The organism is Mesorhizobium sp. M0296 (assembly GCF_040321675.1).
Classification (GTDB): domain Bacteria; phylum Pseudomonadota; class Alphaproteobacteria; order Rhizobiales; family Rhizobiaceae; genus Mesorhizobium.
The window spans coordinates 1-56,069 of record NZ_JAMYRZ010000033.1 but is presented as its reverse complement, the minus strand read 5'-3'; the positions used below and the strand labels follow the sequence as shown (position 1 = coordinate 56,069).

56 protein-coding genes and 4 pseudogenes (1 of these 60 running past the window's edge) are annotated in these 56,069 nt (G+C 60.6%); 23 read left to right on the top strand and 37 right to left on the bottom strand.

Going from position 1 to position 56,069, the window contains the following annotated elements:
• Together NKI97_RS26210 and NKI97_RS26205 are read left to right on the top strand one after the other, a co-directional pair.
• Positions 1–333 carry the end of a hydroxyacid dehydrogenase gene (locus NKI97_RS26210; RefSeq protein ID WP_352747095.1) on the top strand. The gene continues 699 nt to the left of window position 1, outside the view, so 333 of the gene's 1,032 nt are visible here — the last part of the coding sequence; its start codon lies beyond the left edge, outside the window; its stop codon occupies positions 331–333.
• Between the two features lie 589 nt (positions 334–922).
• Positions 923–1,192 (top strand): annotated as a pseudogene (locus tag NKI97_RS26205) (Ros/MucR family transcriptional regulator); the annotation flags it as partial.
• Between the two features lie 626 nt (positions 1,193–1,818).
• Here NKI97_RS26205 and NKI97_RS26200 read toward each other — a convergent pair.
• Positions 1,819–2,697, bottom strand: a complete 879-nt coding sequence (locus tag NKI97_RS26200; protein ID WP_352747185.1) for an MBL fold metallo-hydrolase — start codon at positions 2,695–2,697, stop codon at positions 1,819–1,821.
• Positions 2,684–4,189, bottom strand: coding sequence for an aminotransferase class V-fold PLP-dependent enzyme (locus NKI97_RS26195; protein WP_352837445.1), 1,506 nt, complete (start codon positions 4,187–4,189; stop codon positions 2,684–2,686). Before NKI97_RS26195 ends, NKI97_RS26200 begins: the two co-directional genes overlap by 14 nt.
• Positions 4,190–4,282: 93 nt before the next feature.
• On the opposite strand from NKI97_RS26195, the gene NKI97_RS26190 reads away from it, so the two are divergent.
• Positions 4,283–4,765 carry an Lrp/AsnC family transcriptional regulator gene (locus tag NKI97_RS26190; RefSeq protein WP_352817830.1) on the top strand — a complete coding sequence of 161 codons (483 nt, stop codon included), beginning with the start codon at positions 4,283–4,285 and terminating at the stop codon, positions 4,763–4,765.
• Positions 4,766–4,950: 185 nt separating this feature from the next.
• Here NKI97_RS26190 and NKI97_RS26185 read toward each other — a convergent pair whose 3' ends face one another.
• The 8 genes from NKI97_RS26185 to NKI97_RS26150 are packed head-to-tail and all read right to left on the bottom strand — an operon-like array spanning position 4,951 to position 11,563.
• Entirely contained in the window at positions 4,951–5,643 is a 693-nt protein-coding gene (locus tag NKI97_RS26185; protein WP_352837442.1) for an amino acid ABC transporter permease, read from the bottom strand.
• An 18-nt stretch (positions 5,644–5,661) separates the two neighbouring features.
• Positions 5,662–6,378 (bottom strand): amino acid ABC transporter permease, encoded by a 717-nt coding sequence (locus tag NKI97_RS26180; RefSeq protein WP_031194726.1) that lies wholly within the window; start codon positions 6,376–6,378, stop codon positions 5,662–5,664.
• A gap of 59 nt (positions 6,379–6,437) precedes the next feature.
• Positions 6,438–7,265, bottom strand: coding sequence for a transporter substrate-binding domain-containing protein (locus NKI97_RS26175; RefSeq protein WP_352837439.1), 828 nt, complete (start codon positions 7,263–7,265; stop codon positions 6,438–6,440).
• Between the two features lie 24 nt (positions 7,266–7,289).
• Positions 7,290–8,030, bottom strand: coding sequence for an amino acid ABC transporter ATP-binding protein (locus tag NKI97_RS26170; protein WP_352837437.1), 741 nt, complete (start codon positions 8,028–8,030; stop codon positions 7,290–7,292).
• 56 nt (positions 8,031–8,086) lie between these two features.
• Entirely contained in the window at positions 8,087–8,650 is a 564-nt protein-coding gene (locus tag NKI97_RS26165) for a peroxidase-related enzyme (RefSeq protein WP_352837434.1), read from the bottom strand.
• Complete coding sequence (locus tag NKI97_RS26160) at positions 8,647–9,129, bottom strand: CMD domain-containing protein (RefSeq protein ID WP_352837431.1); 483 nt, start codon at positions 9,127–9,129, stop codon at positions 8,647–8,649. The genes NKI97_RS26165 and NKI97_RS26160 overlap by 4 nt, the downstream gene beginning before the upstream one ends.
• A complete protein-coding gene (locus NKI97_RS26155; RefSeq protein ID WP_352837428.1) occupies positions 9,126–10,595 on the bottom strand; it encodes an NAD(P)-binding domain-containing protein in 1,470 nt (489 codons plus the stop codon). Before NKI97_RS26155 ends, NKI97_RS26160 begins: the two co-directional genes overlap by 4 nt.
• Positions 10,592–11,563, bottom strand: coding sequence for a LysR family transcriptional regulator (locus tag NKI97_RS26150; protein WP_352837425.1), 972 nt, complete (start codon positions 11,561–11,563; stop codon positions 10,592–10,594). The genes NKI97_RS26155 and NKI97_RS26150 overlap by 4 nt, the downstream gene beginning before the upstream one ends.
• A gap of 213 nt (positions 11,564–11,776) precedes the next feature.
• Here NKI97_RS26150 and NKI97_RS26145 point away from each other — a divergent pair, with 213 nt between their 5' ends.
• Together NKI97_RS26145 and NKI97_RS26140 are read left to right on the top strand one after the other, a co-directional pair.
• Positions 11,777–12,847 carry an NAD/NADP octopine/nopaline dehydrogenase family protein gene (locus NKI97_RS26145; RefSeq protein WP_352837422.1) on the top strand — a complete coding sequence of 357 codons (1,071 nt, stop codon included), beginning with the start codon at positions 11,777–11,779 and terminating at the stop codon, positions 12,845–12,847.
• Between the two features lie 354 nt (positions 12,848–13,201).
• Positions 13,202–13,744: a hypothetical protein gene (locus NKI97_RS26140; RefSeq protein ID WP_352837420.1), complete on the top strand. Its 543-nt coding sequence runs from the start codon at positions 13,202–13,204 to the stop codon at positions 13,742–13,744.
• Here the strand turns inward: NKI97_RS26140 and NKI97_RS26135 are convergent.
• From NKI97_RS26135 to NKI97_RS26125, 3 genes are all read right to left on the bottom strand, one after another.
• Positions 13,691–14,971, bottom strand: coding sequence for an MFS transporter (locus tag NKI97_RS26135; protein WP_352837474.1), 1,281 nt, complete (start codon positions 14,969–14,971; stop codon positions 13,691–13,693). The two genes, NKI97_RS26140 and NKI97_RS26135, sit on opposite strands and share 54 nt — an antisense overlap.
• A 102-nt stretch (positions 14,972–15,073) precedes the next feature.
• Positions 15,074–16,483: a chromate efflux transporter gene (chrA, locus tag NKI97_RS26130; protein WP_352837417.1), complete on the bottom strand. Its 1,410-nt coding sequence runs from the start codon at positions 16,481–16,483 to the stop codon at positions 15,074–15,076.
• A 9-nt stretch (positions 16,484–16,492) separates the two neighbouring features.
• Positions 16,493–17,470, bottom strand: a complete 978-nt coding sequence (locus tag NKI97_RS26125; RefSeq protein WP_352837414.1) for a chromate resistance protein ChrB domain-containing protein — start codon at positions 17,468–17,470, stop codon at positions 16,493–16,495.
• Between the two features lie 125 nt (positions 17,471–17,595).
• Here NKI97_RS26125 and NKI97_RS26120 point away from each other — a divergent pair, with 125 nt between their 5' ends.
• The 7 genes from NKI97_RS26120 to NKI97_RS26090 all read left to right on the top strand — a co-directional run bounded on the left by NKI97_RS26120 (position 17,596) and on the right by NKI97_RS26090 (position 24,340).
• Positions 17,596–18,066 carry a chromate resistance protein ChrB domain-containing protein gene (locus NKI97_RS26120; RefSeq protein ID WP_352837411.1) on the top strand — a complete coding sequence of 157 codons (471 nt, stop codon included), beginning with the start codon at positions 17,596–17,598 and terminating at the stop codon, positions 18,064–18,066.
• Positions 18,067–18,105: 39 nt separating this feature from the next.
• Complete coding sequence (locus NKI97_RS26115) at positions 18,106–18,993, top strand: DUF1259 domain-containing protein (protein ID WP_502907120.1); 888 nt, start codon at positions 18,106–18,108, stop codon at positions 18,991–18,993.
• 234 nt (positions 18,994–19,227) lie between these two features.
• A complete protein-coding gene (locus NKI97_RS26110; protein ID WP_352837408.1) occupies positions 19,228–19,380 on the top strand; it encodes a diguanylate cyclase domain-containing protein in 153 nt (50 codons plus the stop codon).
• A 396-nt stretch (positions 19,381–19,776) separates the two neighbouring features.
• On the top strand, positions 19,777–20,223 hold the full coding sequence (locus NKI97_RS26105; protein WP_352837468.1) for a Csu type fimbrial protein: 447 nt from the start codon (positions 19,777–19,779) through the stop codon (positions 20,221–20,223).
• 25 nt (positions 20,224–20,248) lie between these two features.
• A complete protein-coding gene (locus NKI97_RS26100; RefSeq protein WP_352837405.1) occupies positions 20,249–20,968 on the top strand; it encodes a fimbrial biogenesis chaperone in 720 nt (239 codons plus the stop codon).
• The gene (locus tag NKI97_RS26095) at positions 20,940–23,360 is read left to right on the top strand and encodes a fimbria/pilus outer membrane usher protein (RefSeq protein ID WP_352837466.1); all 2,421 of its coding nucleotides are present in this window, start codon (positions 20,940–20,942) and stop codon (positions 23,358–23,360) included. The genes NKI97_RS26100 and NKI97_RS26095 overlap by 29 nt, the downstream gene beginning before the upstream one ends.
• 29 nt (positions 23,361–23,389) lie before the next feature.
• Complete coding sequence (locus NKI97_RS26090) at positions 23,390–24,340, top strand: Csu type fimbrial protein (protein ID WP_502907123.1); 951 nt, start codon at positions 23,390–23,392, stop codon at positions 24,338–24,340.
• A 91-nt stretch (positions 24,341–24,431) separates the two neighbouring features.
• Here NKI97_RS26090 and rnhA read toward each other — a convergent pair whose 3' ends face one another.
• The 10 genes from rnhA to NKI97_RS26040 all read right to left on the bottom strand — a co-directional run bounded on the left by rnhA (position 24,432) and on the right by NKI97_RS26040 (position 34,534).
• Entirely contained in the window at positions 24,432–24,914 is a 483-nt protein-coding gene (gene rnhA / locus NKI97_RS26085; protein ID WP_352837401.1) for a ribonuclease HI, read from the bottom strand.
• 563 nt (positions 24,915–25,477) lie between these two features.
• Entirely contained in the window at positions 25,478–26,461 is a 984-nt protein-coding gene (locus NKI97_RS26080) for an oligopeptide/dipeptide ABC transporter ATP-binding protein (protein WP_352837399.1), read from the bottom strand.
• Entirely contained in the window at positions 26,454–27,467 is a 1,014-nt protein-coding gene (locus NKI97_RS26075; protein WP_352837396.1) for an ABC transporter ATP-binding protein, read from the bottom strand. The genes NKI97_RS26080 and NKI97_RS26075 overlap by 8 nt, the downstream gene beginning before the upstream one ends.
• The gene (locus tag NKI97_RS26070) at positions 27,464–28,375 is read right to left on the bottom strand and encodes an ABC transporter permease (RefSeq protein ID WP_352837393.1); all 912 of its coding nucleotides are present in this window, start codon (positions 28,373–28,375) and stop codon (positions 27,464–27,466) included. Before NKI97_RS26070 ends, NKI97_RS26075 begins: the two co-directional genes overlap by 4 nt.
• A gap of 4 nt (positions 28,376–28,379) precedes the next feature.
• Positions 28,380–29,321, bottom strand: coding sequence for an ABC transporter permease (locus NKI97_RS26065; protein ID WP_352577926.1), 942 nt, complete (start codon positions 29,319–29,321; stop codon positions 28,380–28,382).
• A 28-nt stretch (positions 29,322–29,349) separates the two neighbouring features.
• A complete protein-coding gene (locus NKI97_RS26060) occupies positions 29,350–30,912 on the bottom strand; it encodes an ABC transporter substrate-binding protein (protein ID WP_352837389.1) in 1,563 nt (520 codons plus the stop codon).
• A gap of 162 nt (positions 30,913–31,074) precedes the next feature.
• Entirely contained in the window at positions 31,075–31,542 is a 468-nt protein-coding gene (locus NKI97_RS26055) for a YqaA family protein (protein ID WP_352837386.1), read from the bottom strand.
• Positions 31,524–32,846 (bottom strand): MFS transporter, encoded by a 1,323-nt coding sequence (locus NKI97_RS26050; RefSeq protein WP_352837383.1) that lies wholly within the window; start codon positions 32,844–32,846, stop codon positions 31,524–31,526. Before NKI97_RS26050 ends, NKI97_RS26055 begins: the two co-directional genes overlap by 19 nt.
• 60 nt (positions 32,847–32,906) lie before the next feature.
• Entirely contained in the window at positions 32,907–34,244 is a 1,338-nt protein-coding gene (locus NKI97_RS26045) for a cation diffusion facilitator family transporter (RefSeq protein WP_352837380.1), read from the bottom strand.
• 8 nt (positions 34,245–34,252) lie between these two features.
• Positions 34,253–34,534 (bottom strand): metal-sensing transcriptional repressor, encoded by a 282-nt coding sequence (locus NKI97_RS26040; protein WP_352737581.1) that lies wholly within the window; start codon positions 34,532–34,534, stop codon positions 34,253–34,255.
• Between the two features lie 103 nt (positions 34,535–34,637).
• Between NKI97_RS26040 and NKI97_RS26035 the strand changes: the two genes are divergently transcribed.
• Genes NKI97_RS26035 through NKI97_RS26025 form a run of 3 tightly spaced genes read left to right on the top strand, consistent with a single transcriptional unit; the run spans position 34,638 to position 36,587 of the window.
• Positions 34,638–35,021: a hypothetical protein gene (locus NKI97_RS26035; protein ID WP_352837377.1), complete on the top strand. Its 384-nt coding sequence runs from the start codon at positions 34,638–34,640 to the stop codon at positions 35,019–35,021.
• Positions 35,022–35,069: 48 nt separating this feature from the next.
• Positions 35,070–35,786, top strand: coding sequence for a HupE/UreJ family protein (locus tag NKI97_RS26030; protein ID WP_352837374.1), 717 nt, complete (start codon positions 35,070–35,072; stop codon positions 35,784–35,786).
• Positions 35,787–35,798: 12 nt separating this feature from the next.
• Positions 35,799–36,587: a hypothetical protein gene (locus NKI97_RS26025; RefSeq protein WP_352837371.1), complete on the top strand. Its 789-nt coding sequence runs from the start codon at positions 35,799–35,801 to the stop codon at positions 36,585–36,587.
• Between the two features lie 164 nt (positions 36,588–36,751).
• Here the strand turns inward: NKI97_RS26025 and NKI97_RS26020 are convergent, their stop codons facing one another.
• Positions 36,752–37,465 carry a HoxN/HupN/NixA family nickel/cobalt transporter gene (locus tag NKI97_RS26020; RefSeq protein ID WP_352837463.1) on the bottom strand — a complete coding sequence of 238 codons (714 nt, stop codon included), beginning with the start codon at positions 37,463–37,465 and terminating at the stop codon, positions 36,752–36,754.
• A gap of 21 nt (positions 37,466–37,486) precedes the next feature.
• On the bottom strand, positions 37,487–38,131 hold the full coding sequence (locus tag NKI97_RS26015; protein ID WP_502907119.1) for a DUF1007 family protein: 645 nt from the start codon (positions 38,129–38,131) through the stop codon (positions 37,487–37,489).
• Between the two features lie 400 nt (positions 38,132–38,531).
• Here NKI97_RS26015 and NKI97_RS26010 point away from each other — a divergent pair, with 400 nt between their 5' ends.
• Together NKI97_RS26010 and NKI97_RS26005 are read left to right on the top strand one after the other, a co-directional pair.
• Positions 38,532–38,672 (top strand): hypothetical protein, encoded by a 141-nt coding sequence (locus tag NKI97_RS26010; RefSeq protein ID WP_352837368.1) that lies wholly within the window; start codon positions 38,532–38,534, stop codon positions 38,670–38,672.
• Between the two features lie 202 nt (positions 38,673–38,874).
• The gene (locus NKI97_RS26005; protein ID WP_352837365.1) at positions 38,875–39,051 is read left to right on the top strand and encodes a hypothetical protein; all 177 of its coding nucleotides are present in this window, start codon (positions 38,875–38,877) and stop codon (positions 39,049–39,051) included.
• Positions 39,052–39,088: 37 nt separating this feature from the next.
• Here NKI97_RS26005 and NKI97_RS26000 read toward each other — a convergent pair whose 3' ends face one another.
• From NKI97_RS26000 to NKI97_RS25960, 9 genes are all read right to left on the bottom strand, one after another.
• The gene (locus tag NKI97_RS26000) at positions 39,089–39,631 is read right to left on the bottom strand and encodes a hypothetical protein (RefSeq protein ID WP_352837362.1); all 543 of its coding nucleotides are present in this window, start codon (positions 39,629–39,631) and stop codon (positions 39,089–39,091) included.
• Positions 39,632–39,920: 289 nt separating this feature from the next.
• Positions 39,921–40,928: an AI-2E family transporter gene (locus tag NKI97_RS25995; RefSeq protein ID WP_352837359.1), complete on the bottom strand. Its 1,008-nt coding sequence runs from the start codon at positions 40,926–40,928 to the stop codon at positions 39,921–39,923.
• A 334-nt stretch (positions 40,929–41,262) separates the two neighbouring features.
• Positions 41,263–42,327, bottom strand: coding sequence for an ABC transporter ATP-binding protein (locus NKI97_RS25990; protein WP_352837356.1), 1,065 nt, complete (start codon positions 42,325–42,327; stop codon positions 41,263–41,265).
• Complete coding sequence (locus NKI97_RS25985) at positions 42,320–43,990, bottom strand: ABC transporter permease (RefSeq protein ID WP_352837353.1); 1,671 nt, start codon at positions 43,988–43,990, stop codon at positions 42,320–42,322. Before NKI97_RS25985 ends, NKI97_RS25990 begins: the two co-directional genes overlap by 8 nt.
• 120 nt (positions 43,991–44,110) lie before the next feature.
• Entirely contained in the window at positions 44,111–45,214 is a 1,104-nt protein-coding gene (locus tag NKI97_RS25980) for an ABC transporter substrate-binding protein (protein WP_352837350.1), read from the bottom strand.
• Positions 45,215–45,422: 208 nt separating this feature from the next.
• Positions 45,423–46,526: an ABC transporter substrate-binding protein gene (locus NKI97_RS25975; protein ID WP_352837347.1), complete on the bottom strand. Its 1,104-nt coding sequence runs from the start codon at positions 46,524–46,526 to the stop codon at positions 45,423–45,425.
• Complete coding sequence (locus tag NKI97_RS25970) at positions 46,523–47,875, bottom strand: sensor histidine kinase (protein WP_352837345.1); 1,353 nt, start codon at positions 47,873–47,875, stop codon at positions 46,523–46,525. Before NKI97_RS25970 ends, NKI97_RS25975 begins: the two co-directional genes overlap by 4 nt.
• A gap of 40 nt (positions 47,876–47,915) precedes the next feature.
• Positions 47,916–48,590, bottom strand: coding sequence for a response regulator transcription factor (locus tag NKI97_RS25965; RefSeq protein WP_352621860.1), 675 nt, complete (start codon positions 48,588–48,590; stop codon positions 47,916–47,918).
• A gap of 77 nt (positions 48,591–48,667) precedes the next feature.
• Complete coding sequence (locus tag NKI97_RS25960) at positions 48,668–48,964, bottom strand: hypothetical protein (RefSeq protein ID WP_352837342.1); 297 nt, start codon at positions 48,962–48,964, stop codon at positions 48,668–48,670.
• A 44-nt stretch (positions 48,965–49,008) separates the two neighbouring features.
• Between NKI97_RS25960 and NKI97_RS25955 the strand changes: the two genes are divergently transcribed.
• The gene (locus NKI97_RS25955) at positions 49,009–50,373 is read left to right on the top strand and encodes a hemolysin family protein (RefSeq protein ID WP_352837339.1); all 1,365 of its coding nucleotides are present in this window, start codon (positions 49,009–49,011) and stop codon (positions 50,371–50,373) included.
• Between the two features lie 82 nt (positions 50,374–50,455).
• Here NKI97_RS25955 and NKI97_RS25950 read toward each other — a convergent pair.
• Positions 50,456–50,659: pseudogene (locus tag NKI97_RS25950) on the bottom strand (IS110 family RNA-guided transposase); the annotation flags it as partial.
• A 269-nt stretch (positions 50,660–50,928) separates the two neighbouring features.
• Between NKI97_RS25950 and NKI97_RS25945 the strand changes: the two are divergent.
• From NKI97_RS25945 to NKI97_RS25930, 4 genes and pseudogenes are all read left to right on the top strand, one after another.
• Positions 50,929–51,123 (top strand): annotated as a pseudogene (locus NKI97_RS25945) (transposase); the annotation flags it as partial.
• Between the two features lie 135 nt (positions 51,124–51,258).
• On the top strand, positions 51,259–53,160 hold the full coding sequence (locus NKI97_RS25940; RefSeq protein ID WP_352837336.1) for a heavy metal translocating P-type ATPase: 1,902 nt from the start codon (positions 51,259–51,261) through the stop codon (positions 53,158–53,160).
• A 331-nt stretch (positions 53,161–53,491) separates the two neighbouring features.
• Positions 53,492–53,929: a recombinase family protein gene (locus NKI97_RS25935; protein ID WP_352837333.1), complete on the top strand. Its 438-nt coding sequence runs from the start codon at positions 53,492–53,494 to the stop codon at positions 53,927–53,929.
• Positions 53,923–54,141 (top strand): hypothetical protein, encoded by a 219-nt coding sequence (locus NKI97_RS25930; protein ID WP_352837330.1) that lies wholly within the window; start codon positions 53,923–53,925, stop codon positions 54,139–54,141. Before NKI97_RS25935 ends, NKI97_RS25930 begins: the two co-directional genes overlap by 7 nt.
• Before the next feature lie 126 nt (positions 54,142–54,267).
• On the opposite strand, the gene NKI97_RS25925 is transcribed toward NKI97_RS25930, so the two are convergent.
• Complete coding sequence (locus tag NKI97_RS25925; RefSeq protein ID WP_352837327.1) at positions 54,268–54,870, bottom strand: sulfotransferase family protein; 603 nt, start codon at positions 54,868–54,870, stop codon at positions 54,268–54,270.
• A gap of 360 nt (positions 54,871–55,230) precedes the next feature.
• Here NKI97_RS25925 and NKI97_RS25920 point away from each other — a divergent pair.
• Positions 55,231–55,483: pseudogene (locus NKI97_RS25920) on the top strand (GNAT family N-acetyltransferase); the annotation flags it as partial.
• A gap of 11 nt (positions 55,484–55,494) precedes the next feature.
• Here NKI97_RS25920 and NKI97_RS25915 read toward each other — a convergent pair.
• On the bottom strand, positions 55,495–56,069 hold a 575-nt coding region (locus tag NKI97_RS25915), incomplete at its 5' end, for a sulfate/molybdate ABC transporter ATP-binding protein (protein WP_352837325.1).

Below are 56,069 nucleotides of genomic sequence, written 5' to 3'. Positions count from 1 at the left end.
ATGCGCAGGGGCGCCGCCTTCATCCTGCTCAGCCGCGCTGGCGTGGTCGACTTCCCCGCCCTGATGGCGGCGGTGAAAAGCGGCCACATCGTCGCCGCAAGCGACGTCTTCCCCGAGGAGCCGCTGGCGCGGGAACATCCCGTGCGTGCCCTGCCCGGCTTTCTTCGCTCGGCCCACCGCGCCGGCGCGCTCGACATCGCCTTCAAGCGCATGGGCGACATGGTGCTGGAGGACATGGACCTGATCGACCGCGGCCTGCCGCCGCTGCGCTCCAAGCGCGCCGAGCGCGAGACCGTGTCGAGAATGCGTTCCAAGCCTGTGACCACAAATTGAACTTAAGGCTGCCCTAGGAGATTGAGAGCTTGATCAGGTCGTGAAGGATGCCAGAGGCTCGGTCTTGCATCGGGCCAGGCGGCGGTCCTACCCGGTACGTCGCGGTGCTTTGAAGGCCTGCAGTGCTTTCGATGACGAATTGGGTGACAACGGCGGCAAGCGCGCCGACGCCAAAAAAGAGCAGCACCAGGAGCGGTCGCCGTGACCGCGCCCGCCAACCCTTGAGCCCTCACGATTAGGGTAGGTTACCGGCTATTCTGGAAAACGCCCCGCTACGCTCGGCTCAAATCGACCCAGCTAGCAGATCTGAAGGCCCCTGAACTAAGCCTTGAGCAACTTGTCGCGTAGAAGAGAATGGAGGAGGAAAAGTGGAACATGCGTGTGCCGAGAAGATGCTTAAGGTCTTCGCTGCGGTTCAGCATGGCCATTTTTGGCGGTTTCAGTAAGCTCCATAGCCAGGTTGAATCTTGCTGGTATCAATAGGCGTTTCCGCCCAGTCGTTGTTTCAGCGGTTAAATCCGGTGCACTCCGTTGCGTCGTTGATCATCAGCCAATAGAGAGGGAATAAATCAGACAAAAGGACCAATCAATGACCAACCAAGCCGATACCCGCGCTGCCGAACTTGCTGAGTTAACCGCCGGCATTGTCTCAGCATATGTCAGCAACAATTCGTTGCCGGTGTCTGGCTTGCCGGATGTGATAGCATCGGTTCACACTTCGTTGTCCGGACTTGGCACGCCGATCGCGCCTGCCGCTGAACCGCAAACTCCCGCGGTCAACCCGAAGAGGTCGGTGACGCCGGACTTCATTATCTGCCTCGAAGACGGCAAGAAGTTCAAATCCCTGAAGCGGCATCTTAGATCTAGACGTCCGCGCCTTAATGCGGCAAGACCGGTCGCATCTATGTTTGAGGGCATCGCGTTGAAACACCAAGAGCGCTAAGGGAGAACAAGCGGTGATTTTGGTGTGCGATCGCTATGATCGCTGCCCGGGTCGCCCGCAGTCAACTGTGCCGGCTATGGGAACGAGTTATGAGCGCCAAATCCGGCTATTTAGTTGCGCGCGAGGAACATGAAAGCCGCGATCAGCCTTCGGCAGTTCCGGCCTGTCTGGAGCGCCTATCAAATTGCTCTAGTCGACTGGAATCGCGTCAAATCACCAGTACATACATCGGCTATGTGAGGTCCGCCTCAAGCTTTTCATCCCCAAAAGAATTGCCTCCCAGGTGCGGCTCGATAACCGAAGCTTGGCGATCCTATTCCACATCCGAGATACCTCCTCAGAACATGATCGATAATAGTGTTGCAGGCGCGCCACCGCAATTGCTTACCGCGATCACCTCCGAGAGCGCTCCGAGGATTGTTCATCCCGACGACGTACGTGGCGAGGATCGACCCGCCTGCGCCAATTCGGACGAGCGTGTATCCGGCGCAATCCTGAACCGATCGTGAGCTGAAGCTGCTGGAGGGAGCCCTTCCAACTCGTCACTGACCCCAGACCGATCCTGGCAGCGCGTTGAGCGGGATTTTCAGATAACGCAGGCCATTTTCCTCGACCTGAGGCAGCTCTCCTCCGCGAATATTGACCTGGAGGGCATGCAACATGAGCCTTGGCATCGGCAATGCCCTGTCTCGCGCCTCTCGAAGCCTGATGAACGCACTCCGAGATTGACCGGCAACGTGCTTGTTTTTCTCTTTCTGCTCCGCCACCGAACTCTCCCACAGAGCCTGGCGCCCTCCCGGCCTGTAGTCGTGACCGGTAAAGAGACGGGTCTCGCCGGGTAAGCTCAAAATGTCCTGGATGGACTGCCACAGATCAGCTGCGCTGCCGCCTGGAAAATCGGCGCGGGCGGAGCCGCTATCGGGCATGAAAAGCGTGTCGTGAATGAACGCCGCGTCGCCGATGACATACGTGATCGACGCCAATGTGTGCCCTGGCGAGTGCATGACGCGGGCTTCCAGCTCGCCAATCTTGAAGATCTCGCCGTCGCCAAACAGCCGATCCCATTGTGAGCCGTCGCATGCGAGATCCGGCCAATTATAGATCTCCTGCCAGATCTGCTGCACTTTCTTCACGCGCTCGCCGATCGCTATCGGCACGCCGGTTTTTGCCTTGAGATAACCCGCGGCCGAAAAGTGATCGGCATGCGGATGGGTATCCAGAATCCATTCGAGCTTCAGATTGTGGCTGTTGACGTAGTCGAGGATCACGTCCGCATTTGTCGTTGCTGTCGAGCCGGACTTTTCGTCGAAATCGAGTACGGGGTCGATGATGGCGCATCTTCGCGAACTCGGGCATGCAACGACATATTGGATGCTGCCCGTCCGTGCATCATAGAACCCGGCGACTTCAGGCTGCTGCATGGGCATTGCCCTCGACTGCGGCTCGCGGGAAGAAGATCGCCCGGCCAGGATCGAGGTCGTAGTCATGCTCGAAGTCCGTTGCCTCGGACGCAATCTGCGCCACGGCATCGAGTATGAACTGCACCTTCTCGTCCGGCAGCAGAACGCTGAAATTCAGCCGGGTGAATCCCGGCTTTTTCATTTCCTCGCCAGAGAGAATGGCTTGCCTTATTTCCTCGGACTGTTCGTCGTCGATCGATAGCAGTCTGTGCACATACGGGCCGGCACAGGCGCAGCCACCGCGCGCCTGGATCCCGAACCGGTCGCTTAGCATGCGCGTGATCAGCTGCTGGTGGACGTAGCCACCCTTTCCGTTTTCGACCCTAAAGGAAAAGATCGGAAGCCGCTCAGGATCCGACAGGCCGAGGAGTTCCAGCCGCGGCACGTCTTTCCATGCGCGAAAGGCACGGCGCGCTAACTCGCGATTGCGCGCTACCATCACATCAAGTCCGATCGCATCTTTGACGATGAAGGCCAGCGCGGCTCGTATGTCGCCGATCACGTTCGGCGTACCAGCTTCCTCGCGGGATTCCAGGCTGTCGCTGTAATCGTGTGTCTTCGGGGAGACAAACTTCACCGTCCCGCCACCTGGCCACGACGGCGTTTTCGTCGAAGGTCCGTCGCGTCGAACGATCAAGATGCCGGAGGCGCCGGGACCCCCGAGGAACTTGTGAGGCGAAACAACTATCGCGTCGATCTGGGCATCAGGGGCGGGCGACATGGAAATCGGCAGGTAAGGACCTGCGCCCGCATAGTCCCAGATCATCTTTGCGCCGGCGGCCTTCACGATCACGGTGATGGCCGCGACATCGCTGGTGATGCCCGTGACGTTTGAGGCCGCGGACATGGTGCATATCGTCAGATCTGACGACCCCCCGCCAACCGCGTCCTTGAGCTGAGACAGGTCCGGCCCGCCAGACGGATCCTCGGCGATTTCCACGATTTCTGCTCCGCTCTCACGCCAGGGCAGAATGTTGGAGTGATGCTCATAGGGACCGATAATGATCCGAGCGCGCTTGCCCGCTGCCACGGCTTCAGCGACGCCGAATAGCTTGACGAGGCGGTTGATCCCCGACGTAGCGCCGGAGCCGGTGAAGATCACAGCATGCCGTTCGGTGGCCCCGCAGAATTGACCGACCAGGGCGCGCGCTTCCCGACGCATGCGGGTCATGAAGCCTCCGCAATACGAGGCTTCCGTGTGGCTGTTGGCGTAGTACGGCAGGACCTCCTCAAGCACAAAGCGCTCGATCTGACGGAGTGCGCGGCCTGACGCGACATAGTCGGCGTACACCAAGTCCTTTGGCCCGTAGGGACCCACGATTTGCGCCGTCGATCCCACAAGCCCATCCCGGAGGTCGGCGGTCACGTCAGCCTTTTTCTTCAGCCCCTGGCGGAACTTTGACAGAGGGGTCTCGGTCTGCCTCGTCGTTGGGCGAGCTGCTTGCACGGTCATTCTCCCCGGCTCGGATATTGACTTAGATTGTAACCTGCTCCACGCTCGAAAAATTCACCTATTTTCTGCAATTTTTTGCTAGTGACGTGTCAAATGATCGAAGATCGGACGAAAATTGATGCTTTTGATATGAAGATTTTGACAGCCATGCAGATCGATGCAAGCCTTTCGCAGCGAGATTTGGCGGAGAGGGTCGGCTTGTCCCAGAATGCGTGCTGGCGGCGGATCCAGCGCCTGCAGTCGCTAGGTCTTATCCGCGGGTCGCACAGCAATATCGATCTGCGAGCGCTGGGGCTCGACCTGACGGTTTTCGTAATGGTTCGCACCCGCCACCATTCCAAGGAGTGGAGTGAAGCGTTCCGTGCCCATGTCGAACGGTTGCCGGAGGTGATCGATTTCTATCGGATCGGAGGGGACTGGGACTACCTGATCAAGGTCGTGACACAAGGCATGTCCGGCTACGATGCATTCTACCAGAAACTGATCACGAACTTCGACCTGGCTACGGTGACAGGCTTCTTTTCCATGGAAGCGATCATCAACAATCGTCCAGTGGATCTGACCAATCTGCGATAATGCGGCGCCTGCTGTTGGACACTTCGCCCTTCATCGTCGGCAAGCCGTCGACTGTGGCACCACCAGGGTGAGGTGTCGATTACATGAGCCCGCAGGTCTGGCTGCGAGTTCGCCCCATGAGCTGTTTGCAGGCCTCAACTGAGAGTTCCTCCGCCCTTGCTGCGCGGGTCCTGACGACGCTTCGCTCACGTCCGCACCCTCAGCGCCTGCTCCAGCCTGTCGGCAATCTGGGTGACGATATAGGCAATCACCATGTAGATCACGACGGCAATCACGAAGGCTTCGAGGTAGTAGTAGTTCAGCGCGGCGGTCAGCTGGGACTGGGCGAAGATATCGACAACCTCGATGGCGAATCCGAGAGAAAGCGCCTTCATGATGACCATCATCGAGGTTGTCAGGTCGGGAATTGCCGTGAGAGCCACCTGGGGAAACAGAATCCGTCGGAACAATTGGCCGTTCGTATAGCCAAGGGAATGGGCGGCGTCTGACTGACCGGTGTCAAAGGCGTTCAGGGCTCCTTTGATAATCTCCGATTGGAACGCAGCGATGCAGCCTGTCACCGCAATAATAAGGATAACCGAGTTGGGTGTTTCGTGGGCGTTGAAGTCGATCCCGAGCAACGAGAGCAGGAACTGGAATGCCGGGGGCAGACCGAAATAGGCGAGGAAAATCACGATGACCATCGGAACGCCCTTGAAGACGATCTTGTAAGCCATGATGAGCTCTCGCAGCACCGGGACTCGTCTGTATTCGACGAGCGCAAAAATGCTGCCGACTAGCGTCGACAAGACGAAAATCGTCAGCGCCATTCCAAGCGTTACAGGTACGGCGCCCAGAATTTCCTGAGTGTCCTGGAGCAAAATTTCGGTATCGAACATGGTTTAACACCCTTTAGGTCAGACGCTGGCGATGGCAGCGTTCTTGATCTGAGCTGTTGTCGTGGCCTCAGGCGCCTGCATCGGCGAGCGAAGCTCGAACAAGTGCACGATGAACCAGGCAATCAGGCACATCAGCGCATAGATGACGGCCAGGACGAGGTATGTTTCGAACTGGTACTGGTTATAGTCGCGCTCCATGATCAAGTGCGCGGTCGCCATCACGTCGGCCGCCCCAATGTACATGACCAGCGCAACGTTATGGATCAGGTAGATGATTGAATTTCCATAGCCAGGCAATGCGAAGTGCACCGCTTGCGGGCCCACGATGCGGGTGATCTTCTGGCGAAAGGTATATCCTAGACTGTCGGCCGCATCATGCTGGCCGCGATCGACGGCCAGGTATGCGGGCCGAAGGACTTCCGACAGATAGCCGCCATGGTAAAAGCTCAGTCCGACCATCGCAGCGATCGTCGGCGAGAAGAAATCTGCGGAGCCGAACAGGGCCACCAATAGGGGGAGCCCGTAGAACGCGACGAACAACTGGAGGACGACGGGAACGCTGCGGGCATAGGACACGTAGAGGTCGGTGAGGTGACTGACCACTGGTATCCTGCGAATCCGCAATGTTGTCGCAACGAGCGCCAAGCAAAAGCCGACCAACATGGCGGTAAACGTGATAGCGAGCGTCAGCGGCAATGCCGAGAGCAACTCGGGAATCATAGCAGAAACATCCACTTTGAAACACTCCTTCTTGCAATTCAACCTTGCCGCTGACGATATCTGCTCAGATCACATTATTTCATATACTTGACGATGCCTTCGCCAAACCACTTCTGCGATAGCTTTTCGATCGTGCCGTCGTCTTTCAACTCCTTGAGAACTTTGTTCACGTCATCGACCAGAACCTTGTTCTCATCTGACCTGTGAATAAGCATATAGGTGTTGTTGGTGAAGACCGGTTCGGATGCCACGATGTCGAGCTTCTTTTCATCGATGACGGTCTGCTCACCAAGATTTGAAGGCAGGACCAGCGCGTCGAACTTGCCGTTCTGAACCTCATCCAAACGGTTTGGATACGGGATTCCGGCGCTCGACGCCGTCACGTCAAGCTTGTATTGCGGATTTTCTTTTTGCCAGTTCATGATGAACTTATAAGTTCCGCCGCCAGCCGTGGTCGGAACGATCCTCTTGCCGACCAGGTCCTTCATTTCCTTGATGCCGCTGCCTTTCTTGCTGTAGATCTTCATCAGGCTGGCGCCCATGGGGTTTTCCGGAATGAAGAACTGCTTCGCGCGCTCGGGTGACTTGTAGTAGCCACCGACCGCGATGTCGTATTTGCCTGTGGCCAGGCCGGTCTCCTGCGCGATGTCGGAGACACCTTCCATTTCGAACTTGTATTGCGGCAGCTTTGCGTTGATCGCCCTCAGCAGATCGGGTTCATACCCTTGCGGCTCGACGCCGAGCGCGCCCCAAGCCAATGGCTTGGATTCGGCAGAGGTCGCGATCTTGATTGTCCGAACGGTCTGACCATAACTGATCCCTGCTGTCGCAAGGGCAATTGCGATGCCGCCGGCGACGGCCAGGGCATAACGACGCGAAAAACTGGATTTGATTGCAGACATTTCTTAGGTTCCCTTCTTGTTGAGCTATTGAAAAGCGAGTTCTGACTGCAGGAATTGAGCAAGTCGTGGGCTGGATGGTGCATCGAAGATCTCAGCCGGACTGCCGTCGGCGGCAACCACGCCACGATCCATGAAGACGATCCGGTTTGAGATGTTCCTTGCGAATTGCATCTCGTGGGTCACAAGCAGCGAAGTGATCCCGGACGACGTGACGTCCTTGATCACCTTAAGAACCTCACCGACCAGTTCTGGATCAAGCGATGATGTCGGTTCGTCGAAGAGCATCACATTCGGCCGAACCGCCAGCGCTCGTGCGATTCCAGTCCGCTGGAGCTGACCGCCTGACAATTGGGACGGATAGCTGTCCCGCTTGGCGGAGAGGCCAACTCGTTCAAGCTCCCTGAGCGCGATTTCACGCGCCTCGTCGGTGGACTTGCGCTGGACGACGACCAGCGGATCCATGACGTTCTGGAGGACGGTCATGTTCTTGAAGACGTTGAATTGCTGAAAGACCATCGCTGTCCGCAGCCGGATCGCCTGGATGGCTGCCTTGTCCGTGCGCTGGTAATCCATCCGAATCTGGTCGAACGCGATGATTCCAGATGCCGGCTTAACCAGGTAGTTGATGCATTTCAGCAGGGTGGTCTTGCCGGTGCCGCTTGGGCCGATGATTGACACAACGTCACCTCGCTTTACCGAGAGATTGACGCCGTTCAGGACCTGCGTGCTTCCGTAGGACAGCTTTATATCTTTGAGTTCAAGCATTCTAATTGGTGTCCTTCAGAGTGTGGGACGGAGTGCCTTGATCGCATGCGATATCATCACCCGCTCTCCGCATGGCCGAGAACGTGCATCAGCCGGTTTGCCCAGCCGAAGATCGATATGGCGTGGATCAGGTCAATGATCTCGCAGTCATCCATGCCGACCGATCGAAGCGCGGCGATATCGTCTGTCGTCGCTTCCGACGGTGCCGCCGACAGGCGGCGGGCAAAGCTGTAGATTGCCGCATCGCGGGGCCCGAGCGCTTCAGGTTTGTCGACATAAAGTGCGGTGACCACTTGGTCGCTCTTGGTCAGCTCTGCATGCCTGCGGGCGTGGACAACGGCACAGAATTTGCAGCCATTGACGATCGAGGCCCCCAATGCGCCAAGTTCGCGATCGGGACGGGCGAGCCCGCCTTCGACATACATGATCGCGTTGAACAAAACGGTACGCGCAAGGTAGCTCTCTGGGTCATGGGCAAGGGTTCGCACATATTCCGAAACCTTCTTGGCCGATGGCGTGACCTTCATCGCTTCAAGCTGTTCCGGCGTGGCGTCAGACAGCTCGACCGGTGCGATATACGGATGCCAATTCAATGGCTTCAGACGAACCGAGGAGATCATGTCGACCTCATCAGGCGCAAGCCGGTCGCCACCCGTGTCTGGAAGTTGACAAAAGCGATTAGCTCGGAGAGCGCGACGATCTGAGGATTGTTCAATCCGGCCTGGGCGAGCAGGGCGATGTCGCTCGCCTGCGCCTTTTTCGGCGTCAACGTGACCAGGTCAACATGACGAACGATGGTCGCCAGGGGTTCATTCAAATCCGTTTCCCCCTGGGCCAAGGCCAGAAGCTGCTCGGTCGGGTCGAGCTGAGCCAGCTGCACATCATATTCGGCCACCAGGACCGGATCGGCGTTTAGGGCGGCCATGCGACGGGCAAGAGCAACACGCAAATTTGGCGCCAGCCCCTGATCGTTTGCGGGCTGCAGCACCGAGAGGCGACATTCTTCCGCCCCTCGCACGAATTCGGGCCGAAACCGCCTTGCGGCGAAAAGCGCATCGTCCGGTGAAAGACCGGCAGCCTTGTCCATCGCGTCGATCACAACGCGGCCTCCTTCTGCAGCAAGGGAGTTGAATCGACCCATTCGTCGCCCAGAAGTTCGGGCGTGTCGTAGGCGATCAGATTGGCGAAGTGGGTTTCGACATCCTCGGCAAACAGCGATGCGGCAATGCCGCGGACCAGACGGTCGGCCCCGGCGCTGACGGCCGGGATATCGCCGGAGACCTTGCCATGGGTCAGCATGGCGGCGTCGTTGAAGCAGTGGATATGCGCCAGCATCGGGCAGGAGCCGTGGACGCGTTCGCGAAACTCGAAGGCCGGACCGAGATCCGGCGCGTCCGACATGCCTGCACGAGCCGGCCCCATATCCGGCCTATATCGGCCATCCGACCAGGTGCGGATATGTGGGGCGATCGCCGCAAATTCCGGGCGGCCGCTGAAGTCATTTGAAAAGCCGGTTGCCGCGATCAGGAAGTCGTAGCGCAACGGCCCCTGCGTGGTTTCCACCAGCAGGGTCCCTGTCTCCTCCTTCACCGCAACTATGCCGCAGTCGAGAAGGAACCGAGCATTCGAATGGCGAGACACGCGAAGTGTCGATGAACGCGGCGGCGGTGTCTGGGTCGAGGCGGTATAATCGAAGAATTTCCATTTCCAGGCGTCGGGCAAGTGATGCATGCCGAGTACAACACCCGGGCTGCCAATGCCGGTCAGCTTGTTGATGCGCGGCATTTCCTTGCGCCGGATCAACATGTCAACAGAGCCGGCTCCCGCCTCGAGTGCCGTTGCGGCATTGTCCATGGACGAGGCACCAGCGCCGATCACCGCCACACGCTTGCCTTTCAGCGTGTCGAAATCGATGTCGTCGGCGGAATGGGCCCAATAGGCGCGATCGATGCCGCTGAGGAAATCGGGCACGGCAAAACCGCCCAAACCGGACCGACCGGTGGCCAGAACGAGACGACGGGTGAGGACCCGGCCAGTCTCCGCGCCCTCGATATCGATCGCAATCAGATCCCCAACGGCTGCCAGTCCGGTCATGCGCACGCTGTTGCGCACCGGCAGACCGAGAACCTTGCGGTACCAGACCAGGTAGTCCATCCACTGGCCCTTGGGGATTTTGTCCAGCGACCGCCAGGCCTCAGCGCCCCATTGCGCCGTGAACCAGGCCCGGAACGTCAATTGCGGCAGGCCGAGCGACGGACCGTGCAGGGTTTTTGGCGACCGAAGCGTTTGCATGCGGGCAAAGGTCACCCATGGTCCTTCGAGCCCCGCCGGAGCCGCATCATAGGCCACGACATTGCTTATCCCGGTCAGCATCAGCTTTGCCGTGGCAGCAAGTCCGCACATGCCGGCGCCGATGACAACGACGTCACGGACCGGCACGCCATCGTGCGAACGCGCAGGAACCCATGGCTTGGCGGGCAGTTCGAGAAACTCGAGATCCTGCGCGAGCTGTGCTTCGAGCGCAGCAAGACCTGTCGACGTTGGCGCGGCGGGGGTATGCTTCATATTCCCGTTCCGTAATTTGTGCCGGATGCAGGATCGTTCACCAATTGGCCAGCCAGGGCCGGATCTAGTTTCTTGAAGCCGACGATCGACCGTTCAGCCACCGCTTCGACCGCATCCATCAACGCCTGCGCGACTGGACGAAGGGGGCGTTTCTCGGCAGCCACAACGCCCCAATAAAAGAGAACGGTCACGTCGATCGGGCGAATGACGACACCAGGCAGGGCCACGCCATAGGCGGTGAGGGGATCAATCACAGCCGCAACGCCAGTCCGCCGAACGATCTGCAAGGCGCCATATGCGGTATTGGTCCGGATCACAGGCCCGGTATCGATGCCCCTGGCCGCCAAGGCCTTGGAGACATGCAACTGGAAACGCAGGGGGTTGAGCAAAGTGGCGACGCGGCGACCGGCAAAGGCGGAAAGCGGTATGACGTCAAGTTCAGCCAGCGGATCGTCCTCCCGCACGGCAGCGACATCAGGCGCCGAATAGAGCCGCAGGACGTCCAGCCCAGGCGTATCGAGCGGCAGGCTTGAAAACCCGATCTCTGCACGTCCGCTGCGCACCTCCTGGGCGACGATCGAGGGCAGAAACTGCCCCAGATGCGTCTCTTGCGGAAGTTCGACACCTTTGAGCTCGGCCATGGCCGTCGGGATCAAGCCAGTACCGATCGCCGAGGTCGTAACGATCTGCAGAATCCGACCTTTGCCGGCGGCAATCATCTTGGCCCGCGCGGCAAGCTCGGCGAAGGACATCAGCAAGCGCCGCGCCTCCTCCTCGAAGGCCGCACCCTCCTCGGACAACTGCACGCGTCGACCGACGCGGTGCAGCAATTCGAAGCCGAGCTCCGCTTCGAGGTCCTGAATGGTGCGTGTCACTGCAGGTTGGGAACGACCGAGCATGTCAGCCGCCTTGGTAATGCTGCCGCTGGCAGCAACCGCAAGGAAGCTCTGAAGGTCGCGGGTTTCCATGTTCTCTCTACATGCGCAATCCGTATGATTGACATCGTCTCATTCATTTTTGATATATGTCAAGCGGAAACGGATATTCGCTGAGGCATGTTGCAATCGCGGGCTCAGGCCGGAATCCCATCGCCAGAAGCCGACGATGGCAGATGCGGCTCCGATTTGTGGAACCTCCTAGTGAGAAATGGAGGCTGCAGTGCCCGCAACAGGAGGGAATTTATGCGCGTAAGCATTCTTGGCGCCGGAGCGATTGCTTACGGCCTTGCCGCCTATCTGGCCGAAGCGGGACATGACCCTATGCTTTGGTCGCCTTCCGGAGAACGCACCAAGGCGCTGGCCGCCGGTGGATTGCTGAAGGCTACCGGAGCTATCAAGGCAACGACTAAGGTGCGCATCGCCAAGGATTGCGAAGACGCCATTGCCGATGCCGACGTCGTCATAATCGCGTTGCCGGCTTACGGCCACAAGATGGTGATGGACGCTGCCACTCCTTATCTAAGGGACGGAACGCCGGTTATCATCAGCTCGCACAGTTCCTTTGGGGCACTGTATCTCTCCAAGCGGCTTGCCGACCGGAAGGTTAGCCTGCCGATCGTCGTCTGGGGTACCACGCTCGTGACCGGGCAACAGCGCGGGCCAGCCGAAATCGATGTTGCAACCGTTCGCCAGAAACTGGATGTCGCGACGCTGCCTTTCAGTGCTCAGGACCAAGGGTTCGCGCTTTGCACGAGCTTGTTCGGCGATCGTTTCGTCAAGCGCGACGGCATGCTTGCTATCGCGCTCAGCAACCTCAATCCGCAGAACCATCTCGGGATCGCTCTTCTTAATCTCACACGCATGGAGAAGGGAGAACAGTGGAGCCAGGCCGGAAACGTCACCCCGGCTGTCGGCCGCTTTATCGAGGCTCTGGACGCGGAACGATTGGCGATCGCCGCCCGTTTTGGAATTGCCGTGCGCACAGTTGAAGAGCATTTTTCATTGTCGTTTCACGTCCCCATGGCCACCGTTTCGGAAATGAACCAGGAGATGGATCGCCAAGGCCGCGGCGGCTTCGGCCCGTCAACCATCGAAAGCCGCTATATTCTCGAGGACGTTCCGTTCGGGCTGCTGCCGACCGTTTTGTTGGGGAAGATCAGCGGAAATTCAGCGATTCTCCATGAATCTGGAATTGCCATATTCTCGGCGGCTTACGGTCGCGATCTTAAGGGAGATAATGATATTCTTCCCGCGCTGGGCTTCGAGGGAATGGCAAAAGCGGACCTCGAAAACCTTTGCCGTAAGGGATTTTAACAAGTTTCCACAGTGGACTGGGACATAGGTCAAGTGCCCGAAAAACCACCGGGGCTGCTTGCCGGCGAGCATGCAGGTTCGTCGGCGAGCGCCGGGAGATGTCTCCAGGAACTCAGCACGAGATCGAATGGTCCCGCCCGGCGGTGTGAGTGGGTCTGTAGCAGGGTCCGTCATCGAAACCCAGTGCGGCATGGTTCCATCAGTTGCCAGATGCCTGAACATTGCATCAACCGCGCAGGCGCTTCGCGCCTCCATCAAGATACCGGCCATGCAGGCGCCGACAGTCCGGAACAACGAGTGTCGTAGCCCGTTCAGGATAAGTGGTTCGTCCACAATCAGCTACGCGAGATAGACATGTTCCGATTTTTAACGTTGGCAGGGACCATCTTGGGTCTGACGATGTCGCCGGCGCAGGCCGCCAGTGATGCGGATCAGGCTGTCGAACAATTTCACCGTACCTGTCTGGCCGAGGGTCCCAATTTCGAGCGCATGTTAGAGACCGCGCACGAACGCAGGTGGACACTTATTGCCGAAGCAGGCTTCGCCGAACTCGCGCCAATCGCTAATCCAACCTCAGTGGAGGCATGGCTGGTGGCCGAAGCGGAGGAAGGATTGCCAGCAGGAACCATCATCGGCACCACCAAGGCAACGATGAGCGGCAAACCGGTGCAGACGTGTACGCTGGCATTTCCCGATGTCGATCAAGAGGCATTTCGGAAGAGTTTCTTCACCCGTACGGATGCCGAGAAGATTGCCGAAGATCGCGATACGGAGGAGTTCTCGCGTCTCTACATCCTCGTTGCCGGCGGACGTAAGCAATTTGTCCGGCTGGTGGTCCTGCCTTCAACGCCACCAGGAAACCCGCGCGTAGTTGCCAGTTCGATCATGGCCGACTGACATGTCATTCCTCCGGCCCCCGTGCTCCTCTGGAGGGCGAACATTGCGGGACGTCGCGAGCAGCAGGAGATCGTAGATAATTTTCAGCCCACCGGCGATGATCAGGGGCCAGCCGAAGCTGGAGACGCCAAGGAGAGCCCCTGCAAGGACTGGACTGGCGGCCGCCGCAAGGCTGCGCGGGACGGTGGTGATGCTCACCGCGGCAGCCCGCTCTTCGGGCGTCACCACGGCCATGACGTACGATGTGCGGGTCGGCACGTCCATCTGCGACAGTGCGCTTCTAATCAGCAAAAGAGCGATCGCCGGAGCGACGCTCGGCATGAACGGGATGAGCACCAGACAGAGGCTTGACGAAAGGTGCGTAAACACCATGGTGTTTATAAGTCCGATCTGCTGGGAAATTCGCACAGCGACCAAATAGGACGCAGCCGAAAGGACACCCGTCCAGAAAAAGATTGCGCCGGTCGCGGCGAGCGACAGGCCGAACCGTTGAAAGAGCCAGAGGGCCAACAACGACTGGACGACGAAGCCGCCTGCGAAAGCATCGAGGCTGAAGAGTGCGGCGAGCGTTAGAACGATGGAGCGAGACCTGCGCAATGGCTGTGCCGACACTTTGCCTGCATCAGGCGCGTCACTCGGCAGCCGCCGATAGAGGAGCACCGCCGCCAACCCAAGTGAGGCATAAAATAGAAAAGCTGCCTGGAGGGCCTGCTTCATTTCCAGGCCGATGGCGTCGCGGAGAAAGTCGGGCGCTCCTGCAGCCAGCGCTCCGACGGCGCCGGCGAGGGAGCCGATGAGGCTGTAGCGCGCAAAGAGCGCCGTGCGGTCGCGGTCGGTGACGCTCTGCGCAAGCTGCGCATGTTCGAGCGGTAGAAACACGCTGACGTCCCCTGAAGATGGGTTTAGCGTGCCGACGAACGCGATGAGAAGCAGCGGCCAGAAGTCGTGAACGACAGCGAAGACGACCCCCGTTGCTATCATCAGGACAGCCGCTGCGGTCAGCAGCGCTCGACGGGAGAAGCGATGCGCGACGATCCCAACAGCCAGGGTGAGGACGGCTGAACCCGCGAGCGTCGCCGTCGACAGGGTTCCGATCTCGAAGGCGTCGAAGCCGAGCGTGGCCAGATAGGCGGGAAGCAGGATGCTGACCAGACCGTCACCGAACGCCCGCAGTCCCCTTGATATCAGCAGGTTCGCAGCAGTCGGCTCAGCACCGGCAGGAAGCAGCCTGAAGCGCCGCTTCGGAATAGCTTTGCGCAAGCCGTGCACGAGCCGCTGTACCGTCAACGATGCCTCCTCACCACTGGTAAGCGGCGCTGGCTGCACGGGTTAGATCGCTCCTGTCGCCATCCCGTAGAGCAGCCCGAGGATCGAACAGCCGGCGAGCACCGGGAGCATGCCGATCTTGAAGCGAAACACCGCTAGCAGCGCACCCAATGTCAGGACGAGCGACGCGATGTTGACGGAGCTGGGCACGGGCACATCCAACGTCATGCCGTACCCTTTGACCTCGCGCAGTGATCCAAACAAGACGTGAAGCGCGAACCACACCGCCAGGTTCAGGATCACGCCCACCACGGCCGCCGTGATGGTCGCCAGCGCGGCGGACAAGGCCTTGTTGCTGCGCAACGTTTCCACGAACGGCGCACCGACAAATATCCAGAGGAAGCAAGGTGTGAAGGTGACCCAGGTGGTGAGCAGGCCGCCCAGCGTTCCGGCGAGCAGTGGATTAAGCGATCCCGGCGCCCGGAACGCGCCCATGAAGCCGACGAACTGGGTCACCATGATCAAGGGGCCAGGCGTCGTCTCCGCCATGCCGAGGCCGTCCAGCATCTCGCCGGGCTTCAGCCAGCCATAGGTATCGACAGCCTGCTGCGCCACGTAAGCAAGGACGGCGTAGGCGCCTCCGAAGGTCACGACCGCCATCTTCGAGAAAAAGACCGCGATATCGGCGAAGACATTGCCGGACCCGAACAGCACGAAAAGGCCGAGGACAGGTGCCAGCCATAGCACCAGAAACACACCTCCGATCTTCAACGACCAGCTGACCGGCGGGCGAGCATGGGCAGGAATGCCTTCGCCGAGCGCCGATTCCGCGTCGGCGACCTGCCTGCCGCCGACCTTGCCATGGCCGTTGCCCGCCATGAACGCTGCCAGCCCGGCCCGCCCGCCGACGTACCCGATTACTCCGGCCGTCAGGACAATGAGCGGGAACGGGACATGGAACAGGAAGAGCCCGATAAAGGCGGCGGCGGCGAGGCCTATCATGACCTTATTCTTGAGCGCTCGCTTGCCGACCCGGATAACCGCCTCGAGCACGATGGCGAGGACGGCGGCCTTCAGACCGAAGAAAAGCGCCTGCACCGCGCCGACATCGCCTAAAATCGCATAAATCCAGCTCAGCGCCATGATGGCGAGGACGCCGGGCAGTACGAACAGTGTGCCGGCCACGAGCCCGCCTCGGGTTTTATGCAGGAGCCACCCGATGTAGACGGCGAGCTGCTGGGCCTCCGGTCCTGGCAGCAGCATGCAGTAGTTTAGCGCATGCAGGAACCGCGTCTCGCCGATCCAGCGCTTCTCCTCAACGAGGATGCGATGCATTACCGCAATCTGGCCGGCCGGGCCACCAAAACTCAACGCAGCGACTCGCGCCCAGACCCGCACTGCTTCGCGGAATGGGATGCCATGCGAAGGTTCATCCCCCAGCGCATTCGGATGGACGGCATGGGCGCTGGTCATTGGTTCCCCTCACCCGCGCTTCTGGCGGAAATACTGGTAGAGATTGTCGAAGACCGGGCCGCCCTGCCCGATCCGCTGCTCGTCGCCCTTATTCGTCAGGGCGATGCCCGCGATTAGGCTGGCAATGCCCGTCGTCTCGTCGCGCCCGAACTTGCCGTCCTTGAGGTCGATATCATGGACGATCTCGGCGATGGCCTGCAGCGCCGGGTCGTCAAGCCCGGCCCGGGTGAGCAGCACCTCGAAGCTGCAGCGGTCGCCCTCATGGGTGATCTCACCGTCAAACATATCAAAGCGCAGCTCTCCCGGCTTTGCCGCATAGCTCTTGCCCGGGACGAAGCGGATGACGGCGTCTGGATCAATGAAGCGGCGGATTAGCCAGCTGCAGGCCATCCGGTCGACGTGCACGTCGCGGCGTGTCACCCAGATCCGGCCCTTGAGGTCAGTAATCGGCTCAGTCGCCTTTGACTCCTCGGTCATGGGCCGGTCCTCCACGAGATGCGTCTCGAGCTCGGCGAGCAAACCCTCGACCGCGAGGCGACCTGTGGCGCCGAAGAAGTCGATCGTGTCCACCTCGGCGAGCCGCTTGCGTATTCGGCCGAGCTGCGACCGTGTCTCCGCACGCTTTTCCGGCGTGGCGTTCGCGCCGATCTCGGCGGCGAGACCACGCGCTTCCTTGGCGACCTCCGCATAGTCGGCATCACGCGCCGCATCGAACAGCGCTTGGACCTCGGCATCCGACAATCCGTCGACGAGACGCGCCTCGCACACCATCGCCTCGCCACCACCCGCGACGATCTCCTTCAGGAGCCACTCGAAATCCTCCTGCGTCTCGGCATTGGCCGGCAGTGCATAGACGGTGCTTTTCACCGCGACCGCGCCGATGCCTTGCAGCCGCCGCCAGATCTTCACCCGGAAATAGGCCGGCTTGCTCGGCAGCCGATGGATAAGGAGCAGCCAGCGCTGTTCCGTCGTTTCCCCCTCACTCATAAGTGAACCGTATCACGTGCACAAATAAATGCAACACTTGTATCATTTCATATTCGCGCGTAGCGTTGACCTCCTTATGGCAGTGGGCCGCCTGGGCTTGTTGCCAAATCAAGGGAGACAAGGCCGTGAAATGGGTTACCCGCGAACGTCCGGTCATCGACCGCATTGCCTGCCCCTGGCTGATCGCCCGCTTCATCGACAAGGAGTCCGAATTCCTGTTCGTGCCACCCGATCAGGTGATCCGGGTTGCACAGGAGACGGGCGCTACGCCGTATGACGTGCCCGGCGTCGAATTCACGCATGTCGGCGACGGCTGCAGTTTCGACACCTTCGTCTCGAAATACGGCCTCGAGCGCGACCCGGCGATCGTGACCATTGCCGCGATCGTGCGCGGTGCCGACACCGACCGGCATGACCTGACGCCGCAATCGGCCGGGTTGCTGGCGATCTCCATGGGTCTGCGGGACCTGACGCCCGACGACCATGAGGTGCTGAACCACGGCTTCGTCATCTATGACGCGCTCTACGCGTGGGCTTCGGGCCGCAAAGCGGAAACGCATAGCTGGCCTCCCGCCACGAAGCCAGCAGCCGCATGACGAATTGGGCAATGGGGGCAGATCACAAGGAGAAACCCCATGCATGCAAAACTCGTGACCGGAGCAATGCTGATCGCGATGTCGGCGCTGCTCCAACCGGCATCGGCGGCACCCGATTGGGAAACAATCGCAAAGGCGCTCGGCAAATCCGGAACCGAGACGCCTGATGGCGTCTACCGGGTCGGGCTGCCACGAACGGACCTGAAGGTTTCGCTCGATGGCATATCCCTGAAACCCGGATTTGCGCTTGGAGGCTGGATTGCGTTCGAACCCATGGGGAAACAGGCCATGGTCATGGGCGACATCGTTCTGACGCAGGACGAGGTGAACCCGGTCATGAAGAAGTTGGAAGAAGGCGGGATCGAGATCACCGCGGTGCACAACCACCTGCTGCGCGCGGAGCCGATGACGCTCTACATGCACGTGTTCGGCCAGGGGGATCCCGTCACGCTCGCCACGGCGCTTCATGCCGGATTGGCACTGAGCAAAACACCGATGGGAGGCGGCGCCCAGCCGCAAGCCGCTCCGGAGATCGAGTTCGACGCAGCCGGTGTCGACCAAACCATCGGTTACAAGGGTAAGGCCAATGGCGCGGTCTACCAGTTCACGATCTCGCGCGCTGAGCCGGTCGAGGAAAATGGAATGGAAGTGCCGGCGGCCATGGGCTCGGCAATAGCGATCAACTTCCAATCGACAGGTGGCGGCAAGGCGGCGATCACGGGTGATTTTGTGCTGACAGCAAAGGAGGTCAATCCGGTTATCAAAGCCATGCAGGACAACGGCATCGAGATCACCGCGTTGCATAGCCACATGCTCGATGAGCAGCCGCGGCTCTTCTTCATGCATTTCTGGGCGAACGACGATGTGCAGAAGCTGGCGAAAGGCCTGCGCGCAGCCCTCGATAAGGTCGCCGTCAAGAAGAGCTAGATTGGTGGCCCGTCCAACGGCGGAGTTCGGCCGGCTCGGAGCGATCGCCGGCCTTCTTCCCGCTGCCTCGGGAATTGTTCTCTGGCACGGCGTCTCTCCGCCACCAGCATTGCGCCGGAGATCACCTTTCCATCGCAACGAGAGGCGGGCCGGGCTTTTGCGAACCGATGCGTTCGGAACGATCGAAGGCCCGCTTCGTTCTGATCGGATGGACTGGATTAGACTAGGCCTCCTGTGTCGCAGAGCGCCGATTTTGGGTATTCCTTTTCAGCGGGGATCGCCGCCGCCCAGCGGGGCGATACCATCGACGATGTGCTCGCGCGCGCCGACACGGCCCTCTATTCCGCAAAAATGGCGGGCCGCAACCGCATCCACCTGGCAACTTAAGACCGGCCTAAATTCTGTGCAGCGGGCGGATTTTGTCCCGTTTCATCGACACTCCTGTGTTTTCCACAGAAATTTGCAACCAATGGTGCCAAGCCGCGGGTGAGGCACTTCCACCAAATCGCATGGAAATACACGGGGGTCGGGAGGCGATCGACGTTAGAGGGCCAAATCAGGGCGACGAAATGCGCCTCACGATCCCTTGGGACGTACCACTAGCCGAAATGTGCGGAGGGCTCGCCGACCAGCATGGCCTCACGGTTAGTTGAATATTAAGCAAGGGCATGCAAAAGGGTTTGTTGACGGTTTTCGCGATCGGCGAGCACCCGGAGACAAAGGAGCACTCCAATGCGCGTCAAGCTGGCAGCCGTTTTGGCTTTTCTTTCGACAGCGTCCCTGATGACCAATTCTGCCTTTGCGGTGACGGCGAACGGCAGCATGACGGTTCGCCTGACGATCACCAATGAGTGCAAGGTGCAGACAGCCAACGACCTGAATTTTGCTTCGCACGGCGTCCTCGATGCAAACCTCGACCAGACCAGCACCATCGGCGTGCAGTGCACCTCCGGCCAGACTTACAATGTCGGCCTAGGCGCGGGCTCTGGCTCCGGCGCAACTGTTGCGGTTCGCAAAATGACCTCGCCTGCCGCTGGCACGGTAAACTACACGATTTATCGCGACAACGGGTACAGCCTCGTTTGGGGCAACACTGTTGGGACGGACACTGTCACCGGAACCGGTAACGGCAACGTTCAAAACCTGACCGTCTATGGGCGGGTGCCCGCTCAGCTGACGCCGGCAGCAGGCGACTACACTGACACGGTTGCGATCACCATAGAGTATTGATCTCTCCCAAGCGCGAGGGAATTGTATGCGACGTCTGCTGACACGTATCAGTGCCGCCGCGATCTTCGTGCTGAGCGCAGGTCTCGTTGAGGCTGCTTCACTGAGGGTCGCTCCAACTAGCCTGGAGTTGATCGCGCCCGACAGCGCGGCGGTATTGAACCTGCACAACGACGCCAAGCGCTCGATAAACGTACAGATTCGCGTTTTCAGGTGGCGGCAGGCCGGCGGCGTGGAGCAACTGGAGCCGACTTCGGATGTCGTCGCCAGCCCGCCATCGACTAAGATCGGACCAAATGCAGACTACGTCGTTCGCGTCGTTCGCGTCAGCAAGGCACCGGTTGGCACCGAAGAAAGCTATCGCCTCTTAGTAGACGAGTTGCCCGATCCGTCGCGGAAAAAGGCCGGAACGGTCGCTCTGGTGCTTCGCTATTCCGTTCCTGTCTTTTTTCGCAATCCGGATGCGAAACCCTCTGACGTGTCGTTCAGCCTGTCGCGGGCCGAAGGCAGGCTCGTCCTGACTGCGCGCAACAATGGTGAGAGCCGCCTGAGACTGTCCAATCTCAACCTAGTCCAAGGCAGCAAGAAGCTCGGAGCCCGCAGTGGGCTGGTCGGTTATGTTTTGGGTGGCGCTACAATGCAATGGCCGCTCGGCACCGCCAAATCGCTGGCCGCAAGCCCTGTTACGCTCAAAGGGCAAAGCGATCTTGGACCGTTCGATGCCCCAGTTGCGATCAAGGGGCGCTAGGGCCGCGGTCGTCGTTGCGGGCATCACCCTCCCTCTCCTGGCGGCGAACGCGCAGGATTTACCAGCCGAACCGCAGATTGCGGACTCCGCTTCCCCCCGAGCGGAACGCCGGGATCTTTACCTTGAAGTGTTCATCAACGACGTTTCGACGGAACTGATCGGGACTTTCACGGAATTTGCCGGCGGCAGCCTGGCCACAGCACCGGACGAACTCACCCAACTTGGCCTGAAGCCCGTGGATAGCGCGATCGATGCCGATGGTCTGGTCAGGCTCGATCAACTGCCGGACGTTGCCTTTCGCGTCGACGAAGCAACCCAGCGCCTTTACGTTACGACAACAAACGATGGTCGATCCGCGCACATCGTCGACATTCGCGGCAGCGATAAGCAAGATCTCCTGAAGCCGCAGTCCAGCTACGGTGGTGTGCTGAACTATTCGCTGTTTGCGAGCTCCAACAGCTGGTTCGAAGATGATCTGGACCTGTTCCAAGGCATTTCCGGCGGCTTCGACGCGCGCGTTTTCAGCCCCTTCGGCACTCTCGGCCAGTCATTCACCGCCGGCTATTCGGACGGCGAGTTCGGAGGGCTAGTACGGCTCAACACGACGTGGAGCTACTCGGACCCAGAACGCCTGATGACCTATCGGGCGGGTGACTTCATCTCCGGCGGGCTGTCATGGACGCGGCCCGTCTACCTCGGCGGCGTTCAGGCCCAACGCAATTTCCGGCTTCGGTCCGATCTGGTCACGCTGCCGCTGCCGTCGTTCGGCGGGAGCGCAGCGGTCCCGTCGACGCTTGAAGTCTATACCCAGAACGTCCGCACCTACAGCGGCGCGGTTCCCGCCGGCCCGTTCCAGATTACCAATCTGCCGGTGTTTGCAGGTGCCGGCGAAGCGCAGGTTGTGTTGCGAGACAGCCTTGGTCGCGAAACCAGCGCCACGCTGCCGTTCTACACGTCCTCCTCTATGCTGGGACAGGGTCTGCTCGATTTCTCGGCGGAAGTCGGATTTCCCCGGCGCAATTTCGGCATCGAATCTGCCGACTATGACCAGCGCCTCTTTGGCGTCGCCAGCGCCCGCTACGGTCTCACAAACTGGCTGACACTCGAGGGGCATGCCGAGGGCGGCGAGGATTTGGTCAATAGCGGCGTGGGCGCGGCCTTTCCGCTCGGACACTACGGCGCTGCCTCGGTGGCGGTCGCCGGCAGCCATCATGAGGGGCGCACGGGGGCGATTTTAAACGCATCGCTGGAGACGACCTATGAGGGATGGTCGATCTATGGTCGCATCCAGCGTGCGTTCGGCGATTACCAGGATGTCGCCTCGGTGACTGCAGAACCTTCGTTTCCCAGGCTTGGCGATTTGCCGATCTTTAGCGGCAACGTCCCGCGATCGATCGATCAGGTAACTTTGAGCGTTCCGGCGCCCCTTGAGTTTTCTAGCCTCAACTTCTCCTACACGCATCTCGAAAGCGCCGAAGGCGAGAAGAGCCAGATTATCGGCCTTTCTTACAGCCAGCAATTGTTCAGACGAAGCAGCTTCTACGCCACGGCTTTTGCCGATCTCGAAGACCGCGACAGCTTCGGGGTGTTTGCCGGGATTTCCATCCCGTTCGGGGACGACATCACGGCCTCGACTGGCGTAGAGAGCGGTCCAGACGGGCTCAATATGGCTGCCGACGTAGCCAAAACCGAGCGTCTGGAGGACGGCAGCATCGGGTGGCGGGCGCGGACGGCGGAAGGAGAAACGACCAGCCGTTCGGCTGGCGTCAGCTACAGGGCTCCCTTCGCTCGCTTCGAGGCCGATGTTCAACAATACGATAAGGAGTTCAGAGCCACTGCGCAGATGGATGGCGCGATTGCCGTCGCCGGAGGCGGCATCTTCGTGACCAATCGTATCGACGATGCTTTCGCGGTCGTTGAGGTCGGTGCGGCTGATGTCGACGTGCAATTCCAGAATCGGCCGGTTGGCAAAACGAACAGTCGGGGCCGTATTCTCATCACTGGCCTTAATTCCTATGAGCCGAACACTGTTTCGATCAATCCTAAGAACCTGCCGGTCGATGCGGACATTCCGGCCACGAAGGAGGTCGTCGTGCCGGCTGATCGCACCGGTGTCGTCGTGAACTTCGGCGTTTCGGAAGCGCCCGAGGCAGCGCTCGTCACCTTGGTAGACAGCAGCGGGATGCCACTCGAGGCTGGCCTGAGCGGCCGCATTGACGGTGGCTCGGAAGACTTCGTCATCGGCTACGACGGCCAAGCCTACGTCCGCGGTCTGGGTGCCAAAAACGCGCTCGTGGTGAACCGTTCGGATGGGAGTTCCTGCAGGGCCGAATTTGCCTACCAGCCGACGCCCGGCCGGCAGGTGGCGATCAAGGATGTGACGTGCCGGTGAGAACGGGCAAGCTGACAATGGGAAACAAGATGCTCCGTTTTGCCATGCTGTTGGGCGCTGCCCTATTCTCGTCCCGCGCTTTCGCGTTAAGCTGTAATTTTGGCGTCTCGAACATGAACTTTGGCTCGGTCGATACGCTGTCGAGTAGCCAAATAAACACGACCGCAACTCTAAGCATGGACTGCAGCGGCGGTCTGGTTGGCCAGCAAATCCTGCTCTGTGCGCATTTTGCAGCCGGCAGTGGTGGCGCATCGACGGCAACGGCGCGGCAGATGCTGAGCGGAGCCAACAGCCTCAACTATCAGCTCTATTCGGACTCGGCGCGCAGCCTCGTCTGGGGGTCCTATGCATGGGCCTATGCGTCGCGCCCGCCGGTCCTACGGTTGACCCTGGGACTTTTGGGTACGGCCACCGGCACCGCCACGATCTATGGCGCGGTATTTGGTGGTCAGGGCACGGTTCCACCCGGGACTTACCTATCGACCTTTTCCGGCGCTAATGTCGAGTATCGGTACCGCGTCACCAACGCCAACAACTGCAATACGGCTAGCAGCACCACCCTAGCCCCGGCTGCGACCTTCACGGTAAACGCAACGGTCGCGGCGAATTGCCTCGTATCGACCGGCAACATCGATTTCGGGTCGACGGGAGTTCTCGCCGCGAATGTCGATGCCACCGGCCAGGTGTCGATAACCTGCACGCCTGCGACGTCTTACACACTCTCCTTGAACGGCGGGACCACCGGTTCGCCCCCCGCAGCCCGCAAAATGTCAAAGGGGGCGGAAACCGTGACTTACGGGCTCTACAAGGACATCGCCCGAACTCAGCCTTGGGGCGATGCTTCCATGGCGGGCAGCATGGTGACGGGGACTGGCACGGGGGCACCCCAGGCCTTGACCGTTTATGGCCGGGTGCCGCCGCAGGCCATGCCGTCAGCCGGTGTCTACACCGACACGGTGGTCGTCACAGTCACCTACTGATGGGACACGACGCGGCCCGGGAGCGATATCCATTTGGGCAGCCTGGCTGCAACAATGGACGCGAACGCCAACGCCGACAGCAATGAGCATTTTATGAGAACTTGACCGACCGAGCAGCTTCATTGGCCAGCCGATCGAACTCCTCGTTCAATGGATCGCCGTTGTGGCCACGCAGCCACTCCCGGGTGATGTCGCGACCGGCAACGACGGCTTCCAGTTTCTCCCATAGTTCACGGTTCAGAACTGGCTTTCGTTGAGCGGTCTTCCATCCCTTGGCCTTCCAGCCTTCAAGCCATTCTGTGATGCCGTTGATCACGTATTGACTGTCGCTTCTGAGGAACACCCGGTTATCGCTCTTGATCAACTTCACGGCCTCGACGGCTGCCGTGAGTTCCATCTGGTTGTTGGCCGTGTCCCCGTTCGACCCAGACGCCGCCTTTCGCTTCAACTCGTCCGGCCCGTCCATCGATTGCAGGATTGCCGCCCAGCCGCCTGGGCCAGGATTGCCGATGCAAGCACCGTCTGTATGAATAACAATGTGCCGGCCGGGATGGCGGCCCTTCGTATCGGTCATTGGTGGTCTCCGGTTTGTCGGTTCGAAATCGGCATCGCTGGCAGGACGGCATGTTCGACGAGCAATGCGGTTGCCTCCTCGATATCTTCCCCGATATGGCCGTAGGACGCGTCGACGGGAGCGAGGATAAACGTGAAGTTCCCGCGCTCCGCCCGGTCCGGTTTCCTATCGCTTGTGGGTTCCCGATGCCATTTTATGGACGAGCTTGGAGCGCTGCGGCGAAACTTGGTCGTACGGTCGCGCGATACGCAGAAGTTGGCGAAAGGCCTACGCGCAGCCCTCAACAAGGTCGCTGTCAAAAAGACCTAGTCTAGGCTTCCCGTCCGCCTAAATTAAATCAGACGAGGCTCTTCGGCTGGTTCCTTCGAACCAGCCGACCTAACCAGCTCAGCTTGGAGAAGATTCGCCAGGTCAGACGACGCTCAGCATCACGGCGGCAAGAACAAGATACGGCCGACTTTGGCGACGGCGACAAGCAGCAGGAAAACCCTGAAAGGCTCGCGCAGGACGCCCGAGACCACGGTCAGCCTCGCGAAACGGGTTGGGGGGAGAAACGCCATCTTTCAGATAACCGGGCGGCGGCCGCTATCGGCCAGATGACAGGCTGCCACGCCGCCATGCGGCACCGATCGCAGCATCGGTTCCTCCACCCGGCAGACATTGATCGCCACCGGACAGCGCGTGTTGAACCGGCACCCCGGAGGCGGCGCGCTGGGACTTGGCGGATCGCCGGCGAGAATGATCCGGCGGCGCCCGGCTTCGATGCGAGGATCGGGAGAAGGAACAGCCGACAGCAGCGCCTGGCTGTAGGGATGGGCCGGCTCGCGAAACAGCGGGCGGGTCAGGCCGGCTTCCGAGATGCGGCCGAGATACATCACCGTCACGTCCGAGCAGACCTCGCGCACGATCGCCAGATCATGCGCGACAATGACAATGGTCAGACCAAGCTGCTTCTGCAGCGACGTGAACAGGTTAACGATCTGCGCCCGGATCGAAACGTCGAGCGCGCTGAGCGGTTCGTCGCAGACCAGTATGGACGGCTTCAGCGCAAGCGCGCGCGCAATCGAAACGCGCTGCCGCTGGCCACCCGAGAGCGACCTTGGCAAACGGTCGAGCGCCGTCTCAGGCAGCGCAACCAGATCCAGAAGCTCGGCGATGCGGCGCCGGCGCTCGACTGATGAACCGAAGCGATGGATCTGCAGCGGCTCCTCCAGTGTCTGGTAGACGGACTGGCGGCGGCTCATCGACCCCAACGGGTCCTGGAAGACGAACTGGACTTCGCGGCTGAACGACTTCCTGTCCGATTTCAGCCATGAGGCGCGATCCTTTCCCCCAATCAGGACAGTGCCCTCGCTTTCCTTCTGCAAACCGACGATGGTGCGGGCCAGCGTGGTCTTGCCGCAGCCGGACTCGCCGACAATGCCGTGGAATGCACCGCGCGCGACCGTCAGGTCTATGCCATCGACCGCCCGCACCGCGCCGGCACCCGAACGGTTGGCGAAATGCACCTTCAATCCCCTAACCTCGATCGCCGCGGCATCAGACATAGACGGCGATCCCCTCTCGTTTCAGCGTGACCGGGCAAGCCACACGGTGCGGGCTCGTCGACGCGGATATCGTCTGCAGCGGCGGCCGGTGCTGCCGGCAACCGGCTTCGACCAGTTCGCAGCGCTCGGCAAACCGGCAACCCGGTTCCAGCCTGATCTGGTTTGGTGGCAGGCCAGGTATCTCGTGGGTCGCCGCGCGTTCGTCGGCGCGAAAATCCGGCACCGATGCGAGCAGCCCGCGCGTATAGGGATGGACCGGCCGGGTCAGCACATCCATCGCCGTCCCCTCCTCCGCCACCTGGCCGGCGTAAAGCACGATGACGCGGTCGGCGACGGAAGCGACCACGCCGATGTCGTGCGTGATCAGCACGACCGCGATGCCATCCTCGCGCTGGATCTGACGGATGAGCTCCAGGATTTGCGCCTGGACCGTGGCGTCCAGCGCCGTGGTCGGCTCGTCTGCGATCAGCACGCGCGGCCGGGCCGCCAGGGCCAGCGCGATCATCGCGCGCTGCAGCATGCCGCCCGACATTTCGTGCGGATAGCGGTTATAGCGATCCTCGGGGTCCGGGATGCCGGAGCGCGCCAGAAGCGAGACCGCTTCCTTGCGCGCTGCCTCATGCGACAGGCCAGCGAAACGGCGCGCCTGGCGTGCCAGCTGCGGGCCGATTTTCAGCATCGGGTTCAACGCGCTCATCGGGTCCTGGAAAATCACGCCGAAATAGCGCCCGCGCAGGTCCGACAATTGCCGGGAACCGATGCTGAGCAGTTCGCTTCCGTCGGCTCGCGCCGACCCTTTCATGTCCACGGTCACGCCCTCGGGCAGCAGGCCGAGGGGACCGAGCGTCATTACGGTCTTTCCCGAACCGCTTTCGCCGACGACCGCGACCGTTTCTCCGGGACGGACGTTGAACGACACCCCGTCCACCGCCCGCACAGAAACGGTGGTGGCGTAGAGGTCGATAACCAAATCTTCGATCGAATAGATTGGCTGAGCGTCGCTCATGCTGAAGTCGTTCCCGTTTCGACGGCGTTACGCTCGGCTTCTTCGCGAGCGCGCGCCTTTCGGCGTCTGCGCAAGGTCGCGCCGCGAACCGGCCGCGGCACCTTTTGCAATGCGAAGGCTTCGCCCAGAAGGTTAAAGCTGACCACGACCAGCGTCAGCGCCAGACCGGGCAGCACGACGAGGCGCGGCACCTCCTCGATGTAGCTCATGCCGTCGACCAGCATCTGACCCCATTCCGGTGTCGGCGGTGCGACGCCAAGTCCGAGAAAGCTGAGCGTGGCGATGGCCAGCACAAGCGCGCCGGCGTCGGCGCTTGCATAGACCACGACGAGGGCAAGCACATGCGGCAGGATATGGCGAACAAAAATCCACAGATGACCGGCGCCCATCACGCGGGCCGCCTCGATATAGGGCTGCTGCAGCTCGGCGGTGACGACGGCGCGGCTCATGCGGGCATAGTTCGCCCACCACGCCAGGGTGAGCGCCGTGATCATCGACCAGTAGCCGGTGCCCAGAATGCCGATCAACGCCAGCGCGATCACCAAGCTGGGAAGTGCCAGCGCAATATCGATGATGCTGATAAGGACGAGCTCGACACGGCCGCCGACATAGCCGGCGAAGGAGCCGATCGTGACCCCGATCGCCAGCGCGGCGACAAGCACGATCACCATCGCCACCAGGGAAATGCGGGCGCCACCGACGATGCGGCTGAAGACGTCTCGGCCGAGATAGTCGGTGCCGAGCCAGTGGCTCCAGCTCATGCCCTCCAGTGTCGCCGAATAATCCTGCGCACTTGGATCGTAAGGCATGATAGCAGGAGCGAAGATGCCGATCAGCACAAAGCCGATTACGGGGAGCAGCACCAGCCACGGCCAGTCCTTGATGTCCCTGATAGCGGAAATGTTCATCGCCTCATGCTCCCCGCGCCCGGCGCATTCGCGGATCCGCGACGATGCAAATCATGTCGACGATGAAATTGACCATGACGAAGAAGACGACAAACAGCAGCAGCACCGACTGCATGCCGATGAAGTCGCGGAAGCGGATCGCCTCGATGAAAAAGGCACCGACGCCGCGCAATGCAAATACCGTCTCGACGACGATCGATCCGATGATCATCAGCGTGAATTGCGCGCCGAATGTCGTCAGGAACGGAATGGCGATGTTGGGCAGCGCCTCGCGCAGCAGCACCTGCGTTCTGGTATAGCCCTTGGCGAAGCCGGTTGTCGCAAACGGCCGCGACATCGCTTCCTGGAGGTTGACCCGAACGACGCGGCTGAGAACGGAGGCCGGGAACAGCGCGATCGTCACCCACGGCAGAAGCCATGAGGTGAAGCCGCTGGTGCCGAAGGTGGGTACCCAGCCCAGCATCACGGAAAACACGATGACCAGCAGCGCGGCCACGAAGAAGTTCGGGGTCGACGCGCCGATCAGCGAAAATGCATGGAGGAACCTGTCCATCACGCCACCATTGCTGACGGCGCCGGCAATGCCGAGCGCGATCGAGAAAATGAAGGCGAGAATGCCGCCGCCGGCAAGCAGAGCCGCCGTCATCGGGATGCGGGCGGCAAACTCCGACGAGATCGGCTTTCCCGTTCGCAGTGAGATGCCGAAATCCCCGGCCAGCGCGCCGGAAAGCCAGCGTCCGTAGCGGATCGGCAACGGGTCGTAGAGACCGAGCTCGTTGCCAATCTTGGCGATCATTTGCGCGTCAGCGCCAGGACCTGCCGCACGCTCGGCAATGAGCGCCGCAACATTGCCCGGAGCCGCCGCAACCAGGGCGAATGTCAGCGCGGATGCCGCCAGGATCAAAAGGCAGGCAAGCAGCATCCGTCGCAGGATCGTGCGTTTCATCGTCAGGCCTCACTCGGGCTCGAAGTCTTCAGGCCTTCAGCGTGATCGCCTTGAACGGCAAGTCGTAGTCAGTCGCCGGAAGCGAGAAGTTCTCTGCGCGCGGATTGTGAGCCCACAGCCGCTGGCTGACGACAAGCGGACAGATGGCGGTGTTGTCGTGCAGCCAATCGTAGAGAGCCTGCATCTTCAGGTCGCGTTCGGCGCCGCTCGCCTCGAGCGCAGCCTTGACTATGCCGTCGAGCGCGTCCGAGACATAGATCTTGCCATCAGGCCCGCTGTCCGCCGTCGAGACGAAGGCATTGCCAAGGGTCCCGTGAGGGTCATAGGGAGCGCCATAGGTGGTGAAGAAAGCGAGATCATAGTCGAAGGCCGGACGCCGTTCATGCATGGTGGCATTGTCGACAGAAGAGACCTGGACCTGGAAACCGACCTCGGACAATTGACCCTGGATCATTTCGGCGATGCGCCGCGATCCCGGCAGGGACTCTTCGGAAACCAGAAAGTCGATGGTCAGAGGAGAGCCAGCCTTGGTCCAGGCACCCCCGCTGTCGACCCAGCCGCCATCGGCGAGGATCTTCTTGGCCGCCGCCACATCACGCACCGGCACGTCATGCCGCTTGCCCGACGAGGGCACATTTGCTGGGAACAGATCGGCGGCCGGGTCGGCAAAGCCCTCGAACAGGACCTTGGCGATCGCCGCGCGATCGACCGATGCATAGACGGCATCGCGAACGGCCTTGTCGGCGATGACCTTCGACTTTGGCGAATAGCCGAGCAGCATTGTCGCGGTGCCCGGCTCGGCAACAACCTTCATGCCATCGCTTTCCAGCGCGCGAGCGCGGCGCGGCGACAGCGTCGCCACCCAGTCGCCGCCGATGACATCGAGGTCGCCTGAACGAAGGCCATTGGCGCGGGCGAGTTCATCTGGAACCACCTTCAATTCCATGCGGCTGAAGAGCGGCTTTTCGCCCCAGTATTTGTCGTTGCGAAAGAGGCTGGTGCCGCTCGAATCATATTTTTCGACGATCCACGGACCGGTTCCGATCGGCGCCGTCTGCTTGCCATCCTTGTCGACTGCCTTGGGCGACAGGAAACGAACTGGGCGGACGATGGTGAGTTCAAGCAATGCGGCCGGCACCGGCCGCTTCAGCTTGACCGTCAGTTTGTTCGGCCCATCGGTGACGATGCTGTCGTACGCATCGGAGACGCCAATCCAGGAGAAGTCGCTCACCCCCATCCATCGCTTGAGGTTCCATTCGGCTGCGGTGGAATCGAACGGCATGCCGTCGCTGAAGGTCACGCCTTCACGCAGATCGAAGGCGATCGAAAGCTGATCGTCGGCAATGGTCCATTTGGTAGCAAGTCCCGGCTCAAGCGCCCCGTTCTGGCCGTAGTGGATCAGCGCATCGAAGACGATGGTGTAGGTGCTCAGCGTCGAAACATTCTGCAGCAGCTCGAGATCACCGGTCTCCGCGGCGATGGCAATCTTCAGCGTGTCGTTGGTTTCGGAAAAGGCGGTGCGTGGCAGCGCGGCGGCGAAGGCAAGGCCGGCGGTGGAAACAAGGAAATTGCGGCGGTCGAGAGTGATCATTTCAGTTCCCCTTTTTTGATTGTTGGTAGCGATTGTACACATGCATTCCCATTTGTATAGACATATTCGGCGCCAATCCAAGTTGGCGCGCAGCGCTGCGTTTGGCAAAGGAAAGCGCCGTCTCGCGTGATGTCGCCGTGCCGGCGCGGGTCTCGACAGGCGCTAAATCCAGCTCAGCGTCATCGCCGCCAGCGCGAGGTAGCGGCCGACCTTCGCGATCGTGACGATCACAAGGAAGCTCCAGAATGGCTCCCGCAGCGCTCCCGCCACGACCGTCAGCGGATCGCCGACGAGAGGCAACCAGCTCAACAGCAGCGACCATCGTCCATAGCGCTGATACCATCGCGTCGCGCGCGTCAGCGCAGAGGGCCGCACCGGGAACCATTTGCGATTGCGAAAGCGATCGACGCCCCAGCCGAGCCACCAGTTGACGATCGAGCCGAGCACATTGCCTGCGCTTGCGGAGGCGATGAGCAGAGCCGGAGCATGGCTTCCTGTCAGGAGCAGCCCCGCAAGGGCTGCTTCCGATTGCATCGGCAGGATGGTCGCCGCGGCGAACGCGGTCAGGAAAAGACCGCCATGATGGCGAGCTCGCCAGGCATTTCGAGCTCTCAGCTTGCCTTGGGCCATTTCGGGTGCCGATCGTCGACGACGTAGCCATGCGAATGCTCATAGCCCGCTTCCGACCATACTGCGTCGCCGATGTGCCGGTCGTCCTCAGCCAGATCGACATGCGTATGCACAAGCACGTCGGGATCGTGTTTCGGCCAGAGCCAGATCGCGGCAAGCAGGGCTGCGGCGCCAATGATGCCGAGCAGAATGAAGGTGAAGGGCAATCCCATCGCCGCACCGACGCGCCCGGCAATGGGATAGGTGATCAACCAGCAGGCATGCGAAAGCGCGAATTGGGCAGCAAACAGAGCGGGCCGGTCGACGGCATCGGCGGAACGCCTGATCAATCGGCCCGAAGGCGTCTGCGCCAGCGAATAGCCGAGCCCCAGCACGAACCAGAGCGGCAGCAGCAGATAGTAGCTGCCGGCGAGCGGTCCTACCAGCACGCCCGCGACCAGGATCGCGGCGCCCGAGAGCATCGCAACCCGGTCCGGGACGTTCTCCAGCAGCCGCGGCAGGGCAAGGGCTGCAATCATCGATCCGCCGCCGAAGGCTGCGAGCGCCAGCGCCGTGTCGCTTTGCGAGAGGCCGAACTGCGCCTGCACCAGGACGACCGTGTTGACGATCACCATCGCGCTTGCCGCCGCGACGGCAACGTTAAGGGCCAGCAGCCCGCGCAATCGCGGCGTCGCCAGATAGATGCGGATTCCGCGCGTCGTGCGCTCATAGATGCCGCGCGGCTCCGAGGCTTGCGGGCTGGGCAGCACCACGGAGACGACCAGCGCCGCGGACGCCAGGAAGCCGACAACCGTACCGGCGAACAGGCCGTGGAAGCTGATGACGGAAAGCAGCGCCGCCGCCAGCATGAGACTGACGACGCTTTCCAGGTCGTAGGCCAGTCGCGACAGCGACAGGGCCCGCGTGTAGTCCTTCTCCTCGGGCAGCACGTCAGGGATCGAGGCCTGGAAGGCCGGAGTGAAGCCCGCCGACGCCGACTGCAGGACGAAGATGAGAAGATATACCTGCCAGACTTCGGTAACGAAGGGCAGGAACACCGCGACCGCAGCCCGGATGAGGTCGAGCGAAACCAGCATGGTGCGGCGCGGCAGGCGCTCGGCGAACGCAGCGGCGACAGGCGCCACGCCGACATAGGCGATCATCTTGATGGCGAGCGCCGTGCCGAGCACCGCGCCGGCATCGGCGCCGGCAAGATCATAGGCCAGCAGCCCGAGCGCCACGGTGGCAAGGCCGGTGCCGATCAGGGCGATGACCTGGGCCAGGAAGAGATGACGGTAAGTGCGATTGGCCAGGACCTGAAGCATATTTGTCTTCTTGCAGCGGATGACGGTTCGTCGAGAACTGGCGCGAACGGCCTGCCTGTCTCAGTGATGGTGACCTTCCGGCTCGACCATCTTGAATGGCAGCACCTGCTCGCGACCCTTCGCGGCCAGGATCAACCTCGCCTGGAACTCATGCGGCTCGGCAGGGGCGACGGTGCTCTCAAGCCGATGATGGTTGTCAGCGGCGGGCTCGAGGCGAAGCGTCTCCGGCTCGCCGGCCCGGTCGATGATCACAATCGCCGTCAGATCGTCGGCGTGGCGATCGATGGTCAGCCGCATCCGCTCGCCAGCCGGTGTATCGACGATTTCCAATGTTCCTTCAGCCAGATCGCAGGCGACCTTGAAGGGCGCCGGCGCATGATGGTGAGCATGAAATGTTTCTGCGCCAGTGACGGCCGGCCCGGCCGGGCTCACCAGGCGGACATTGGCTTCCGCCAACGCCGGCAAGTGGGCGAACAGCTCCTGCTTGAGGGCTTCGGTTACGCCCAGTACGTCCTTGGCCGTCGCCGTCTCCGGTACACTGACGGCGACATCGGCATGCAGACGATGTCCGATCCAGCGCGCCTGCACGCTTTCAACGCGCCCGATGCCGGACACGTGTTCGGCGGCATGATGGATTTCATCGATGATGCCGGGCTCGACACCATCGAGCATGCGGGTCAACACGGCTTTCGACGACTGCCAGACGATGGCGAAGATCGCCACGGTGATCAGCAGCCCGACGATCGGATCGGCAAGCGGAAAGCCCAGCCAGACGCCGATAGCGCCCAGGACAACCGCCAGGCTGGTAAAGCCATCGGTGCGTGCATGGTAGCCGTCCGCGATCAGCGCCGCGCTGTTGATCTCGCGGCCGACGCGGATACGAAATACGGCGACCGCTTCATTGCCGATGAAGCCTATGAGGCCGGCGATGGCGACCCAGCCAAGAAATGCGATGGGCCGCGGATTGATCAGGCGGTCGATCGCCTCGTAGCCAGCGACGATGGCGCTGAAAAGAATGATGAGAACGATGACGATCCCGGCCAGATCCTCGACGCGGCCCAGGCCGTAGGTGAACGTCTTGCTCGGTTTGCGGCGGACCAGCATGAAGGCGATCCACAGCGGGACGGCGGTGACCGCGTCGCCGACATTGTGGATCGTGTCGGCCAGCAGCGCCACGCTGCTGGAGAGGAACACGACCACGAGCTGAAGCGCTGCCGTAATGGCCAGAACGACGAATGACCATTTGATCGCCCAGATGCCGCGGGTCGTCGTGGCGATCGTCGGATCGATGACACCGTGCGTGTGGCCATGGCCGGCATCACCGTGATCATGTCCGTGGCCGCCCATGCCTTCCGTCATCGGGCCGAACCCGAACCAGTCGCGAACTTTGGCCATCATGGTGCTTCTCACAGGTACTTGGTGATATCCTTGAACTCGTCGATCGAGCGGCGCTGCTCGCGCGCCAGCGGCCCGACGACGTCTTCAAGACAGTGGTTGAGATGATCCTGGATCAGGGTCTTCTTGGCTTGCGAAATGGCCTTCTCGACAGCATGAAGCTGCTGGGCGAGGTCGAGGCAGGACCGGCCCGCCTCGATCATTTCGATGACGCCCTTGAGATGTCCGCCAGCCCGCTTCAGGCGCTTGACGATATCGGGATGGGTTTCGTGGACGTGAGGTTGCTCGCTCATACCTTGATACTATCCTGCTGGAGGGGATATGCAAGTCTCAAAGCGGCCTCGATTCTAATGTAGCAAAAACCTTTCGTTAGGATTTAGAGAATAATCGCCGTTCATGCCGAATCGGATCCACAGCACTGTTTTTTGCCTGGTCATCGCTTTAGCGATGATGTTCGGCGTGCTCCGTCCTTTCGGCTATTCGACCTCACACGATCCGATCGCGCTTGCCACTGCGGTTGAACGTCACGGCGGAGCCGGCGCACAGATCGAAGATCATGGCCACGCACACGATGATGGCGTTTCCGGCGAGCAGAGCTCTGACTATTTTCACGGGCACAATGCGGCCGACCACTCGCACGAGACGGCGAGCACGCCAGCCGACTTCGCACCGACCGTTCCACAGGTCGAGCGCGGCTGGCTGAATTACCCGCCGACTTCCGTCGATCCGGGCACGACATTCCGGCTCGAGCGACCGCCGAGACCATTCCTCGCGGCATGATCGCGGCCGCTCGCGCGGCCACCCTCAACGACGAAGATTGGAAATTTTATGCAAGAACCCTTCGACCGAGGCCACTGGCGACCCGCCCTGCCCCTGCTTATCGCTCTGCTGACCCTGCCGCTGCTCGCCGGGGCAGCCTTTGCCCATGCCGTCGCCGCCGGCGACAAGGGCTACATCCAGGAAATCTCGGGCATCAACGTGCTGCCCTTCATCTATCTCGGCGCCAAGCACATGGTGACGGGATACGACCACATCCTGTTCCTGTTCGGCGTGATCTTCTTCCTCTATCGGATGAAGCATATCGGCATCTATGTCAGCCTGTTCGCGCTCGGCCACTCCACGACCATGCTGCTCGGCGTCTACTTCGACGTCGGCATCAACAGCTACATCATCGACGCGATCATCGGCCTGTCCGTGGTCTACAAGGCGCTCGACAATATGGGCGCTTTCCAGAGATGGCTCGGCTTCCAGCCGAACACCAAGGTCGCGACGCTGGTCTTCGGCTTCTTCCACGGTTTCGGCCTGTCGACGAAGATCATCGAATACAACATCTCGTCGGACGGCCTGGTGCCCAACCTTTTGGCCTTCAATGTCGGTGTCGAGTTCGGGCAGCTCTTGGCTCTTGGCGCCATCCTGATCGTGATGGGCTACTGGCGCCGGACACGAAGCTTCTGGCGCCACGCCTATACCGCAAACGTCATCATGATGACGGCTGGTTTCCTGCTGATCGGGTATCAGCTCACCGGCCTGTTCGTCGCCGCATAAGGAACCGAAATCATGTACAACACCGACCTTCCCAGCCGCGCCGATTTGCCGACGTCAGCGCAGCTCAAGCGCTCCACCTTCATTGCGGCGCTGACGGCGCTTGCCCTGCTCGTCACGGTCGTCATGCCGTCCGAGTATGCGATCGATCCGACTGGAGCAGGCAGATTGCTCGGTCTCACCAGAATGGGCGAAATCAAGACGCAACTGGCGGCAGAGGCGGCAGCGGACGAAATGGCCAGCGCGAAGGCTTCGGCCGAGCGGATGACGCAAATGGTCCCTCCAGCCGAGTTGATGGCGCGCATGGACCGAATTGAAAACCTCCTCGTCGCCCTGACCGCCGAACGGCCTGCTTTGCAGCCGTCGCCAACTGGGGAGGCCGTATCCCAAGACAATGTGACAGCTGGAGAGATCGCTCCTGCCGAGGCTCCGGCCATTGCTACAGCGCCTGCCACCGAAGCAACCTCGGAAGCCCCGATCCAGCCAGATGGAAGGCAAGACGAGCTATCCTTCACGTTGGCGCCAGGCCAGGGTGCCGAAGTCAAGCTCGTGATGCGGCAGGGTGCCAAGGCAAACTTTTCCTGGACAGCTGACGGTGGCGTGGTGAACTTCGAGACGCACGGCGATGGCGGCGGTCAGTCCGTAAGTTACGAAAAGGGTCGCAGCGTTCCAGCTGACGAAGGTGCCATCGAAGCCGCCTTCGATGGAAATCACGGTTGGTTCTGGCGCAACCGCGGTGGCAGCGACGTGACCCTGACGATCCAGACTGAAGGCGACTACATCGACATCAAGCGTATGATCTAGTGCATACAGGGTCGCCCGGCGCCACTTCGAGCGTCGGGCGTCACCTATCCGTCTGTTCCACCGACGAGCGCAGATGCGCGTCGAAGCTTTGCGCCGCGACGAAGACACGGCTGACCTCCAGGTAAACGGGTCTTGATCCACCGCTCGATCGGGTTCACGGCATTTCAGCCCGACGTGATCTGCCAAACGGCTACGCCGGCAAGCGCCAAGCCGGCAGCGCCCTCAATGGCTCGGGAAGTGGCATCGAACAGGCGTGGCCGGCTATCGAAAAAATGCACCAGACGTTCACGAAACACGATCGACAGCACCGCAACGCAAGACAGCGTCAGCGCCACGCCGGCCATCATGGTGATTGCGAAAAGAATGCCGGCGACCGGAACGCCCCTGGATATCGCAAAGGTCATCACAAAAAGCGTCAGCGGGCATGGGATCAGGCCGGCCATGACGCCGACGGCCTCGCCCTCATGCTTGTGGTGATGGCCGTGGCTCAATGCGCGCCAGAGCATCCAGATGCCGATCAGGCCAAGCAGGCCCCGACTGACGTCTTCCAGCAGCGGGGCGCGGCCAACACTGCCCAGGGCAATCGATACCAACGGCAACGAGAGCGCCGCGATCAGCACGGCAATCGTTACATGCGTGAAGGAGAGTGTCAGCGACACCAGAAGCCCACGCCGGACGCTGGCGTCCGATCCTGCCAGATAGGTGGCCAGGACGGCCTTGCTATGGCCCGGCGTCAGCGCATGCGCCGCACCGAACAGAATGCCCATGGGCAGAAAGGCCGTGAACGCCAGCCAACCGCCGCCGGCCGCAAGCAGTTTGATCTGCTCGGCCAGTGCCAAGTAGATCGTGCGTTGGAACTCGACCAGCGTCTGGAACATGGCCATCGAACCGGCTCCGGGTCAGCCGCACGTCAATTCGAGACGCGTCGCGAAAATCTTGCCGAGATCGGTCCCCGTTGGATCACTAAAGAACGCGTCTGTCAGGCTTTTCTGGTTCTGCGCGATGGCCGTGTCCGGATCTGGACGGACGACGGAACGTGAGCAGCCTTGCGGCAGACCGGCCACCGCAAGCTTGTCGTCGTCGGTAAAATCGATTGCCGTGTAGAAGGTCGGATCGTAGACACCGATACTGACTTTTCCAGCAAGGGCCAACGGGTCCTTCGGCTGCGTTTCGAACTGGACGACGAGTTGATCGTTTTCATAGCTGACGCTGAACTTCGGCGGTGGCGCCATCGTCACGTCCTTGCCGTTCAAGGTCACCATCTGAAAGTAGTTGTACTCAGCCAACGACGCATGGACGGTGAGAGCGACTTCATCGAGCTCCTTCGCATCAAGGACAAGGTCGGAATTCTTGTCGAATTCCATCAGCACAGTGCTGGAAAAGAGGTCGTCGAAACGCCAGAGATGCCGAAGCGACTTGACCGTCCTGTCTGGACCGACGGTCAGGTCCAGCTTCGCTTCGGCAAAGACATGCGGATGGGCGTTCGCTGCCGCGGTGGAAGCGAGCAACAGCGCCGCGCCGGATACCATGCGTGTCAGTTGCATTTTTCGCTCACATTTCGCTCGTCGATTCCGCATCAGGCAGGACACCTGCCATTGCAAGCAGGCCGAAATGGGACGGGCCAAAGCCCATACCAACCTTGATCGATCAGGACTGTGTTGCTTCATCTAAGGAGGCAGCTACCCAAGGTCGCCCTTCAGCCAATGTTTGAGCATGATCACCGCGATACCAGCAAGGATTGCCAGCACTATCATCCAGATGATCTTTTGCCGATCGCTCAATTTCCTGCTCCTGATCGATTCAGAGCCTTCCTATCGCGAGTTCCTTGCAAACGCAAAAAGCCCCGCGTCCCGTGCAGATAACACCAGCTGATCCGCCCTAGTCGTCTGCGATCGAGCTTGCAATGATGGTATTCGACGTAATCCGGGACCTCCGGAACGTCAAATGGACAAGCTGCTTGCGATTGCCGGCTGTCAATATGTAGAGTTTGGAAACTTGCGTTCCGTTTCTGTCCTCGCCGATTGTTTCGGCATCCGTCCGGGCGAAGAAACGCTCCTCGAATGCCGCGCGGTCGACATCGAATAGCTTTATGGAGCAAGTTTGCACGGACTTGCCATTCAAGTGGCTTTTGTCACCGCGATCATGGTTTTGGCCGGGAGGTCGTCACCGGTCGCCTCCCAGCCCTGGAAGGCGCCTACGTCACCGACGGAGGCAAGTGCTGCGTCGCCGGACAACGGAGTCCATCCGCGTCTCCTGGCCGCAGGACGGTTCGTTCGAAGTCAGGTCCATGGGCAAGACAAATACCGTGAAAAGCTTCCAACGCCAGATCGACATTATCGGCTCGCACCAGCGGCGATCTCAGGCATATAGCAGCGAGCGCCGGGATAAAGAGGGGCTTCGACATCAGCACACCGCAGGCCAGAGCAATCCGCAGGGTCAAAAAATGGACCCTCTGGCACGTTAGTCAAGCAAGCGTTGGCGCCCGCGTGACTCCATTTCAGCTACTTAACCGGGATCATGAGATGTGCGTAGGGCGTGCCCCGCCACATCACATAGGGCTTGGATGTGTCAGGCTTGGGGTCGGCCGGATAGCCCGCCATCATATCCATGGCGTTGACGATCATCACATGCGGACCGGTCTCTATCCAATTGTTGCCTTCCTCGGGCTTCGTCGCATAGGGATCGGTGTTGCTGCCATCGGTACCGCCAGACAGCATGTACATGAAACCCACCTTGCCTTTGGGCGGTTCCTTCTTTTCCATCCATGCCATCGCCCATTCCATCGAGTTGGCATCGCCGCACATTGGGTCCGGGCCGGGCGTGGCCGGGTTGTCCGGCATGCACCAGAAGCCGTTCTTGCCCTCGCGCAGGGTGCGCATGGCGCCCTTTTCATCCGCGGCGTAGACCGCAGCGCCGCTTGCCACGGCAGGGGGTGCAGCGGATTCAGCGCTCTTGATCATCGCAGCGTCGTCGGCGGCTGCGCCTTGCATCGTAACCAAACTGCCCGCCGCCAAAAGGGCAGCGACCGTCAGAAGCCGTTTCATGGCCGTTCTCCGGTTTGAGTTGATCTTGTGCATGATGTCGGACGCACGGATTTCCAGAGCCGTTTGTCGGTGATCAAACACTAGCAGATTACATGTCTCCGGACAATTTATGTTTTAGCGCGCCTTCTAATGTCTTTGCTGTGGGCGTGCTATTAAACGGGGGCCTTCAAATCGGTCACGAAACTCTTGAGGGTTCACTAACCAGATGGTGCTGTTCAGCGAGTGGCCAAATTTGCGCGGTTTTCCCAGCAACCTTGCTTGCGTCGTCAAATCGCCACCTGCCCTAACGCTAGATTAGCCCGCGCATCGTCAGTTCAGCCTTCAGATAGGCATAATAGATCGGCGCGGCGACAAGACCCGGCATACCGAACCAGGCTTCCATGAAAACCATCGCCAGAAGAAGCTCCCAGGCACGCGCATTGATCCGCGAACCGATGATCTTGGCGTTTACGAAGTATTCGAGCTTGTGAATGATGATGAGAAAAGCAAGCGAGCCGAGCGCTGCAAGGAAGGAGATGCTGAGGCTGACAACCACGATCACCGTGTTGGAGATCAGATTGCCGATGACCGGCAGAAGGCCGGCGACGAAAGTCAGCGCTATCATTGTCCTGATGAATGGCAGATCGATGCCGAAGGACGGCAGAACAGCGACGAGATAGACCGCCGTCAGAAACGTATTCAACGCCGAAATCCGGATTTGCGAGAACACGATGTTGCGAAAGGCCTTGCTCAGAATGTTGACACGATCCGCCAGCGCGACCGCCAGTGGGCCGGGCTCGCGCGATGGCGCCGCCGAGCTCACCGCGATCAAGCCGCCGATCACCATGCCGACGACAATGTGGACCACCAGGACGCCAACATCCCGCCCAACAAGTTGAAGCTGGCCGGCATGTTCGCGGAGCCACCGGGCCGCGAAGACTTCCAGTTCCTCGATGTTCGACGGAAAATAGGCCATCGCCCAGGATGGGAGATGGACGCGCGCGGTATCGATGATCTCGGCCATCTTCTTGAGGAGCGTCACGACGTTCTCCGAACCGCCAGTCAATTGCGACATGCCGCTAAAGATAGCGGCGGCTACCAGGAGAGTGAAGATCAATGCCACCAAGGTCAGCGCAAGGCTTTTCGTCAGGCTGTTGGAGACGCCGATTCGATGGAGCATCGGTGCGGCGAAATGAACGATGTTGAACACGAGAAGGCCCGAAAGCAGTGCCGGAAGCAGTCCGAGTTCGAGAACGGCGACGAGCGCTATAAGCGCAAGCAGGCACGACGCGAGATAGAACCAAGAGAAAGTCAGCACTTTTCACCTGCAGAAGCAGCCAAGTCCTCTCCGGGTTTCATTAGCTTTGATACCCGGTGATGCGCAAGCGAACACGCGTTCAACACGTGTGTAAGGCTAACCGCCTCGCAGATCCCATGCTTGCGCGCCAGGTCGCCCGTTTTTGCCCCGCCTCATGCTCACGCAGGACCGCGATGATCAGCTCTTCCGTAAACCGCATTCTCTTCATCAGTCCGCCCTTCAATCGAGGCCGGACTCTACTCTCAGATGGAGGAAATTGCCCGTGGCAGGTCAGCCGCTCGAGGATGTTTATGCCGTTGGCAAGAATGATCCTCTTCGTGGTGAACGCCGAAGTTCATTCCGCCGCGAAGACCATCAGATCCTCGAAGGGGAACTCGACATAGTATTGGCCGGACGGAAGGGCGTCCCGGGAATAGGTCCGGATGGTCAGGTCATTGCTTTCGAAAATGACTTCATGCCGATCGCCAAGGAAAAGGCTCTCGACGCAGGTCATGGCGATACGTCCAGGGCCGTCCTCCCCGGACCACGTCACCCGCTCAAGCCGGACGAGTGCGGTGACTTTGGCGCCGACGGTCAGCTCCTGCTGGGCACTGCCCACAAGATGGATGCCGTTGGCGACAATTTCCGCACGGTTGCCGTTGATGGCGGTGACCACGCTGTCAAGGCGATTGCTGGCACCCATGAACTCTGCTGCAAACAGGCTCTTCGGCTTGTTGTAGATTTGCTTGGGTGTTCCGTCCTGTTCGATCTGGCCGCCGTTGAGCAGCAGGATGCGGTCGGCGAGCGCCATCGCTTCCACCTGATCATGGGTGACGCACAGCGCCGATAGCCCGAGATTGGTGATGAGGCGGCGCAGCCAGATCCGCGCTTCTTCGCGTAGCTTGGCGTCCAGATTTGAGAGCGGCTCATCGAGCAGAATCACCTTCGGCTCGTAGACCAGCGCACGGGCCAACGCCACGCGCTGCTGCTGTCCGCCGGAGAGCTGATGCGGATAGCGCTCGCCCAGTTTGCCGAGGCCGATGCTGTCCAAAGCCTTCTGGACGCGGCTCGCAACATCTGCCTGGGACACTTTGCGCAGCTTCAGGGGATAACCCACATTCTCTGACACCGTCCGATGCGGCCACAGCGCATAGGACTGGAATACCAGCCCGAGACCGCGCGTTTCCGGCGCCAGATTGATGTTCTGCCCGGCATCGAAAAGCGGCTTGTCACCGAGCAGTATCTTGCCGCTGTTGGGTGTCTCCAGACCGGCGACCGCTCGCAAGAGCGTCGTCTTGCCGGACCCGGACGCGCCGAGCAAGGCGACGATCTGACCCGGTTCGACCGAGAAGGACACACCTTTCAGGATTTCAAGGTTGCCGTAACTGAGGCGCAGGCCGTCTATGATGATGTCAGTCATTGAGGCGGACTCCAAAGCGCATCGCGAGGGCAAGACCGGTCACGATGATGACGGTGTTGATGACGGCGAGAGCCGAGACCAGATCGATCGCGCCGGTGCCCCAAAGGGAAACCATGAGCGAGCCGATCACTTCGGTTCCCGGTCCGAGCAGATAGACGCCCGTCGAATATTCACGGGCGAAGATCAGGAAGATCAACAGCCAGGCCGAGAACATGCCGCCGCGGATGAGCGGCAGGGTGATGTCCCTGGCAACCTGGCCCTCGCTGGCACCAACTGACCGGCCGGCTTCCTCGAGCTCCTTGCCGATCTGCAGGAGCGTCCCGGAAATCAGCCGCATGCCATAGGCGAACCAGACAATGGTATAGGCGAGCCATACCGAGATCATCGTGGCGCGCAGGGGTGCGATCGGCTGGAAGAACAGAAATATCCACAGCATGGCGAGGCCAGCCACAATGCCCGGCATCGCCCGCGGTATCATGGCCACGTAGTCGACGACTTTGGTCAGGGGTGCGCTCGAGCGATGACCGGCGAGTGCCACGGCAGTATAGGCCGCGATCGAAGCCGCGCCGCCGACCACCGCGACGCCGACCGTGTTGACAATGGCGCTGACGACATTCGGATAGTCAGCGAGATCGCGATAGTGATCCAACGTCAGCACCTGGAAGATATTCACCCCGACGCCCCAGCTTGTCACCAGTGAACGAATTGCGACGCCGCCCACCGGTATGATCACGGTGGCCGCGAACCAGGCCACCACAAGCGCGAAGGCCGGCCAGCGAAGAGCGCCCAGCCGGATGGGGTTGTGCCGACTGCCCTTGCCTTTGACGGACACATAGCGGCTGGCGTTGCGCAGCATGTAGCGCTGCAGCACCACCAGCGGCAGCGCGATCATGATGATCGCCACCACCACTACGGCCATCAACTGGTAGGAAGGAACACCGAGCTTGTTGGTGAGCTTGTAGAGATAGGTGGCGAGAACCAGCACGCCTTCCGGATCGCCAAGCACCAGCGGCAGGCCGAAAAGTTCGAAACCGAGGAAGAACACCAGAACCGCCGCATAGAGCACCACCGGCATCACCATGGGCAGCGACACACTGGCGGCGACGCGCCAAGGGCCAGCGCCGGCGGTGCGTGCCGCCTCTTCGAGGTCGGCGCCAACGTTGCGGAGCGCCGCCGATGCATAGAGATAGACATGTGGGACATGGGTGAGCCCGGCAATGATCGCGATCGATGTCACCGAATAGACATTCCAGGGCACGTAGCCGATCATCGACTTGACCGCCAGCGAGACGAAGCCGACTGGTCCCAGTGTCATCACATAGCCGAAGGCCAGCACCACCGCCGACATGAAAACCGGGATCAGGATGATCGGCTCCAGCCAGCGCTTGCCCGGCACGTCGGTGCGCACGATGATGAACGCCAGCAGGATTCCCACCGGAACTGCGATCACCGTCATGCCCACCGCGAGCTTGAGCGAAGTCGTCAGCGCTAGCCAGAAATCCGCGTCCGCGAGGATGAAGCTGTAGGCGTTCAGCGACAGATGCGCGGTTTTCTGGAAGAAAGGCGCGGACAGAAAACTCTGATAAATGATCAGGGTGACCGGTGCCAGCACCACCAGGATGGCGAGGAGGTTGGTGCTGACACGAAAGACACGGAAGGGCATGATCGCCTCGAACAAAGCCGGGGGCCGTCCGCTAGCAAGAGCGCAAGCGCGCCGTTCCGATGATTCTCAATAGCAAGAAGGGTGAGAGAGCCGACTGTGGAGGCACTCCCGATCAAGCGATTACTCGCCCTTCATGGCTTTCTGCCACTCGTTGAGGAACGCCAGCCGTGTCGTCTCGTCGAGACCTTCGAGCAGCTCGTCGTCGAGCGCGATCGGGTGAACGTTTTCAGCGGCGGCGGCCTTTATGGACGCCAGCGTGGTTGCCCCTTCAACGTCATCACGAACGGCATAGAGCTTGATGTCGTCGGCGATCAGCTTCTGTGCGCGCGCCGACAGCAGATAGTCTACGAATAGCTTCGCAGCATTGGGATCCTGGGCTTCCGCCGGAATGACGGTGGCGCGGGTGGTCACCAGGACATAGTCCTTCGGGATTATCACACCGAGGTTCTCGTCCTTGGCCTGCTTGGCGAGGCCATATGAGCCGAAGATGCCATAGGCGATGGAATGTTCGCCAGACGTGACCTTCTCGATCATCGAGCCGGCGGAGCTGTAGAGCTTGATATGGGCCTTGCCAAAAGCCTTGTTAAGCGCCCAGGAATCGGTCCAGTTCTTGGCGTCCTGGTTGTAGAAATAGAAGCCGACACCGGATTTTTCCGGATCGTAGGACGCGATCTTGCCATCATATTCTGCGGTCTTCCCGGTCATCAGCTTGAGAAGATCGGCGTGGGTTGCGGGAACATCGCCTTCAGGCACGAGACGCTTGTTGTAGACGAAAGTCACCGGGTCGGCGGTGGTACCATAGACCATGTCCTTGTAGGACGCCCAGGCCGGAAGGTGGGCCGCCTCCACGGATTTGTATTCCTGCGCATAGCCGTCTGAGGCAAGTTTGATCTGCAGATCCGGAGCCGAAGACCATGCGACATCTGCCGTGCCTTGGCCCGAAGCGGTTTCGGCAATGACGCGATTGTAGAGTTCGGTGGAATTGAGGTCGGAATATTCGACGGCGATGCCGGGAAATGCTGCTTCGAAGTCCTTGAGCAAGGGCTGGACCAGCGCCGCATCGGTCGTCGAATAGATGCCTAGGTGTCCTTCCGCGGTGGCGGCGGCCACCAGATCCTTGTAGTTGTCCGGATACCCGGCGGGGATCTCGGCAGCGGCGGCAAGCGTCGCGAAAGCGGCTGACAGCGAAAACGCGGCCATCATCGTCGCAAGACGATTTTTCATTAGGGTCTCCTCCAAGTTCGCCTAAATCGTACTCCTCCAGGCACAAAGGCGAGTATCATCCTGACCTGTCACCAACCTGTCACGGCGATGTCGAGGTTTGCTCAGCCGACTAGGCCCGATGGGTCGTGATCAGATTGTCGACGACAGCCGGATCGACCACATCGACGTATTGCCGAATTTTTGAAATCTTGGGACGGCATCCTACGCGTTACGGTCGCTGGCCCTGCGCATCGATCATGGACTTGCTCCAATCCTCGATGAAGCGGCGGCGCAACGCCTCGTCCTGTACGGCAAGTAACGCAGGGCCGATGCGTATGGCGCGCGCGATACCAGACTCCCCAAGTTTTTCCGGGCCGTCCGCTCCCTCAGGCAATTGCCCGTTCTCGGCAAAAAAGAAGGCGCTATCCCTGGCAACCTTCTGTCCCCGGGCTGACAGAAGGTAGTCGAGAAATCGTTTGGCAACGTCCATATTCGGCGCCGTCTTCGGAATGAGCGCGCCACGACTGAGTATCAGCGCATAGTCCCGCGGGACAACGACCCTCAAGTCGGAATTGCCCCTGGCCGCCGCGTAGGCGTATGACCCGATCATATTGTAGCCTATATATAGGCTCCCGTTTGCAACGTCCTGAAGGGTCTCCTCGGTGCAACAACGCACCACAGTTTCCGCTCGGCTCATGCTTTCCAGAAGCCGACCGTAGACCGCCGTCGTCTGCCGCGCATCACTGAACGCCAATAGGTAGCCGATGCCCGAAAGTCGGATGTCGAACGTTCCGACCCGTCCGCGATAAAAATCGATCCGCCGCCTGAGAAGATCGGCGAGTTCGATGTGGGTGCGCGGTACGTCGCCGGACGGCACGAGGCGGGCGTTATAGACGAAGACGGCCGGTTCGTAGGTAAAGCCGAATACCTCGTCGCGCCAGTTTGCCCAATTGGCGACATGCGCGGTTTCGGCCGACACGTGCGGCGCCGCGCAGCCGTCATTGGCGAGCTTCACGAGTTGGTCGACCGACGGAGACAACAAGATGTCGCCCAGCACCGCGTCCGTCCGACAGGCTTCACTGGCACTCCTTTGCAAGTCGTTGGTGACATATTCAACATACTCGACTGCCACGTTGGGGAAAACGGACTGAAAATCCCGGATCAGTGGTTCCATAGCCGCCAGATCGGTCGCGGCGTGGATCGACAGTCGGTCCTTCTCCGGCTGAGACGAAGGGAAAAATGCGCTGCTTCCTTCAGCAGCTCTTGCCGCGTGACCGATGCATAGGAGGACGGCAGCCATCAAACCGAATGTCGGCAATGTTCCCGTTATCATCCGGTCTTCTCCGTGGCGATGGGCAACGTCAAGGTGACGGTGAACCCTTGCGTGCCCTTCCCGCCATCCTTGCTTGTCTCGCGAAAGGTCAGCGCGCCACCGTGAGCCGCCGCAACCTCCGACGCGATGGCGAAACCAAGACCTGCGCTGCCGTCATGAGATTTGGACGTTTCGAAGCGCTGCGTGACCCGCTCCCACTCGCCCGGCGGAATGCCCGGTCCGTCATCTTCGACCTCGAGATGGGCACGCGTACCGTCGCTGCGTACTCTGACCTCAAGGCGCGACACCACTCCATGACGCAAGGCATTGTCGATGATATTGACGATCGCTTCGCGAAGGCTGACGGCGTCCGCAAGCACGACCGGCTCGTCGTCAGGCGCCTCGAAGGAGACGATAATGTCCGGATCGATAGTTATCGGAACCGCCGCACGGAAAGCGCGCCGTGCGACATCTGCCAGACCGTGCGGCTGAAGCTGCACGGAATCGGCACGATGGATGACCATGGCGTGGCTGAGCAACTGGTTGGTCAGGCGCGCAAGTTCGCTGGCGCGCTGCTGTACGCGATCGAGATGCTGGCGGCTCGACTTGTCCAGCTTGGCTTGACTCAACAGATCGAGCTGCGCCGTTAGCGCTGTCAGCGGCGTTCTGATCTGGTGCGCCGCGTCGGCGATGAAGCGCTGCAGGAGTTTCACGCGCTCGTCGAGCCGACTCATGAAATAATTGATGGAAGTAACGAAGGGCCGCAATTCTCTCGGTACGACGACCGTTACCGGCGTCAGGTCTTGTGGATCGCGACGGCGGAGCGTCGCTCCGAGATGCTTGACCGGTTGCAGAGAATAGCGAATAGCAATCATCGCTCCAGCCAATGCCAATATGCTCATGACCGCCAGGAGGACGGTCGCCCTGAGAGTCAATTCACCCGCGAGCGCGCGGCGGGCTTCCGTGGTCTGCCCAACGATGACATGCGCCCAACCGGATACGGCTGGATCGGACAGTGCGCGCGCCACCACCGCAATCCGAACCGGTTCGCCGCGATAATGCGCCGATTCCAATACCGGGACATCGTGTATTGCGGCCAGATCAACTTCTGTTTGCAGATCGGCATAACCTGTCAGCGTCGCGCCGGAAGGGCCGATCACGCGATAGAAGATGCGATCGCGGCTGGCGAGGCCCAGAAGTTCAAAAGCTGATACCGGCAGGTTGATGATGAGCGAACCGGATTCAACCGTAAGGCTGTCTGCCATCTGGATGGCCGCACCAAGCAGAAGCCGGTCATAGGCGTCATCGGCGGCGGTACGTGCGTAATACGACGCCGCACTCACCAGAAGAGCCGCACCCAGGCCCAGCACCAGCGAGATGCGGACCGCCAGGCGCGTGAAAAGGGAAGGCTCAGCCGGTATCATCGGAAGCCAGCTGATATCCCACGCCCCGCACGGTAACGATCTGCGCCTTGGCGCCTTCCAGCTTCTTGCGCAGCCGCCCGACATAAAGTTCGATCGCGTTCTGATTGGCCGGCTCGTCAAACCCGAAAAGCTGATCGATAAGTTCATCTTTGCTGAAGACGCGGCCTGGCCGCGACGCCAGTATCTCAAGCAACGTCATCTCGCGTCGTTTCAATTGCACCTCGCGCCTGCCTACTCGCACTGAGCGGCTGCCGCGGTCGAGCACGACATCGCCACACTGTACGATGTTGGTCGCCTCGCCGCTTTTCCGCCGGAGCAGAACACGGGCGCGCGCTTCCAATTCCCGGAAATCGAACGGTTTGACCAGATAGTCGTCGGCGCCGAGATCAAGCGCGCCAACGCGGTCCTCTATCTCGGAACGGGCCGTCAACATCAGAACCGGGGTCGTATTCCTTGCCTGCCGGAGCCGTCGAACGATTTCGAACCCGTCGAGGCTGGGCAGCATGACGTCGAGGATGACGAGATCGTAGCAGGTGAAACCGAGGATTTCTGCGGCAGCACGGCCGTCCGTCTCCCAATCGACTGCGTGGCCGATCGTTTCGAAGCGGCGGCTGATAGCCTCGCCAACGTCGCGCGTGTCTTCGACGAGGAGAATTCGCATGCCGGAGCATTTGCACGGAAGCAGCCCCCTATCAAGCGTCACCTCTTTGCGGAGAGGCGCTTGACATCATCTGCAGATCACGCGTTTGGCTTCAGCCCTGTTACCGTCAGCAGTTCAAGCTGTCCAATCATTTGAGCTTTATCGACGGGCTGCGTGATGGCGTCTGCCTTCATGTTGATCTGCGCATCCACGCCAAGAACGGGGCGCGTCGGTACATGACCCGCGCTGCAAGCCACGGCTAGACCACGCATTTTGCCGCATTCAACGTATTCGACCGCACCGTGATCAGTCGCTAGTAGATGCACCACCATCGCCATCAGGGGATTATGTTTCTGGCGATCGTGATGCTGATAGCGATTGCGCAATGCCATCATTTGCGCTTCAGAGACGTATCCAATTGCGTCATTAAGAGGATTTCATGCCGACAGGCGATGGCAGTTTGAGCGACATTCTTGGAATCTTGTCGGTTCTCCTACTCGTGGCCGCAAACGGCTTCTTTGTCGCCGCCGAGTTTTCCCTGGTCGCCGTGCGCCGAAGCCGAGTTGCCGAACTCGCTGCGGCTGGGCGGCTGAACGCGGCAGCGCTCCAGCGGGCCGTCGACAATCTCGATGCCAATCTGGCGGCGACCCAGCTCGGCATCACCATTTCATCGCTTGCGCTCGGCTGGATCGGCGAACCTGCTCTCGCGCATCTCGTCGAGCCTCTCTTGATCGGGCTGCTGGGGTCGTTGGCGACTGCGGGCTCACACACTGTCGCCGTCGCGATCGCTTTCATCATCATCACCGCGCTTCACATCGTGCTTGGCGAGCTCGCACCAAAGAGTCTGGCGCTCCAGCGCAGCGAAGACACTGCGCTCTGGGTCGTGCGTCCGCTCGGTCTGTTCCTCTTTCTGCTCAGGCCGGCGATTCTAATGCTGAATGGTCTCGGCAACCTCGTTCTGCGACTCTGCGGCCTGCGCCCGGGAACCGGTGAGGATTCATTGCACTCGCCAGACGAGCTGAAGCTTCTGATCTCGGCCAGTCAGGAAGGCGGGCTGTTGCAGCAGGCGCAGCGGGAGATGGTCGAGCGGGTCTTCAATATCGGCGAGCGCCGCATCAGTGACATCATGACGCCTCGGCCGGATATCGACTGGATCGACGTGAATGATGACCGAACCGAGATTCTTCGTACGATCCGCGATTGCCGCCATGAGCAGCTCCTTGTCGGCAAGGGCGGTATCGATGAACTGCTCGGCATGGTTCTGAAGAAGGACATGCTCGACCAGGTTCTTGACGGGCAGGTTCTCGATCCGATGGCGATCATCCGTGAGCCGCTCGTCGTTCATGAATCAACGCCGATTTTCAAAGTGCTGGAGCAGTTCAGGAAGGCGCCCGTCCGCATAGCAATGGTCCTCGACGAGTACGGAAGTCTGGAAGGAATTGTTACCCAGACCGATTTGCTCGAAGCCATCGCCGGCGACCTGCCCAACATCGAAGGCGAAGAGCCGGATATCGTCGAGCGTGAAGACGGCTCCCTTCTCGTGGATGGTATGATGTCGGCCCAGGACGCGTTCGATCGCCTTGGTTTTCGAGCACGGCCAACTGAAGGCGACTTCCATACGATCGCAGGATTTGCGCTGTTTCGACTAGGGCATCTGCCTGAGGTCGGGGAACATTTTGAGTATGGCGGCTGGCACTTCAAGATCGTGGACATGGATGGCCGGCGGATCGACAAACTGCTCGCACGAAGGAACTCTCCCACGGGGCGGCAAGAAACATCGGAGGTAGATGGGCTCAGAACATAGGCCAATGAATAGGCGGCCATGGGCCTCGTCGAGGTCGCCAGTGCCCGCGAACCAACTGTATCCAACGTGACTGACAGTGATGCACCATCACCCGGTCGACGAAAGGCGAAAGCACCCGCACCACCCCCATGGCGTTGCCGGTCGCCTCGACAACGACCTCGTCCGTCCTGTTCAAGCTGCGGCCAAATCCCTCCAGTCCGGAGCGGGTCATGTCGACCCGTCCGTGATGGCGCAGCCGGCCATCTTCGCAGAAAACCACTTCCGCAAAGGTGCGGTGGATGTCCATTCCAATTACACGTCATTGGCCCCCTCTCTCCTTGAACAATCGGGAGCCGGCGGGCGACGCGACACCTACGGATCCGCGCTCTCGGCGCAACCGGGCAGGTCGCAGGGGCGGCCAGCTACTAACGCGAGCTTGCAGCTTATCGAATACAATCGGCCTGCCCGCACTTGGCGTGCTCCCGGCGCCGCTGTCCCGGATGGTCACACATAGGCTGAAAATCTCGCATCTCCAGCGGGGGATCAGATGGCACCGTCATGATCATACCGGTTGCCAACCCGATCGAGCGCCTCAACGGCGAGCTCAAGCGGCGCACCGAGGTCATCGGCATCTTCCCAAATGATGACGCCATCGTCCGTCTGGTCGGCGCGATCCTGCTCGAGCAGAACGATGAATGGGCCGTGCAGCGGGCGAGATACATTACGCTGGAAACCATCAGCCAAATGAGCGATGATCCGCTCATCAGCCTGCTGTGGCGCGCTGATCATTCCCGGCCCATGCCGGAAGCTGCGGCGACCAAGCCGTCAACTACACCACTCCCTGGGACACGATCCTGATGCGCTCACGCTTCAAGCCAAGACCGCAATCCAGATAGCGAGCCAATCATGAAATCCGAGACAGCAGCCACCGAAAGCGTTGAGCCGGCGCCTAAGGCTGTTCCATCGGGTTGGCGAGTGTTGATGACACGCGAACGTTGGACCGAAGTCGCTCGCATTATATTTACCGGCCTGATGGCCTTTCTGTACTGGCAACAGCTGATTCCCATTCAAGCTTTGTGGGGGGCGGTTGCCATCGGTTTGTATCCGCTTGTCAAGACCGGCGCCGTTGACCTCGTAAAAGAGCGCAAGATCCGTACCGAGATATTCGTCACCATCGCTACGGTGGTAGCGTTGATCGGAGGCGAGACCGTCGCCGGCGCGGTCCTCATGGTGATCATTCTGATCGCAGAGTTCATTGCCGATTTGAATATGGATCGTGCGCGAGCCTCAATCAAAGACCTGATCGGCTCGGTGCCCCAAGTTGCGCTTGTGCGGGACGCAGGTGGCGAACGCATGGTCACGATCGAGAATTTGCGCGCGGGCGACGTTGTCTTGGTGCGGGCCGGCGAGAAGATCCCGGTCGATGGCACCGTCGTCGGTGGAGCGGCTTCGGTCAACGAAGCATCGATCACTGGAGAGAGCATTCCCAAGGACAAGAGCGATGGCGCCGATGTCTTTGCCGGAACCATCGTCGAATCCGGCGCCCTCGACATCGAGACCGAGAAGGTTGGTGCCGACACCACCTTTGCCCGCATCATCAGTCTGGTCGAGAATGCCGAAGCGGAACAGGCACCCGTCCAGAAACTGGCGGATAAGGTCGCGTCATGGCTGATTCCGGTCGTGCTGATCTTCCTCGTTGCGGTTTATCTTTATACCCGCGACGTTCGGATGATCGTCACTCTGCTGATTTTCACATCGCCTGCCGAACTCGGATTGGCGACTCCTCTGGTGATTATCGCAGCCATTGCGCGAGCCGCACGCAGTGGAATTCTGGTCAAGGGGGGCGTCTATCTGGAGTCTTTGGCCAAGGTCGACGTCCTGGTGTTCGACAAGACAGGCACCCTGACGGCGAACAAGCCCGAGGTTGTCGGCGTGGAGATGCAGGACGGCACGCTTTCGGAAGCTGATCTGCTCAGCCTTGCCGCCGCCGCCGATCGGCGCTCCGCTCACCCCTTGGCGAAAGCGGTCGTCAACTATGCCGCCCGGATGAAAATCGATGTCCCGGAACCGGAGCAGTACGAGCAGTTGCAGGCGCGCGGTGTGAAGGCGACGGTCTCCGGACGCACCGTGCTGGTCGGGAATGCATCGTTGCTGCGCGAGGCCGGCGTGCCGCTTTCCGATGCGATCGAAAAGGGCGGACAGACGCCGGTTCACGTCGCGGTCGATGGGAAATTCGCGGGCGTGATTCTGATTGCCGACACATTGCGACCAGGTGCGCGCGAAGCGCTGGCAAAGCTCCGTGCGACCGGGGTCAAGCGCATGGTGATGGTGACGGGTGACAATGAGGCCACAGCGCGGACCATCGCCAAGGAACTCGGCGTGGATGAAGTGCGTGCCAATCTGATGCCGCAGGACAAGGTCGCCGCCATCGCCGAACTGCAAAAGCAGGGCCATCGCGTGGCGATGGTCGGCGACGGGATCAACGACGCGCCGGCGCTGGCACGCGCCGATGTCGGCATTGCGATGGGCGGCGGCGGCACGCAGGCGGCACTGGAAGCCGCCGACATTGCATTGATGAAGGATGATCTGGCAAAAATTGTCAGCGCGCGCGCAATTGCTCGACGTGCTTACCGGACAATTCAGGAAAAGATTTTTGTCGGTGTCGGTGTTGTGCACGTTTTGGGCATTACCGCAGCGCTGATGGGCTGGATCGGTCCTATCCAGGCAGCGATTTTGCACTTGGGGCCAGATGTCCTGGTGTTCCTGAATTCGGCAAAACTGCTGCGCGTTCGAATCCAAGATGTTTAGCGCATCTCTTTGGAGCCTAAGGCGCTTGCAGTTCTTTGGACGACAAACGCGTCCAATTCGCATCGTCCACGAAACCGGGCAACCGCAACCAGAGTACGCTTACTGCTGTGGCGCTGGTGGCGGTGTGCCCCCAAACCACCCAGCCGCATACCCGATCACAAACAGCACCACGATCACGGCTGCCACACCGTACCAGAGGCGCCTGTCCGTGAAATTCATCGTTACCTCCAAATATCGCGCTGCGCCTGACGACCCAGCGATTTCTTCGATCCTTTGGTCGTCGTTTTCGTGACGAGCGACCCATCTGATCCCCTGACAGAGTAGGCCAAGTATGGCTTCCAGAGAAGCGCGTAGGCCTGTCTGCGGTGCCAAAGCCGCCGGCTGCAAGCGGCTCGCGGAGGAGCGAGCATCTGGAGGACGCTGGGATCGACCCGAGCTCCATCGGCTTCTTGGCGAGCTCGATGAAGGCGACATCGTGGTTGTCCGGAAACCAGACCGACTGATGCGGTCACTCAAAGACCTGCTCCTTATCCTTGAGAAGATCGAGGCCGCCGGCGCCGGGTTCTGCCCACTGACCGAGGCAATCGGCACGACCACGACGGCAGGCCGCATGATGATGCTGATGCTCGGTTCCTTCGCCGAATTCGAGCGAGCCATCGTACGGGAACGCACCATGGCGGGGCTTCAAGTGGCCAGGAGCGCGGGCGAAAAGGTGGTCATCGCCCAAAACTCACGTCCGATCAGCGCTCCGAAATCATCGGCATGCTGAATGATGGTCCACCCGCGGCTGAGATTGCTCGCATCTTCCGAGTTCATAGGGCCACTGTGAGACGTATCGGCGCTCAGACGAACGCAGCGACGTACGCACCGGCCCTCCTCGGACGCGTACCCCCGGCCTGCAGTTATTGCTATTGTACCAGCTGCCTACGTGGTTGGTTCGGCGGAACACATCCTGGAGCAAAAGAATTCGAACCGAACTAGCCAAAGCGGTCATTCGATTCGTCCGATCGGATGACTGCTACTGGCGCACGTGGTCGGTTGGTGCGTTCAGACATCAGATTGCCTGATGAGGCTCGGGAAGGTCCGGCCGGGGTGGAAAACCGCCGTTCAGCGCCCTATGCGAGCACGAAATTCGGCAGTCGAATTGGTGCGTGGAAACGGTTCGGAAGGCAACTGTACATCGAGAAAGGCACAAAGCGGCTCCCACCCTTCGGAGACTTGATACGTGAGAAGGCGTTCAGGCGGCAGCGTTGATTTCACGGAAGCGTTATGTGCTTCATAGACAGCGATGGCGTGATCACGGTTATCAAATCGACCGCCAAAGACAGTGTTTCCAACCACCGCCACACCAAAGGACTGTGGATCATTGGTAGCAGCATCCATCGTGAGCCCTATTGTTTGCGCCATGCTGTCATACCAGGCTTCCGGGTCACGAACTGTCAGGATAACCTTTGCATGAGGGTAGTGGTCACTCACTTCGCGCCAAAAATGCGCCGTTGGCCAATCGACCGCGGAAAGATAGCCGGCATAAGCCGCATCCCAACTCGGGAGTTGTCCCTGACCAGCGGCGCGCCACAGCGTCTTCTGCTCGGGATTGGCGTGGACATCTGCCATGTGATGACACGGCCCGAACCCAAGATGCTCCAACGCGAGCTTCAGCGAATATGTGCCAGTGCGACCCAGGCCTGCACCAATGACATCTAGAGCCATGAGCACCCCCAAGGAGATTTCAATCGGTCAAAATACCGCTGTTTTCTTTAATTCGCTATTATCTTTGAAGGTCAGCTCCGAATCGCCTCAAGCCGTAGCGCGCGAAGGTCAGTATTGGAGAAGCGCCGGGAATGGTGGCTCCTGGCGCCGCTGTGGCGAAAGACGCGTGCATCGACACCACTATCCGCTGATGCAGCGCTTGCTCCGGTCGATGACGTGGATGCCTTTCAGGGATGGGAGACAACCGACGGCGAGTTTCCGCCGGGAACGTGATCGCGGTGACCAAAGCCATCTTGAACGGCAAGGCCGTGCAGACCTGCTCCATCAGGCTGCTCGACGTCGACCGCGCGACATTCGAGCAGCGTGGACACAAGCTGGCAAGGCAAGGGGTTAGGCGCCGCGCTGTTGCAAGACGCCGTTCTGCGCACCGCGTTACGCCGCGACGATCCTCGGGATTCGCGGCCTTCTTGTTCATGCCATATCGGACGAAGCGAAAGCCTTCTACGAGCACTACGGCTTTGCGGCTTTCCCGAAAAATCCGATGACCCTTGTGCTCTCGCTAAGGCGCGTTGAAAGAGCGGGCCGAAACGTCTTGTTGTGCACAAGTTGGTAATCGCCTCGTAATCAAGCAGCCGGAAACAGCTTCCAGCGCCGCGGCCTGAATGCCACCCGGCTTTTCTGCGCCGCCGGATGGTCGACGGGCAGCTCGATCTCGACCCGCTGGCGCTCGCCGCCGATTTCGAGTTCCACCCGCCTGGTATCGGCAACGCGGCGGCTGGCGGTGACCGTGCCGGCGATGCAGCCGTTGCATTCTTCCACCAGATCGACGTCGTGCGGGCGAAAGAACAGCGTCGCTGCGCCTTGCGGCGCCTGCGGCGCGGACAGCCCGATCGGGCGGTCAACGATCCAGACCTGGCCGTCCTCGACCTTGACCGGAAGCGAACTCGATTCGCCGATGAAGCCGTAGACGAAGGGCGAGTTCGGAGTGTCGTAGATTTCGTCGGCGGTGCCGACCTGCTCGATGCGGCCCTGGCTCATCACCACGACGCGGTCGGCAAGCTCCAGCGCCTCTTCCTGGTCATGGGTGACGAAGACCGTGGTGTGGCCGGTCGTATCGTGGATGTCGCGCAGCCAGCGGCGCAGTTCGCGGCGCACCTGCGCATCGAGCGCGCCGAACGGCTCGTCGAGCAAAAGCACGG

What these genes read in the sequence shown, in the direction of transcription:
- NKI97_RS26070 (WP_352837393.1), bottom strand. Translation starts at nt 28,375, where the DNA reads ATGAACATTTCCGCTATCAGGGACATCAAGGACTGGCCGTGGCTGGTG.
- NKI97_RS26045 (WP_352837380.1), bottom strand. Translation starts at nt 34,244, where the DNA reads ATGATGGCCAAAGTTCGCGACTGGTTCGGGTTCGGCCCGATGACGGAA.
- NKI97_RS25940 (WP_352837336.1), top strand. Translation starts at nt 51,259, where the DNA reads ATGAAATCCGAGACAGCAGCCACCGAAAGCGTTGAGCCGGCGCCTAAG.
- NKI97_RS26095 (WP_352837466.1), top strand. Translation starts at nt 20,940, where the DNA reads ATGCCCCAGTTGCGATCAAGGGGCGCTAGGGCCGCGGTCGTCGTTGCG.
- NKI97_RS26050 (WP_352837383.1), bottom strand. Translation starts at nt 32,846, where the DNA reads ATGCTTCAGGTCCTGGCCAATCGCACTTACCGTCATCTCTTCCTGGCC.
- NKI97_RS26055 (WP_352837386.1), bottom strand. Translation starts at nt 31,542, where the DNA reads ATGGCCCAAGGCAAGCTGAGAGCTCGAAATGCCTGGCGAGCTCGCCAT.
- NKI97_RS26080 (WP_352837399.1), bottom strand. Translation starts at nt 26,461, where the DNA reads ATGTCTGATGCCGCGGCGATCGAGGTTAGGGGATTGAAGGTGCATTTC.
- NKI97_RS26000 (WP_352837362.1), bottom strand. Translation starts at nt 39,631, where the DNA reads ATGAAACGGCTTCTGACGGTCGCTGCCCTTTTGGCGGCGGGCAGTTTG.
- NKI97_RS26105 (WP_352837468.1), top strand. Translation starts at nt 19,777, where the DNA reads ATGACCAATTCTGCCTTTGCGGTGACGGCGAACGGCAGCATGACGGTT.
- NKI97_RS26175 (WP_352837439.1), bottom strand. Translation starts at nt 7,265, where the DNA reads ATGTCTGCAATCAAATCCAGTTTTTCGCGTCGTTATGCCCTGGCCGTC.
- NKI97_RS26030 (WP_352837374.1), top strand. Translation starts at nt 35,070, where the DNA reads ATGCAAGAACCCTTCGACCGAGGCCACTGGCGACCCGCCCTGCCCCTG.
- NKI97_RS26190 (WP_352817830.1), top strand. Translation starts at nt 4,283, where the DNA reads ATGATCGAAGATCGGACGAAAATTGATGCTTTTGATATGAAGATTTTG.
- NKI97_RS26170 (WP_352837437.1), bottom strand. Translation starts at nt 8,030, where the DNA reads ATGCTTGAACTCAAAGATATAAAGCTGTCCTACGGAAGCACGCAGGTC.
- NKI97_RS25990 (WP_352837356.1), bottom strand. Translation starts at nt 42,327, where the DNA reads ATGACTGACATCATCATAGACGGCCTGCGCCTCAGTTACGGCAACCTT.
- NKI97_RS25930 (WP_352837330.1), top strand. Translation starts at nt 53,923, where the DNA reads ATGCTGAATGATGGTCCACCCGCGGCTGAGATTGCTCGCATCTTCCGA.
- NKI97_RS25980 (WP_352837350.1), bottom strand. Translation starts at nt 45,214, where the DNA reads ATGAAAAATCGTCTTGCGACGATGATGGCCGCGTTTTCGCTGTCAGCC.
- NKI97_RS26005 (WP_352837365.1), top strand. Translation starts at nt 38,875, where the DNA reads ATGGGCAAGACAAATACCGTGAAAAGCTTCCAACGCCAGATCGACATT.
- NKI97_RS26200 (WP_352747185.1), bottom strand. Translation starts at nt 2,697, where the DNA reads ATGCAGCAGCCTGAAGTCGCCGGGTTCTATGATGCACGGACGGGCAGC.
- NKI97_RS26040 (WP_352737581.1), bottom strand. Translation starts at nt 34,534, where the DNA reads ATGAGCGAGCAACCTCACGTCCACGAAACCCATCCCGATATCGTCAAG.
- NKI97_RS26125 (WP_352837414.1), bottom strand. Translation starts at nt 17,470, where the DNA reads ATGAGTGAGGGGGAAACGACGGAACAGCGCTGGCTGCTCCTTATCCAT.
- NKI97_RS26145 (WP_352837422.1), top strand. Translation starts at nt 11,777, where the DNA reads ATGCGCGTAAGCATTCTTGGCGCCGGAGCGATTGCTTACGGCCTTGCC.
- chrA (WP_352837417.1), bottom strand. Translation starts at nt 16,483, where the DNA reads ATGACCAGCGCCCATGCCGTCCATCCGAATGCGCTGGGGGATGAACCT.
- NKI97_RS26155 (WP_352837428.1), bottom strand. Translation starts at nt 10,595, where the DNA reads ATGAAGCATACCCCCGCCGCGCCAACGTCGACAGGTCTTGCTGCGCTC.
- NKI97_RS25985 (WP_352837353.1), bottom strand. Translation starts at nt 43,990, where the DNA reads ATGCCCTTCCGTGTCTTTCGTGTCAGCACCAACCTCCTCGCCATCCTG.
- NKI97_RS26100 (WP_352837405.1), top strand. Translation starts at nt 20,249, where the DNA reads ATGCGACGTCTGCTGACACGTATCAGTGCCGCCGCGATCTTCGTGCTG.
- NKI97_RS26185 (WP_352837442.1), bottom strand. Translation starts at nt 5,643, where the DNA reads ATGTTCGATACCGAAATTTTGCTCCAGGACACTCAGGAAATTCTGGGC.
- rnhA (WP_352837401.1), bottom strand. Translation starts at nt 24,914, where the DNA reads ATGACCGATACGAAGGGCCGCCATCCCGGCCGGCACATTGTTATTCAT.
- NKI97_RS25925 (WP_352837327.1), bottom strand. Translation starts at nt 54,870, where the DNA reads ATGGCTCTAGATGTCATTGGTGCAGGCCTGGGTCGCACTGGCACATAT.
- NKI97_RS26020 (WP_352837463.1), bottom strand. Translation starts at nt 37,465, where the DNA reads ATGTTCCAGACGCTGGTCGAGTTCCAACGCACGATCTACTTGGCACTG.
- NKI97_RS26140 (WP_352837420.1), top strand. Translation starts at nt 13,202, where the DNA reads ATGTTCCGATTTTTAACGTTGGCAGGGACCATCTTGGGTCTGACGATG.
- NKI97_RS26025 (WP_352837371.1), top strand. Translation starts at nt 35,799, where the DNA reads ATGTACAACACCGACCTTCCCAGCCGCGCCGATTTGCCGACGTCAGCG.
- NKI97_RS26060 (WP_352837389.1), bottom strand. Translation starts at nt 30,912, where the DNA reads ATGATCACTCTCGACCGCCGCAATTTCCTTGTTTCCACCGCCGGCCTT.
- NKI97_RS26195 (WP_352837445.1), bottom strand. Translation starts at nt 4,189, where the DNA reads ATGACCGTGCAAGCAGCTCGCCCAACGACGAGGCAGACCGAGACCCCT.
- NKI97_RS26010 (WP_352837368.1), top strand. Translation starts at nt 38,532, where the DNA reads ATGGACAAGCTGCTTGCGATTGCCGGCTGTCAATATGTAGAGTTTGGA.
- NKI97_RS26165 (WP_352837434.1), bottom strand. Translation starts at nt 8,650, where the DNA reads ATGATCTCCTCGGTTCGTCTGAAGCCATTGAATTGGCATCCGTATATC.
- NKI97_RS26115 (WP_502907120.1), top strand. Translation starts at nt 18,106, where the DNA reads ATGCATGCAAAACTCGTGACCGGAGCAATGCTGATCGCGATGTCGGCG.
- NKI97_RS25935 (WP_352837333.1), top strand. Translation starts at nt 53,492, where the DNA reads ATGGCTTCCAGAGAAGCGCGTAGGCCTGTCTGCGGTGCCAAAGCCGCC.
- NKI97_RS26035 (WP_352837377.1), top strand. Translation starts at nt 34,638, where the DNA reads ATGCCGAATCGGATCCACAGCACTGTTTTTTGCCTGGTCATCGCTTTA.
- NKI97_RS26015 (WP_502907119.1), bottom strand. Translation starts at nt 38,131, where the DNA reads ATGCAACTGACACGCATGGTATCCGGCGCGGCGCTGTTGCTCGCTTCC.
- NKI97_RS26150 (WP_352837425.1), bottom strand. Translation starts at nt 11,563, where the DNA reads ATGGAAACCCGCGACCTTCAGAGCTTCCTTGCGGTTGCTGCCAGCGGC.
- NKI97_RS25960 (WP_352837342.1), bottom strand. Translation starts at nt 48,964, where the DNA reads ATGATGGCATTGCGCAATCGCTATCAGCATCACGATCGCCAGAAACAT.
- NKI97_RS25955 (WP_352837339.1), top strand. Translation starts at nt 49,009, where the DNA reads ATGCCGACAGGCGATGGCAGTTTGAGCGACATTCTTGGAATCTTGTCG.
- NKI97_RS26090 (WP_502907123.1), top strand. Translation starts at nt 23,390, where the DNA reads ATGCTCCGTTTTGCCATGCTGTTGGGCGCTGCCCTATTCTCGTCCCGC.
- NKI97_RS25965 (WP_352621860.1), bottom strand. Translation starts at nt 48,590, where the DNA reads ATGCGAATTCTCCTCGTCGAAGACACGCGCGACGTTGGCGAGGCTATC.
- NKI97_RS26075 (WP_352837396.1), bottom strand. Translation starts at nt 27,467, where the DNA reads ATGAGCGACGCTCAGCCAATCTATTCGATCGAAGATTTGGTTATCGAC.
- NKI97_RS26065 (WP_352577926.1), bottom strand. Translation starts at nt 29,321, where the DNA reads ATGAAACGCACGATCCTGCGACGGATGCTGCTTGCCTGCCTTTTGATC.
- NKI97_RS25975 (WP_352837347.1), bottom strand. Translation starts at nt 46,526, where the DNA reads ATGATAACGGGAACATTGCCGACATTCGGTTTGATGGCTGCCGTCCTC.